The 49414-nt window shown below is 71.4% G+C and carries 19 protein-coding genes and 2 pseudogenes; 16 read left to right on the forward strand and 5 right to left on the reverse strand.

Features of this window, described 5'->3' with window-relative positions; all coding sequences use genetic code 11:
• The 4 genes and pseudogenes from E2651_RS45175 to E2651_RS09960 all read right to left on the reverse strand — a co-directional run.
• A partial coding sequence (locus E2651_RS45175; RefSeq protein ID WP_245238715.1) for a phosphopantetheine-binding protein occupies nt 1–328 on the reverse strand: 328 nt, incomplete at its 3' end.
• Nucleotides 329–357: 29 nt separating this feature from the next.
• A pseudogene (locus E2651_RS09950) lies at nt 358–5733 on the reverse strand (condensation domain-containing protein); the annotation flags it as partial.
• Between the two features lie 14 nt (nt 5734–5747).
• Nucleotides 5748–15521, reverse strand: coding sequence for a non-ribosomal peptide synthetase (locus tag E2651_RS09955; RefSeq protein ID WP_167828754.1), 9774 nt, complete (start codon nt 15519–15521; stop codon nt 5748–5750).
• 153 nt (nt 15522–15674) lie between these two features.
• Nucleotides 15675–17276, reverse strand: a complete 1602-nt coding sequence (locus E2651_RS09960) for a tryptophan halogenase family protein (RefSeq protein WP_135330691.1) — start codon at nt 17274–17276, stop codon at nt 15675–15677.
• A gap of 449 nt (nt 17277–17725) precedes the next feature.
• On the opposite strand from E2651_RS09960, the gene sbnA reads away from it, so the two are divergent.
• The 10 genes from sbnA (at nt 17726) to E2651_RS10010 (ending at nt 43307) form a co-directional block, all read left to right on the forward strand.
• Nucleotides 17726–18721 carry a 2,3-diaminopropionate biosynthesis protein SbnA gene (gene sbnA, locus E2651_RS09965; RefSeq protein ID WP_135330692.1) on the forward strand — a complete coding sequence of 332 codons (996 nt, stop codon included), beginning with the start codon at nt 17726–17728 and terminating at the stop codon, nt 18719–18721.
• Entirely contained in the window at nt 18718–23340 is a 4623-nt protein-coding gene (locus E2651_RS09970) for a non-ribosomal peptide synthetase (RefSeq protein ID WP_135330693.1), read from the forward strand. Before sbnA ends, E2651_RS09970 begins: the two co-directional genes overlap by 4 nt.
• On the forward strand, nt 23337–35093 hold the full coding sequence (locus tag E2651_RS09975) for a non-ribosomal peptide synthetase (protein WP_135330694.1): 11757 nt from the start codon (nt 23337–23339) through the stop codon (nt 35091–35093). Before E2651_RS09970 ends, E2651_RS09975 begins: the two co-directional genes overlap by 4 nt.
• The gene (locus E2651_RS09980) at nt 35090–35908 is read left to right on the forward strand and encodes an ABC transporter permease (protein ID WP_135330695.1); all 819 of its coding nucleotides are present in this window, start codon (nt 35090–35092) and stop codon (nt 35906–35908) included. Before E2651_RS09975 ends, E2651_RS09980 begins: the two co-directional genes overlap by 4 nt.
• 98 nt (nt 35909–36006) lie before the next feature.
• Nucleotides 36007–37233 carry a cytochrome P450 gene (locus E2651_RS09985; RefSeq protein ID WP_135330696.1) on the forward strand — a complete coding sequence of 409 codons (1227 nt, stop codon included), beginning with the start codon at nt 36007–36009 and terminating at the stop codon, nt 37231–37233.
• A gap of 24 nt (nt 37234–37257) precedes the next feature.
• On the forward strand, nt 37258–37473 hold the full coding sequence (locus tag E2651_RS09990; RefSeq protein WP_135330697.1) for an MbtH family protein: 216 nt from the start codon (nt 37258–37260) through the stop codon (nt 37471–37473).
• A complete protein-coding gene (locus E2651_RS09995; RefSeq protein WP_209446109.1) occupies nt 37470–38438 on the forward strand; it encodes an ATP-binding cassette domain-containing protein in 969 nt (322 codons plus the stop codon). Before E2651_RS09990 ends, E2651_RS09995 begins: the two co-directional genes overlap by 4 nt.
• A gap of 115 nt (nt 38439–38553) precedes the next feature.
• Nucleotides 38554–39576 (forward strand): methyltransferase, encoded by a 1023-nt coding sequence (locus tag E2651_RS10000; protein WP_135330698.1) that lies wholly within the window; start codon nt 38554–38556, stop codon nt 39574–39576.
• A 372-nt stretch (nt 39577–39948) separates the two neighbouring features.
• Entirely contained in the window at nt 39949–40743 is a 795-nt protein-coding gene (locus E2651_RS10005) for an ABC transporter ATP-binding protein (RefSeq protein ID WP_135330699.1), read from the forward strand.
• Nucleotides 40743–43307, forward strand: coding sequence for an FtsX-like permease family protein (locus tag E2651_RS10010; protein ID WP_167828755.1), 2565 nt, complete (start codon nt 40743–40745; stop codon nt 43305–43307). Before E2651_RS10005 ends, E2651_RS10010 begins: the two co-directional genes overlap by 1 nt.
• A gap of 112 nt (nt 43308–43419) precedes the next feature.
• Here the strand turns inward: E2651_RS10010 and E2651_RS10015 are convergent, their stop codons facing one another.
• Nucleotides 43420–44409 (reverse strand): LysR family transcriptional regulator, encoded by a 990-nt coding sequence (locus E2651_RS10015; protein WP_135330701.1) that lies wholly within the window; start codon nt 44407–44409, stop codon nt 43420–43422.
• A 280-nt stretch (nt 44410–44689) separates the two neighbouring features.
• On the opposite strand from E2651_RS10015, the gene E2651_RS10020 reads away from it, so the two are divergent.
• The 6 genes and pseudogenes from E2651_RS10020 (at nt 44690) to E2651_RS10040 (ending at nt 49346) form a co-directional block, all read left to right on the forward strand.
• Nucleotides 44690–45322 (forward strand): TetR/AcrR family transcriptional regulator, encoded by a 633-nt coding sequence (locus tag E2651_RS10020; protein ID WP_135330702.1) that lies wholly within the window; start codon nt 44690–44692, stop codon nt 45320–45322.
• A 22-nt stretch (nt 45323–45344) separates the two neighbouring features.
• Nucleotides 45345–46421 (forward strand): 2,3-diaminopropionate biosynthesis protein SbnB, encoded by a 1077-nt coding sequence (gene sbnB / locus E2651_RS10025; protein ID WP_135330703.1) that lies wholly within the window; start codon nt 45345–45347, stop codon nt 46419–46421.
• A gap of 205 nt (nt 46422–46626) precedes the next feature.
• A pseudogene (locus tag E2651_RS45180) lies at nt 46627–46812 on the forward strand (helix-turn-helix domain-containing protein); the annotation flags it as partial.
• A gap of 18 nt (nt 46813–46830) precedes the next feature.
• Entirely contained in the window at nt 46831–47331 is a 501-nt protein-coding gene (locus E2651_RS45185; RefSeq protein ID WP_245238718.1) for an AfsR/SARP family transcriptional regulator, read from the forward strand.
• An 88-nt stretch (nt 47332–47419) separates the two neighbouring features.
• The gene (locus E2651_RS10035) at nt 47420–47599 is read left to right on the forward strand and encodes a hypothetical protein (protein ID WP_135330705.1); all 180 of its coding nucleotides are present in this window, start codon (nt 47420–47422) and stop codon (nt 47597–47599) included.
• 190 nt (nt 47600–47789) lie between these two features.
• Nucleotides 47790–49346, forward strand: a complete 1557-nt coding sequence (locus tag E2651_RS10040; RefSeq protein ID WP_167828756.1) for an amino acid adenylation domain-containing protein — start codon at nt 47790–47792, stop codon at nt 49344–49346.
• Nucleotides 49347–49414 lie beyond the last annotated feature (68 nt).

Below are 49414 nucleotides of genomic sequence, written 5' to 3' on the forward strand. Positions count from 1 at the left end.
GGGCGGGGCTGTGCGGGGGGATGTCTGCGGCCGTGGTCCCCGCAGTCGCCACCCCGGCGAGCCCGCGCAGCGTCGGGTGACGCAGCAAGTCCTGGGGCGTGACCGAGATGCCGGCCCGGGCGGCCCTCGCGGCGACGCCCACGCTGAGGATCGAATCGCCGCCGATGTCGAAGAAGTTGTCCTCGGGTCCGATGCCGTCGCGACCGTCGTGGCGGTCGCGACCGTGGTGACCGTCGCGGCCGAGCAGCTCGGACCAGATCGTGGCCAGCACCCGCTCGGTCTCGGTCAAGGACGGGGCGGGGGAGGGGAGTTCGGCGGGCACCGGCATGGTCGGCTCCTGGGAATCCGGGCAGCTCAGGCCGCGGCGGTCGAGCTTGCCGTTGGCGGTCTTGGGCAGGGTGGTGTGCGGGACGACGCGTGCGGGGACCATGTGCGGCGGCAGCAGCTCGGCCAGGGCGGCGAGCAGTTCGGCCTCGTCCGGCAAGGCCTCCGATGCGCCTTCTCCGGTTCTGGCTCCGGCTCCGGCTCCGGCTCCGGTTCTGGCTCCGGCTCCGGCTCCGGCTCCGGTTCTGGCTCCGGCGACATGGGCGACAAGCCGCAGCGAGCCGGACGCCTGGCGCTCGGCCACGACGAGGGCCTCGCGCACGCCCCGGTGCGCCACCAGGGCCCGTTCGATCTCGACGGGCTCGATACGGAATCCGCGCAGCGTGATCTGATCGTCGGCGCGGCCGTGCAGGGTGAGGGTGCCGTCCGGTCCGCGGTCGGCCAGATCGCCGGTGCGGTACATCCGCGAGCCCGGCGGGCCGAACGGGTCGGCCACGAAACGGGCCGCGGTGAGTCCGGGATTCCGGTGGTAGCCGCGCCCCACGGCCGCGCCCGCGACATAGAGCTCGCCGCTGTCCGCGGGGCGGCCGCGCCCGTCGAGGACATAGGCGTGGGTGCCCGCGATCGGGTGGCCGATGTCCGGGGCCGTGCTGCCCGACGCCGAGACGCGGGACGAGGTGCAGACGACGGTGCACTCGGTCGGCCCGTAGACGTTGAGCACCTCGAACGGCAGCCGCGCGGGCGGCCGTACGCGCAGTTGGTCGCCGCCGGTCGTCAGGACGCGCAGAGCGAGTCCCGGGACGGGGGCATACTCGCCGAGCAGCAGTTCCGCGCGCGGCGTGGACAGCAGGGCGGCGGTGATCCGGTGCTCCGCCAGCCAGTTCAGCGCTGCGCGGGCGTCTGGTTCTCCGGCAGGAAGTGGAGGGTGGTGCCGTGGTAGAGGGCGCCCAGGATCTCCATGATGGCCCCGTCGAATCCGACGGCCGACGACTGCGCCACCTGGTCCGAGGCGGAGAGGCGCAGCTCACGCCCGTACCAGCGCAGCAGGTTGAGCAGGCTGGGGTGCTCGATCTCGCAGCCTTGGGGCCGACCGGTCGAGCCGGAGGTGTACGCGACGTACGCCAGCCCCTCGGTCGTCTCCGGCGAGGCGTTTGCGCTGTTCCTCTCGCTTCCGTCGCCGTCCGGCAGCACGGTCACGCGGTCGCCCTCGACCTGCACCGGGGCCCGCAGTTCAGACAGGATCGCGGCCCTGCGGGCCTCGGGGACCGCGGGGTCGAGGGAGACGAAGGACGCGCCCAGGGCGTGCGCGGCGAGCCAGCCCACGGCCAGGTCCGGGCCGCGCGCCGCACACACGGGGATCAGACGGCCCGCGCCGGATTGCCGTAGCCGCCCCGCGAGTTCCTCGGCGCGGCGGACGAGTTCGGCGTACGAGACGCGTGTCTCACCGTCCACGAGGGCTATGCGCTCGGGGGCGCGCTCGGCGTGCCGTTTGACGGCCTCCCACGCTGTGTCCGGGTGCGCCGTCGGATGTGCCGTCGCCTGTGCCGGCCGGGGCGCGACCGTGCTCAGCGGGCTGTCCGGGGCCGCGAGGACCGCGCCGATGATGTCCTCGTAGAGCCGGAAGAGCCCGCGCATGGTGGACTCGTCGAACAGATCGACCGCGTACTCCAGATAGCCGCGCATCGGCCCGTCGTCCTGGTCGGTGATGCCGACCGTCAGGTCGAGTTTGGCGGTGCCGGGGGCGACGCCCTCGCTGCCGCCCTCCTCGACGGGCGCGATCGTCAGGCCCTGCAGCTCCTCCGGGTGCGTCGCGGTGTTCTGGTGCGTATAGGCCACGGTGAACAGCGGGTGCCGGGACGCGTCGCGCGGCGGCTTCAGCGCCGTCACGATGTCCGCGAGCGGCACCTCCTCGTGGTCAAGGACCCCGGCGACGCCGGTCGAGCAGCGCCGGACCAGTTCGCGGAACGTCATCGCGCCGTCGACTCTCGTACGGAACGGCACCAGGTTGTTGAAGTAGCCGATCAGCTCGTGGGTCGCCGGGTTGCCGCGGCCGGAGGTGGCGGCGCCGATCACGACATCGTCCTGGCCCGCCCACCGGTGCAGCAGTGTGTCGATGACGGCCAGCATGGTGACGAAGGTCGTCACTCCTTCCTGACGGCTGAACTCCCGCAGTCCATCGGCGTGTTCGGGGCTCAGCGTGAAGCTCATCAGCGCCCCGGCGTGGGACTCCACCTCGGGTCGGGGCCGGTCCAGGGGCAGTTCGGCCGGGCGCAGACCGGCGAGGTACGCGCGCCAGAACTCCAGGCCGCGCTCCCGCAGCCCGGAGTCGAGACGAGTCCGCTGCCAGGCGGCGAAGTCGGCGTACTGCACGGGCAGTTCGGGCAGGACGGGGTCCCGTCCGGCCAGGCGTGCGGCATAGAACTCGGCCAGGTCGCGGAAGAAGATCCGGGGCACCCAGCCGTCGAAGATGCTGTGGTGCCAAGTGCACAGCAGCAGATGGTTCTCGTCCGACACGGCGTAGAGGACGGCACGCACCAGCGGGCCGCGTGCCAGGTCGAACGGTGTGGTCGCCTCCGCCTCCGCCAGCTCCCGCAGCCGCGCCTCCGGGTCCGCATCCCCGGTCAGGTCCACCACCTTCAGCTGCGGTTCCGGCACATCGGCGCACACCCGGGGCACGCCGTCGGCGTCGGCGGCGATCCGGGTGCGCATCACCTCGTGCCGCCGCGCCAGATCGGTGAGTGCGCCGCCCAGGGCCGTACGGTCCAGGGGGCCGCGCAGGCGCAGATCGGCGGGGACGTTGTAGAGGGGGGTGCCCGGGGCGAGCTGGTCGAGGTACCAGAGTTGTTCCTGGCCGATGGACGGGGGCAGCGGGCCTTCGGGCTCGCGCGGCAGCAACGGAATTGTCCAGTCCGTGCTGGAGGCGAGGGCGTCGCGTCGCCCTCCGATCAAGGCCGCGAGGTCGTGCACCGTACGGTGCTCATAGAGGTCGGCGAAGGTCAGCTTGGCGGCGAATCTGCTCTCGACCTCGCGGAGGAGGCTGATGCCCGCTATGGACGTGCCGCCCAGCGCGAAGTAGTCCGAATCGGCCCTGACGTCAGGGGTCTTGAGTATCCGCCGCCATATTTCCGCGATGGACTGCTCGATTTCCCGGTTGTTCCCGGTCGCGCCCCGTGGCGAAGCCGGTGATGTATCCGTGGGGGGAGCCTCCTGCGGGCCGCACCAGCAGGGGACGGGCTCGAAGGGGTACGTCGGGGCCTCGATGCGGGGGACGTCGGTGCCCGCGTGGTGCGCGCGCCAGTCGAACGTCGCGCCCTCTTCGTACAGCTTCGCCAGCGCGCCGATGACCCCGCAGTCCGGGTCGCGGTCCGGGTCGTCGTCCGGGTCGCGGTCCGGATCGTCGTCCCTGCCGTCGTCCGACAGCAGTCGTACGATCGGCAGCCTCGGCTCCTCAGCTGCCACCGCCCGCGACAAGGCACCGTCCGCGCCCATCTCCAGGAGCACCGCGCCCTCGGCGACGAAGCCCCGCGCCGCGCGCCGCAGGCCCTCCTGGTCGACCTCGGCCGTCGGGGGCGTGTCGGCGGCAACGCGGACCGCCTCGTCCTCGCCGATCCGGTCCCGGAGCAGCCGCACCACCAGGTTCCCCCGACCGGAGCCGGCCATCCGGGGATCCTTCAGGCCGAGCCCGCCGACCAGCCCGTACAGCGCCCGGTGCCGGAGCAGTTGGCCTGCCGCCGCCGGGTCGAGCGAGGGGAACGCGGAACAGAGCCGGGTCCAGGTCGCGTCGTCCACCTCCGTGTCGCCGGAGAACAGCAGTACCACCGGGACCTCGGGGGCGACCGGCCGATCCGGCAGTACGGCCGTGCGCAGCGCATCGGCCAGCTCGCGGGTGTCGTACGCGGTACGGGCCCACCGGAACGGGTGGTCGTCCCGGCCGGCGTTCAGCGCGAACGCGACCTCCGGCAGGCCGTGTTCGGTGTGCGCGAGGAATTCCGCGAGGTGTACGGCGTAACGCCCGAGCGCGGCAGGGGACTTCGCGGAGAGGGTCACCAAGTGCGGTGCGCTGCCCGGCGTTTCCGACCTGGGCAAGGGCTCCGGGGCCTCCTCGACGACGGCGTGCACATTGGTCCCCGTCAGCCCGAACGAGCTCAGCCCGGCCCGCCGGGGCCCCTCATCCGGGGCGGGCCATGGCGCCGTCCGTGTCCGTACGTTCAGCTGGTCCGCGAAGTCGATCAGCGGATTCGGCGTGCTGAAGTGGACGGTGGGATAGAGCGCCCCGTGGCGCAGCGCGGCCAGGATCTTGAACAGCCCGGCCATGCCCGCCGCGTGGTCCAGATGCCCGAAGTTGCCCTTGACCGCGCCGATGTCGAGCGGTGCACGCGGTGCACGCGGTGCACGCGGTGCACGCGCCGCACGCGCCGCACCGGGCCGTCCGCCGCTCGCCGCGATGGCCTGGCGCAGTCCGTCCGCCTCGACGACGTCGCCGAGCGGGGTTCCGGAGCCGTGGCACTCGACATAGCCCGCCGTGCCGGGGTCGGCCCCGGCGTCCCGCCACGCCTCGGCGATGACGGCGGCCTGGGCGCTCGCGCTGGGGGCGCTCATGCTGGTGGCCCCGGCGCCGTTGTGGTTGACGGCGATGCCGCGCAGCACGGCGTGGATGTGGTCCCCGTCGGCGAGCGCGTCGGACAGCCGCTTGAGGACGACATGGCCGCCGCCCTCCCCGCCCGTGGTGCCGTCGGCCCTCGCGTCGAACGGGCGGCACACGCCCTCCCGCGAGTCCACGCCGAGCAGCGGGTCATGGGCCTGCTCGGGCTGCAGCACCGATTGGACGCTGAGCCCGCCGGAGACCGCGAGGTCGCACTGGCCTTCGCGTAACTGCTGGGCGGCAAGCGCCAGCGCGCTCAGGCTGCCGCTGCACGCGGTGTCGACGACCAGCGCGGGCCCCGCGAAGTCGAAGAGATACGAGACACGGGCGGCCAGCGCGGCCGGGATCGAGCCGAGGATCTGCTGCGGGTCGTCCTGCGCGTACAGCCGCGCGTACGACGGATCCGGCGCGCTGACGACCACGGCGGTGCGGGAGCCGCGCAGCGCGGCGGGAGCGTAGCAGGCGTTCTCCAGCGCCTCGTGCACCAGCTGAAGGGTCAACCGCTGGTGCGGGTCCATCAGTTCGGCCTCGCCCAGCGAGATACCGAAGAAGGCGTGGTCGAACTGGTCCACCCGGTCCAGATAGCCCAGGTTCAGATAGCCGGTCCCCGGGTGGCCGCCCGCGTACCGGATCCGGTCGGCGTCCGGCGCCCGTACGCTGTCCCGGCCCGTGGCGAGGTTGCCGTGCAGCCGGTCCAGCGTGTCGGCTTCCGGCAGCACGAAGGCGATCCCGGTGATCGCGACAGCGTCTCGGTCCTCTCGGCTCATGCGGTGCCCCCGTCTCACAGTTCGTAGTCGCGGTTGCGGTTGCGGTTGGGGTCGCGGTTGCGGTCGCCGTCGTCCGCATGTCCGGCGCTGCGGCGCAGGTCCAGGCGGGCCGCCATCTCCTCGACGGTCGAGTGCTCGAGCAGCTCGGCCACGCTCAACTCGGGTAGCCGGTCGGCAAGTTGGAGGAGAGCGAGCGAGGAGCCGCCCGCCTCGAAGAACTTCTCCCTGATCCCGATCCGCGCCCTGCCGAGCAGCCCGGTCCACGCCTCGGCCACGGTCCGCTCGCTGTCGGTGCGGGGCGGCAGACAGGCGGGGCCCACGAAGGCCTCGGGGGAGGGCAGGGCCTGGCGGTCCACCTTGCCGTACAGGGTCAGGGGCAGCCGTTCCATGGGAACGTACGCCGTCGGAATCAGCTGCTCGGGCAGCCGCCCCGTCAGGTGCTCCCGCAACTCGCCCGGCCCCAGGCCTGCCCATCCGTTCGCCCCGGCACCCTCGGTCACCACGTACGCCACCAGATGCCGCGTGGGCCCTTCCCCGGCGGCGACCACACACGCCTGCACCACCTGGGGGTGCCCGGTGAGCGCGGCCTCCACCTCGCCGAGCTCCACGCGCACACCGCGCACCTTGACCTGGTCATCGGAGCGGCCGACGAAGCAGAGGGTGCCGTCGGGGGCCCAGCGCACCAAGTCGCCCGTGCGGTACATCCGTTCGCCCGGCGCCCCGAACGGGCAGGCCACAAAGCGCCCGGCGGTCAGGCCGGGCCGGCCCAGACAGCCGCGCGCGAGGGAGTCTCCCGCGAGATGGAGCTCGCCGACGGCGCCCACCGGAACGGGCCGCAGCCGCGCGTCAAGTACGAAGGTCCGGGTGCCCGCGGTGGGCCGGCCGAGCGGCGGGGTGGCACGCCCGGACAGCGGCGCGCTCATCACGGTGCATACGGTCGCCTCGGTCGGCCCATAGGAGTTGAGCACCCGCCCCGTACGCGACCAGCTCTCCGCCGTCTCGGCCGGCAGCGCCTCGCTGGCCGCGAACACGGTCACGCCGGGTACGGACGTGGCGGGCATGGTCGCCATGACGGCGGGCGGCGCGACGAGATGGGTCACCCCGCGCTCCCTGATGAGCCCGGCCAGCGCGGGCAGCGGCTGCCCAGGCGGGGCCAGCACGGCGGTGGCCCCGGTGAGCAGCGCCCCGACGAGCTCGAAGAACGCGCCGTCCCAGCCCGGTGAGAGCCACTGCAGCACCCTGCTGCCGGGCCCGACGCCCCCGTTCCGCTCGATGGTGGCGGCCAGATTCGCGACGCCGCGGTGGGTGACGACGGTGCCTTTGGGGCGCCCTGTGGAGCCGGAGGTGTAGATCACGTAGGCGGCATCGGCGGGTTGGCCCCGCGCTGGAGGGGCCTTGTCCGGGTGGCCGTCTCCCGTGCCCGTCCCGCCGAGGTCAACGTCGAGGTCGAGAGTGAGCACGGGTACGCCCGGGTCCCAGCCGGTGTCCTGGGGGAGCAGCACCAGCTCGGCGCCCGCGTCTGCCAGCATCCACTCGCGCCGTTCGGCGGGGTGCGCCGGGTCGAGCGGCATCGTCGCCGCACCGGCCTTCCACACCGCCAGTTGGGCCGTCACCATGGCGACGCTGCGGGGCATGCACAGGCCGACGATCGCCTCGGGCCCGATCCCGCGCGCGGTGAGCGCTTGGGCCAACCGGTCGGCCCGTACGTCCAGTTCCGCATAGGTCATCCGCTCGACGCCGTCGCCGCTCAGCAGGGCGAGCGCGTCCGGGCGGCGGCGGACCTGCTCGGCGAACAGGTCCTGGACGGGGCGGGGCGGGACGGGAGTCAGGGAAGACCGGGTCCAGTCCCCGAGTACCAGCCGTCGTTCCTCGTCGGGCAGCATCGGCAGATCGCCGACGCGCCGGTGCGGCCCTTCGGCGATGCCGTGCAGCACGGTCCGCAGCCGGGCCGCCAACCGCTCGACGGTGGCGGCGTCGAAGCGCTCCGGGTCATAGAACAGGTGCAGCGCCAGCTCATCGCCCGGGTATGCGATCAGTCCGAGCGGATAGTTGGTGGTGTCGTCGCCGTCCATCTCGACCACGCGGACCTCGCCGTGGTGTGCGTCCGCCGGGTCGCCCGGGTAGTTCTCGAACGCCACCGCGCTGTCGAACAGCCGGGTACCGGCGGGCACTTCGCTGTGGCCCTGCTGCCGAGCCAGCGGATAGTGACCGAACTCCCTTGCCGTCGCCTGCTCTTCCTGCAGCCGCGCCAGCCAGTCGAGGGTGCGGGCTCCGGAGTCGACCGCGACCCGTACCGGCAGGGTGTTGATCAGCGGCCCGCTGATCGTCTCCACGCCGGGGACGGCGGTCGGACGGCTGGACACCGTGGTGCCGAACAGCACCTCGTCCACTCCGGCGTGCCGGGCAAGGAGCAGCGCCCAGGCCGCCTGGACGATCGTACTGACGGTCAGCCGGTGGCGCCGCGCGAAGTCCCCGATGTCCGGCGTGCCCGGCAGCCGGACGACGTAGGTGCGGACCTCGCTGGTGGGCCGCCCCGAGGGGCGGTCGTACGGCAGCGGCGTGGGCGTGTCGAACCCGGCGAGCGCATCCGCCCAATACGCCTCGGCGGCCTCGCCGTCCCTGCCGTCCACGCCGTTAGGCCCGTACAGCCACGCCACGTACTCCCGGAACGGTGTGCACGCGAGGGGCTCGGGTGTCGCGCCCCGGGTGATCGCGGCGCAGGCGGCGAGGACCGCGTCCACGATCCGGGTCATGCTCCAGCCGTCGACAAAGAGGTGATGGGCCGTCAGGAGTACCTGCGCCTTGCTGTCCGACAGCCGAGAGATCGCCACCCGGAAGGGGATCGGACTACGCAGGTCAAGATCCTCGGCGCGGTCCCCGTCCGCCAGTCGCCGCAGCCGCGCACGCTGCTCGCCGGGCGGCAGCGACCGCAGGTCGTGGTGGCTGATTCGGGGCTCCGCACGGTGCACGACCTGCACCGGCTCGCCGAGCCCGGACCAGTGCGCCGTGCTGCGCAGCACGGGGTGCGCCGCCACCACTCGCCGCCAGGCGTCGGCCAGCGCCCACGGATCTGTGACCCCGTCGAGGACGAGCGTGATCCGGCGGGCATAGACATCGGTCCCGTCGTCGCCGCTCAGCGAGTGGTACAGCAGCCCGGACTGGAGCGGCGTCAGCGGGTAGACGTCCTCGACCGTGCGGCCGTCCCCGACCAGCGCGTCGACCTGTGCCTGGTCGAGCGCGGCGAGCGGGTAGTCCGACGGCGTACGCCCGCCGCTGCCGGGCGCCAGGCAGTGTGCGGTGAGCGCGCGCAGGGCGGTGAGCGTGCGGTCGGCGAGCCGCCGGATCTCCGGCTCGTCGTAGGCGTCGCGGGAGTAGTCCCGGGTGAAGACGAGTTCGCCGCCGGTGGCCCGCGCCGTCACCTCAAGGCCGAACGGGCGGTTCTCGTCCGGGTGGATGCCGTCGGTGAGCGGGAACTCCCGTCCGCTGTAGCAGCCGCCGTGGGTGTCCAAGGGGGCGAACTGGCCGAGGTAGTTGAAGTTGATGTGGGGCCGGGGACCGTGAGGGTGGCCCTTGTGGCTCAGATAGCGGAGCGCGTCATGGCCCAGGCCGTTTTGGGGCACGGCCCGTAGCTGCTCCTTGAGGGCTTTGAGGGCGGTGCCCCAGTCGGTGATGTCCGCCGTATGAGCCGTATGAGCCGTATCCGACGTATCCGCCGTCCTCGGAAGCTCGATCGTCACCGGGAACTGGGTGGTGAACCAGCCGACCGTACGGGAGATGTCCACCCCGTCGAAGAGCTGCTCCCGGCCGTGGCCCTCCAGGTTGATCGCGACGGGCCCCGGGCCGAGCGCCCACGCCAGCGCGGTCAGCAGGACGTCGTTCGGCCGGGTGCGGTAGGCGGCGGGCACCTGGCGCAGCAGCGCCGCGGTCTCGTCCCGGCTCAGCCCGGCGGTCACGACCGCGCTGGTGCCGACCTTCGCGGGGGTGGTCAGGTCCCGTGGCGGGGTCTGGATGCCGCTCCAGTACGGCAGTTCGCCGTCGAGTGCGCCGGAGGCGACGTACGTGTTCAGCCGCCGTGCCCAGTCGGGGAACGAGGTGGTCTTCGGGCCGAGGTCGATCGGGGTGCCCTTGGCTGCCTGGAGGTAGGCGGTGCGCAGATCGTCCAGCAGGATCCGCCAGGAGACGCCGTCGACGACGAAGTGATGGACCATCAGCAGCAGTCGGGGGAGGCGCTCCGGGCCGAGGTCGATGTAGACGGCTTTGAGGAGGGGGCCCGCGCGCAGATCGAGGGCGGCCTCCGCGTGGGCGATGACGGCGGCCATGTCGGGGGACGGGGACGAGGACGGGGACGAGGACGAGGACGGGGACGGCGCGTCGGCCAACTCGCCCCAGATCCGGAAGACTTCACCGTCTCCCTCGCCATCCTTCACCGGCGCGATCCGCAGCCGCCAGGTCCCCTCGTCGTCGTCCCGTTCGGCTCGCGTCCGCAGCGCGTCATGGTGCGCGACAACCGCGTACACGGCTGCCCGTAAGGCCATTACGTCCACTCCGGCGGCCAGCTCGACGCAGCGGGGCATGGTGAAGCGGTCGGGGCACGCGGTGATGTTCTCGAAGAACCAGTGCTGGATCGGGGTGGGCGGGAACGGCCCCGTCACGGAAGAGTCGTATGCATCTTCTGCCGCGGCGGGCGTATCGGGCGCGACGGACCCGGCAGACCCGAGGGACCCGACAGACACCACCTCGGCCAGCTCGCGGATCGTCTGCCGCTGGAAGATGTCGCGCGGCGCGATCCGCAGCCCCTGCCGGGCCAGGGCGGCGACGACCTGGACGCTGAGGATCGAGTCGCCGCCGAGCTCGAAGAAGTTGTCGTCGATCCCGGCCCGTTCGACGCCGAGGGTCGCTGTCCACGCCTGGGCCAGCATCCTCTCCGTGAGGGTGCGCGGTGCTGAGAAGCGGGCTCCGGCGGCGGGGAGCGGCGGCTCCGGGAGGGCGTGGCGATCGACCTTGCCGTTCCGGTTGACCGGCAGCTCGTCCAGCATCACGAAGGCGGACGGCACCATGGGCGCGGGCAGCACTCCAGCAATAAAGCGCTGCAGGGCCTCGGGTGTTGGCGGCTCGGCGGCGTAGCCATCGGCTGCGACGACATACGCCACGAGCCGCTCACCCCTGACCACCACCGCGGCCCCGCCCACCCCGGGGTGAGCGCCAAGCGCCGCCTCGACCTCGCCCGGTTCGATTCGGACGCCCCGCACCTTCACCTGCTGGTCGACCCGCCCCCGGAACTCCAGCACCCCGTCGGCCCGCCGGCGGACCAGGTCGCCCGTGCGGTACAGCCGCTCACCCGGAACGTACGGATCGGCCACAAAGCGCTCGGCGGTACGGCCGGGACTGCCCACATACCCCCGCCCGACCCCGGATCCGCCGATGTACAGCTCCCCGTCCATCCCGACCGGCACGGGCCGCAGATAGGGGTCGAGCACCTCGATACGGGTGCCGTTGACGGGCCGGCCGATCGGTACGGCGGCCCCGGCGACAGCGCCCGGGTCCGGGTCCGTGTCCGCTGGCAGCAGGTGCGCGGTGGCCGTGACGGTGGTCTCCGTCGGCCCGTACGCATTGACGAACGTGCGCCCCGGCAGCCAGTCCGCCGCCAACTCGGGCGGGCAGACATCGCCGCCGATGACGACCGTTTCGACGGCCGGGACCTCGTCGGGGGCGACCGTGGCGAGCAGCGCGGGCGTCAGGAGCAGCAGCGTCACGCGGTCGCGGCGCACCTGCTCGGCGAGGCCGATGGCGCCGTCGCGTTCGCCCGCCTCGCTCAGGCACAGGGTCGCGCCGGAGCACAGCGACACCAGGGTCTGCCACAGCCCGCCGTCGAAGCACACCGAAAGGTGCAGCAGCGTCCTGGTGGCCGGTCCGAAGTCGAACGGGCGGCGCCCGTCCTCGGTGATACGCCCCACCAGGGAGCCATGCGTGATCATCACGCCCTTGGGGCGGCCGGTCGAGCCCGAGGTGTAGATGACGCAGGCCAGATTCGACGGCCCCACATGGGTACGCGGCGGTGCGGCCGCCCGTGCCGACGGATCGGTCTCGCCCGGATCCAGGCAGGTCACGGCCGTATCGCCGGGCAGCACATCGTGGAGCGGCTCGCGGGTCAGCAGCACCCGCGTACCGGTGTCCGCGAGCAGCAACGCGAGGCGCTCGCGCGGATACCGGGGGTCCAGCGGCACCATCACGCCCCCGGACTTGAGCACGGCGAGCAGCGCCACGATCAGGTCGGGGGTGCGCTCCAGACAGATTCCGACAGGCGTCTCGGGGCCGACCCCGCAAGCCACAAGCCGGTGGGCCAGCCCATTGGCGCGCTCGTCCAACTCGCGGTACGTCAGCTCCGTCCCGCCGCCAGGCCGTGACCCGTGCACAACGGCGGGGTGTTCGGGAGCCCGCCGCGCCCACTCCTCGAACAGCTCGTGAGCACACACGGACGGCTGTTCCTGAGAGGGGGAGAGGGGCAGGGGGCCTCCGCCCGCCGGCACGAGCCGCAGCAGCCGCAGCAGCCGCAGCGGCCGTTCCGGATCGGCGGCGATCTCCGCGAGCAGCGTGGTCAACTGCCCGATGAGCCGCCGCACCGTCGCACCGTCGTAGAGATCGGTGTTGTAGTTGGCGCAGAGCCGCAGCTCATCGCCCCGTTCGCGGAACTCCAGGGTCAGGTCGAAGTTGGCTGCGACCGTGGGCAGTTCGATGTCCTCGGCGGTCAGCCCGGCGAAGTCCCGTTCCCTGGCGGGCGCGTTCTGCATCACCACCATGGCGCTGACGAGCGGCGAACGGGCGGGGTCCCGCTCCGGTGCCAGTGCACGTACCACCCGCTCGAACGGCACGTCCGCGTGCGCGACGGCATCCAGCAGGGTGTCCCGGACCTGGCCGAGGAAGTCGCCGAAGGGCTTTCGCTCGTCCACGGTGGAGCGGATCACGACCGTATTGACGAAGTACCCGACCAGATCGGCCCATTCGGTACGTCCCCGCCCCGACTCTGCGGTGCCGACGGCCACATCGGCCTGGCGGCAGTGCCGGGAGAGGAGGAGCTGGACAGCCGCCATCAGGGTCGTGAACAGGCTCACCCGCCGCGCCCTGCTGAGCTCCTTCAGGCGGGCCGTCACCTCGGCCGGAACCGTGGCCCACCGCGCGCCACCCGCGGTAGTGCGGGTGGCGGGGCGCGGCCGGTCCGTGGGCGGCTCGGTGGGCGTGAGTCCGGCCAACTGATCACGCCAGTAGTCGAGTTGGCGATCAGCGTCGGTGCTCGACGAGTGTTCGTGCTGCCAGCGCGTGAAGTCCGCGTAGCGGGCGGCGAGCGGGGGCAGCGCGGCGGGTTCGCCGCGCACGGCGGCGGAGTAGCAGGCGGCGAGCTCCGAGAGCAGGACCTCGTTGGCCCAGTCATCGGTGATGAGGTGATGCATCGTCAGCGCTAGGACGTGCTCCTGCGCGCCGAGCCGTACGAGCAGGGCGCGCAGCGGCGGCGCGGCCCGCAGGTCGAAGACCTTGCGGCACTCTTCGCGCAGCGTCTGCTCCAGCGCGGCCTCCATCAACGACCCGGCAGCCGAGCCCCGAAGGTCGACGAACTCCAGCGCCACAGCACCCGCACCCGCACCCGGCTCCGCCACCACCTGCACACCCTGCCCGTCGACCTTCTGGAAGGTCGTACGGAGCGCGTCCTGCCGCGCGACCACCTCGGTCAGCGCTTGCCGCAGCGCCGCGACATCCAACGGTCCCGTCACCCGCAGGGCCTTGCCGATGTTGTACTCGGCGCCCGGCGCGTAGTCGTGCAGAAACCACAGCGGACGCTGCGCGAACGACAGCGGCAGCCGCTCGTCGGCTCTCCCTGCGGACGGCCCGGCAGGCCCGGCAGGCCCGGCAGGCCCGGCAAGCCCCGCAGGCTCGGCAAGCCCGGCAAGCCCGGCAGGCCCGGCAGGCTCCGCAGGTGTCAGCACAGCGGCCAGCTCCGCCACCGTTGGTCTGTCGAACAGCGCGCGGTACGGCCACACCACGCCGAGCCGGGACCGGGCGAGGGCCGCGGCCTGGATGCCGATCACGGAATCGCCGCCCAGGTCGAAGAAGTTGTCCTCGGCGCCCACCCGTTCGACGCCGAGCACCTCGGCCCAGATCCCGGCGAGCTCCCGCTCGGCAGTGGTGCGCGGCGGAACATGGGCCGCCGCCCGCTCCGGCACGGGCAGCGCACGCCGGTCCAGCTTGCCGCCCGGCAGCAGCGGCAGCCGGTCGAGCACGACGAACGCCGCGGGGACCATGTGCGCGGGCAGACTGTCGGCGAGGAAGGCCCGCAACTCGTCGCAGCTCGGCCGGAGGGGCGCGCTTTCGCCCGACTCCGGCTCGACGCACTCGACGCACTCGACGCACTCGACGCACTCGACGCACTCGACGTACTCGATGTATGCGACGAGCCCCTGCCTGCCCTCCTGCCCGGCGGTCACGGCGGTGCGTCGCACCCCGGGGTGGCGCAGCAGCGCGGCCTCGATCTCACCGGGCTCGATGCGGAAACCGCGGACGTTCAACTGCTCGTCCGTACGGCCCAGATACTCCAGGTTCCCGTCGTCCCCCCACCGCACCCGGTCCCCGGTCCGGTACATCCGGGACCCGTCCGCCGCGAACGGATCGGCGACAAAGCGCCCGGCGGTCAGCGCCCCGCGCCCGTGATAGCCGCGGGCGACCCCGCTCCCTCCGAGATACAGCTCCCCGTCCCGCACCGGCCGCAGCCCGGCATCCAGCACATGGGCGGCCGTACGCGCGACGGGCCGCCCGATCGGCACGAAAGGACCCCGCACGGCCTCGGAGGTGAGGCGAGGGCGCAGTACGCAGGAGTCGATGGTCGTCTCGGTCGTCCCGTACGCGTTGACCACGACCGTGTCCGGATGCAGCCGCCCGGCGAGCTCCCGGAAGTCCCGGGCGGCCCAGCCCTCCGAGCCGACCGAAAGCAGCCGCAGCGGCGGCATGCCGCGCCCCGCTCTCGCCGCCTCTCGCGCCAACTCCGTTGCGAGGCCCGGCAATGTCTCCAGGGCCGTGCCCCCGTGCCGCTCGATCAGCTCGAGCAGCCGCGCCGGTTCGGTGACCGCCGCATCAGGAGCGATCACCAGACAGCCACCGGCGAAGACGGACCGCAGCATGTCCGCGAAGAACAGGTCGACGGACAGGCCGGTGACCGACACGAAACGCAGCGGCTCCGCGCGCAGCCCGTACAACTCGTCCCAGGCCGCCGCGACATGGGCCAGCTGACGGTGTTCGACGGCGACGCCCTTGGGAGGTCCGGTGGAACCGGACGTATAGATGACGTAGGCGAGATTCTCGGGGGCGGGGCGTGCCGATGAAGGGCCCGACGACGACGCCTCGGCATCTCCGTCGGCCTGGGCAGCGGCCTGGTGGTCCATCACCATCAGCCCGGTCTGCCCCTCGAACAGCGCCGCCCGACCCGGCTCCGTCACCACGACTTCCACGCCCGCGTCCTCGGCCATCCACCGCAGCCGGGCCTTCGGATGCGCCGGGTCGAGCGGCACATAGGCCGCACCGGACTTGAGTACGCCAAGGATGCCGACGGCCATCGCGGCGCCGCGCCCTACGCTGAGGCCCACCAGCCGCTCGGGACCTGCGCCGCGCTCGGTCAGGGCGCGGGCCAGGGCGCTGGACCGCCGGTCGAGCGCGGCGAACGACAACTGCTCGTCCTCCGCGACGACCGCGGGCGCGTCCGGCGTCCGTGCTGCCCATTCCGCGAACAGGTCGAGCGGCTCCCGCACAGTGCAAGACCTTTCAGTTGCACGGATCAATTGCACGGATCAGTTCAGTCGTGCGGATCAGTTCAGTCGTGCGGATCAGTTCAGTCGTGCGGATCAGTCGAACGGGAGGTCCGCCCACGGCCGGCCGTGGGCGGACGAGATCCGTGGCCCTGACTAGCTGGTCTTGCCGTGGAGCTGGCGCAGATAGTCGTACGTGGACGGGAGGCTCGCGGCCAGTTCCTTCTGCTTGGCCTTGATCCCCTCGAACACCGGCTCGGCCCGGTCCAGCATGTCCGGCCGCGCCGCGAGTATCGGCAGCGTGTGGTCCGGCAGTTTGTTCAGGCCGGCGAAGATGCAGTAGTAGTTGCTGTTGTTCCAGAAGTTGCGGAACTCGGCGTCGAAGTTGCCGTAGTAGGTGGCCTCGTCGGTGATCGGCATGTTCACCGGGAGACCCGCCTGGTACATGGCGACCTTCTCCTTGATGTCGTCGGCCAGCTCGAGGTCCTTGCAGGCCCGCCAGAACGCCGTGTCGTTGCGCGGCGCGTAGCTGAAGTGGGCCTGCAGGAAGTCCCGGGTGTCGTCGAACATCGTCTCGATCTCGGCGTTGAACCGGTTCTGCAGGATCGGGTCGAACCGCTTGTCCGGGAAGTGCTTCGCCAGCTGGTAGAGCGCCGCGTAGGTGAAGTAGATGCCCGTGGACTCGAGCGGCTCCAGGAAGCACGACGCCAGGCCGATGCTGACGCAGTTGCGCACCCACGCGCGGCGGTTGCGGCCCACCCGGAACTTGATCTGGTTCAGCGGTTGCTTCTCCGGGTCGAGGCCCCACATCTTGCAGAACTCGAGGGTGGCGTCGTCGCGCGACTGGAAGCGGCTGGAGAACACGTACCCGGTGCCGAAACGGCCCAGCATCGGTATCTTCCACGCCCAGCCCGAGGACATGGCGATCGCGCCGGTGTACGGCTCGACGCCCTCCGCCTCGTCGTCGTGCTGGACGGCGGTGGCGACCGCGCTGTCGTTGAGCAGGTGGTCGCTCATGTCCAGGAACGGCTCACGCATCACGCCGTTGATGAGCAGCGCGCGGAAGCCCGAGCAGTCGATGAAGAGGTCGCCTTCGACGACCCGTCCGGTCTCGGTCTTCACGCAGGTGATGTAGCCGCGCTCGTCCACCTCGGCGCTGGTCATCTTTTCCTTGATGTGGACCGCGCCCTGCTTCTGCACCGCGAAACGGCAGAGGAAGTCGGCGACCAGATTCGCGTCGAAGTGCCACGCGTAGTTGGTCCACTTGGTGCCGTCCATGAACCGTGGCGACAGATTCTGGTCCATGATCGGAGGCTCGCGGTAACACGCGTAGTCGAACGGCTCGTCGGTCTGGCCGGCGAGCTTCTTGTGCGTCCAGTGGTGCGAGATCGGCAGGTTGTCCGAGTTCGCCAGCAGACCGAACAGGTGGTAGAAGTGATCCCCCGTTCCGTCGCTCATCGTGCGCGGGGTGGCCTCACCGGCGCCCGGAGTGCGCCAGTTGGTGAACTTGATGCCCATCTTGAAGCTGGCGTTGCACTCGCGCATCCACTCTTCCTCGGTGAAGCCGAGGTAGTCGAAGAACGTCTTGTGCAGGTTCGGCACCGTCGCCTCGCCGACACCGATGCGGGGCACCTGCGGCGCCTCGAGCACCGTGATGGACACCTCCGATCCGAGCGCCTTGCCGAGGTACGAGGCGGACATCCACCCGGCCGTACCGCCACCGAGGATGACGACCCGCTTGATGCGATGATCCTCCACCACTGTTCACCCTTTCCGCACCGTCATGCGGCGCCGGTTCGTTGTAGCTGTTCCAAGTCTTGCTGAGTCTTGCTGAAAAGCGGTTCGTTCGACCGCCAGAATGTGGGAACCGCTTATTTTCTGCGGTGTTTGGCGAATTTCCCACGGGAATCCTCGAGATGTCAACGAACTGTGGAGGATGCTCCGTGCGAGAAGCTTGAGTCCTTCTATATTTCCTCTATAGCCCGTGCAATATCCGGGTGTTGAGGCGGCTGGTCAGTGCCACGTCATTGCCCTGTCAGCGAGGGGAGCAATCATCTTCGAATATTGCGAGTCAGTGCGTAGTCAGTACGTAGGGGTTCGGAGAATTCGGAGAAGATGTCGATGACGGAGTCGCGGCCGGCTTTCTCGGTCATTTTTGGGCGTCGGACCCAACGAGTTCTGTCCGGACGCGGGAAAGCGGTGACGCGATGACGGTGATCACCCGCCCCGAGGAGTTCAACGTCGCGGACCTCTATGTGGCCATGGAGCCCATGTTCGGACGGTCGCTCTATCTCAAGTGCGAGGGCTTCAACTTCGCCGGCTCGGTGAAGCTGAAGGCCGCCCTGGAGATGATCGGCACCGCCGAGCGGGCCGGTGTGCTGCGCCCCGGCACGACCATCGTGGAGAGCTCGTCGGGCAACCTGGGCGTCGCGCTGAGCATCGTCGCGGCGAGCTGCGGCTACGGCTTCGTGTGTGTCACCGATTCGCGCTGCACGCTCGGCGCGCAGCGGCTGATGCGGGCGCAGGGCGCGGAAGTGCGCGTGGTGACCGAGCCGCATCCGGAGCGCGGGCTGCTCGGTGCCCGCCTCGCCTGCGTCGAGCAGCTGTGCCGCGAGAACGACCGGTACGTCTGGCTCGACCAGTACAGCAACCCGGCGAACTGGCTGGCCCACGCGCGCACGACCGGCCCGGAGATCCTCAAGGAATTCCCGGAACTGGACGTGCTGTTCGTCGGCGCGGGCACCACCGGAACGCTCATGGGCTGCGCGCGCTACCTGCGCGAGGAGAAGCCGTCCGCCCGGATCGTGGTGATCGACGCGGAGGGCTCGGTCACCTTCGGGTTCCCGCCCGCGCCGCGGCTGATACCGGGGCTGGGCACCGCGGTGCGGCCCGCCCTGCTCGACCGGTCGTACGTCGATGAAGTGGTCGTCGTGGCCGAACTGGACACCGTGCGCATCTGCCGGACGATGCAGCGCAACGGATTTCTGTTCGGCGGCTCGACCGGGACCGTGGTCGCCGGCGCGCTGCGCTGGCTGGCCGAGCACGCGCCGGGCGGTGACCTCACCGCTGTGGCCATCGCGCCGGACCTCGGTGAGCGCTATCTGGACACCATCTACGACGACGAGTGGGTGACCGAGCACTTCGGGGCCGGCGCGCTGGCTCCGGCCGTGGCGGAGTCCGCCACCACGAGGAGGCAGTTGTGACCGCAGCGCGGCAGCAGCAGACGGCCGATACGCGGACCGTGTTCCCGCTGATGCAGGGTCAGGCGGAGATCTGGTACGACGAACAGTTCTCCGGCGGGACACCGGCCTACAACTCCGGCGCCTGCGTGGACATCCACGGCCCGTTGGACCCCGCGGTGCTCGAGGCCTCCGTAAGGCAGCTGGTGGACGAGGCGGAGTGCACCCGGCTTCGCTTCGTCGAACGGGACGGCCTGCCCCAGCAGACCGTACGGCCACTGCCCGCCCTGCCCATGACCTGGCACGACCTGTCCGCGGAGCCGGACCCCGAGTCCGCCGCGCGGCGGTGGATGAACGCCGACCTGCTGCGTCCGTTCGCGATGACCGACTTCCCGCTGATGCGGCTGGCCGCGCTGCGCATCGGCCCCGAGCGGACCCAGCTGTACTTCTGCATCCACCATGCGATCAGCGACGGCTACAGCCACGTCGTGTACTGGCGCCGGTTCGCGGAGATCTACGCCGGCCGTGCCGTGGGCGGCGACCCGGGCCAGGGCGCGCTGCCGCCGCTGCGGCTGCTGATCGAGGACGAGGAGGCCTACCTCGGCTCACGGTTCGAGGAGCGGGACCGCAGGTTCTGGCGCGACCGTTTTCCGCGGCCCAGCGCGGCGACCACACTGTCCACCCGGTCTCCGGTGGACTCGCTGCCCCGCGCATTCCTGCGCCGTACCCGCGTGTTGGACGAGCGGGTGTCCGGCGCCGTACGCGACGCGGCGACCGAGGCCCGGGTGAGCACCGGCGCGCTCCTGATGGCCGCGACCGCCCTCTACACCCACCGGATCACCGGCGCCCCCGACGTGACGCTGACCGTCGCGGCGAGCGCCCGGACGAGTGCGACCGCCCTCAAGATCCCCGGAATGACCGCGAACTTCCTGCCGATGGCGGTGCGCCTGGACCGCGCGGAGAGCCGCCCGGAACTGCTCCGCCGCACCGCGGCGGACCTCTCCGGACTGCTGCGCCATCAGCGCTACCGGGTCGGCGCGATCCGCCGCGACCTCGGCCTGCGGGCCGAAGACCGCTGGCCGGCCGGGCCGTTCGTGAACATGCTGCCGCTGCTGACCGCGCTGGACCTGGGCCCGTGCACGGCGACCGTCGAGAACCTCACCACCGGCCTGGTCGGCGACATGATGGTGACCACGGTCGACAACCCCGGCGAGCACCTGCAGCTGAACATCAACGGCAACCCGGACCTGTACCACCCGGACGAAGTGGCCGACCACCTCGACCGGTTCGCGGCGTTCCTCGGCCGGTTCGCCGGTGCCCCGGAGCAGACCCCCGTGGGCGAGGTGCCGCTGCTCGACGCGATCGAGGCCGGCCACTACGACCGGATGTCCGCCGGACCGGCCCGCGACGAGCCGTACCTGAGCGTGCCCGCGACGATCCGCGCGATCGCCGCGGAGCAGCCCGACGCGGTGGCGCTGATCGACGGTCCCGATGACGCGCCACGGGAACTGACCTACCGGCAACTGGTCGCGCGGGCCGACGCGTTGGCGCGACGGCTGCCGGACACCGGTCTCGTCGGGGTGCTCGCCGGGCCGGGCGCCGCGTTCGTCGTCGGGGTGCTCGGCACCTGGGGCGCGGGCGCGGCCTACGTACCGCTGGACGTGCGGGCCCCCGCCGCGCGCACCGCGGGCCTGGTGACGGACAACGGCATCAACTGCCTGCTCGTGGACGCCGAACACCTCGAACTGGCCGAAGAGATCGCCGCCGGGACCCGTACCGGCATCGTGCTCCTCGATGACGCCGATGACGACGCCGACGACACCGCCGACGACACCGGCCTCGCCGAACTGCCCGACGACCCGGACGAGTTGGCGTACGTCATCTTCACCTCAGGCTCAACCGGTACGCCGAAGGGCGCGATGGTGCACCACGGCGGCATGGTGAACCACCTGCGCGCCAAGATCGAGGACCTGGACCTGACGCCGGCCGACACGGTCCTGGAGAACGCGCCGCTCACCTTCGACATCTCCGTCTGGCAGTTGCTGGCAGGCCTGCTGGTCGGCGGCCGGGTGCGCATCGTGTCGCGCGACGTCGCCGCCGACCCGAACCTGTTGTTCCCGCTGGTCGTCAAAGAGGGCGTCACCGTGGCCGAGGTGGTGCCGTCGCTCCTTCGCGCCGCCCTCGACTCGTGGGACGCCCTGGAGCGCGGCCCCCGACTGAGCACCCTGCGCCGGCTTCTGGTGACGGGCGAGGCGATGCCCGTCGACCTGTGCCGCCGCTGGTTCCGTCGCGAACCGGAGATCCCGGTACTGAACGCCTACGGGCCCACCGAGTGCTCGGACGACGTCACGCACGCGGTGCTCACCGCCGAGGACGGCGCCACCGGCACGGCGCAGCGCCGGGTTCCGATCGGCCGCGCGATCCGCAACACCTCCCTGTACGTGCTTGACGACGGCCTCAGTGCGGTGCCGCGCGGCGCCATCGGCGAGTTGTACGTCGGCGGCACCGGCGTCGGCCGCGGCTATCTCGGCGATCCGGCGAAGACCGCGACGACGTTCCTGCCCGATCCGTTCGCGGGCGGCGGTGCACGGATGTACCGCACCGGCGACCGGGTGGTCTGGCGGCCGGACGGACAGCTGGAGTTCGTGGAGCGCCGCGACCACCAGGTGAAGGTGCGCGGACACCGGATCGAACTGGCCGAGGTCGAGGCAGCGATGCTCGCACTGCCGCAGGTCCGTGACGCCGCCGCGGCCGTGTCCGGTGAGCCGGGCCGCCAGCGCCTGGTCGGCTACGTGGTGCCCGCCGGTGACGCGCACGCCGATCCCGAACTGCTGCGCGATCTGCTCGGCGCGGTGCTGCCCGAATACATGGTGCCTGCCGTCCTTGTGACGCTGCCCGCGCTGCCGCTCACCGAGCACGGCAAGGTGGACCGCAGGGCGCTGCCCGAGCCGGAGTCGGGCGACGTGACGCGGGCGGGCGCGGGCCGGGCCCCGGAGACACCGGAGGAGGAGCTGCTCTGCCGGCTGTTCGCCGAGGCGCTCGGCCTGCCCGCGATCGGCCCCGACGACAACTTCTTCGACCTGGGCGGGGACAGCATCATCTCGATCCAGGTGTCCAGCCGGATCGGCCGGGAGGAGCTGCTGGTCACCCCGCAGCAGATCTTCAAGCTGAAGACCCCGGCGGCGATCGCGGCCGCGGCGGTGCCGCTGAAGCTGCCGGTGCCGCGCCCGGAGGACGGTGTCGGCGAGGTCGAGCCGCCTCCGGTGACCGCTCAACTGCGCGAGGACCTGGCGCTGTTGACCGCCGACGGCCTGCCCGGCGCGGTCCGCCGCTACGGCCAGTACGTGGTGGTCGAGGTCCCGTCCGGGGTGGACGCCGACCGGCTCGGCCTCGCGCTGCAAGCCGTACTCGACCACCACGACGCGCTCCGCATGCAGGTGGGCGTCCCGGTCGCCGGGCAGTGGGTGATGGAGACCCTGCCGCCAGGGGCGGTGAAGGCGGGCGACGTGCTCACCGAGGCGGGCTCCGCGCCGCTGCCGGAACTCGCGGCGGCCGCCCAGGCCCGCATGGACCCGGAGCGCGGGATCGTCACTCAGGCGGTACTGGTCCGCGGCGAGGGCGGCGACCCCGACCGGCTGCTGTGGCTGGTGAACCACCTGTGCGTGGACGGCGTGTCGTGGCGGGTCCTTGTGCCGGACCTGCGCGAGGCGTGGGAGTCCGCGGCGGCGGACAGGGACATCACGCTCACCGCCGTCGGCACCTCGTACCGCCAGTGGTGCCGCACACTCGGCCAGAGCGCCCGATCCAGCGCCCGACTCGCGGAGTTCCCCGCCTGGCTGGAGCAAGTACGCGACCCGGGGCCACCGCTGGCCGACCGACCGCTCGACCCGCTGCGCGACACGTACGCCACCGGCCACTCGCTGCGCCTGGTCCTGCCGCCCGAGGTGACCCGGCCGCTGCTCGGCCTCACCCCGGCCGCGCTGGGCGTCGAGGTCAACGACGTGCTGCTGACCGCGCTTGGCATCGCCGTCGCCGACTGGCGGCGGCGCACGGGCGAGCCTGCCGGACAGGTCCTGGTGGAGCTCGAGGGGCACGGCCGCGAGCCGATCGCCGACGAGGACCTGGCCCGCACGGTGGGCTGGTTCACGAGCATCTTCCCGGTACGTCTCGACCTGTCGACGGACGGCGCGACGCCGGACTGGGACGGCCTCTGGGCGGGCGGCGACGACCTGGGACGGCTCGCGGCACGCACGTACGCCGCACCGGACCGCGGCCTCGGCTACGGCCTGCTGCGCTACCTCAACGCCCAGACGGAGACCGCCCTCGCACGGTTCGCACCGCCCGAGATCGGCCTGAACTACCTGGGCCGCTTCACCTCGGGTGCCGGGACGGGCGCCTGGCGGCTCGACGGCGGCGGCGCGGTCATCAGCACCGCCACGAGCAAGGACATGCCGCTGCGCCACGTCCTTGCCGTCACACCCGTGACCGAGGACCGGCCGAGCGGGCCACACCTGGTGGCCGACTGGCTCTGGGCCGGCGAGCTGTTCGGCGACGCGGAAGCCGAGGACATCGCGAACACCTGGTTCCGGGCGCTGCGTGCCCTGGTCGACCACTGCGCACTCAACGGTAGGGAGACATCGTGACTCAGTCGGAGAGGGCAGTGGCGGACGGACAGCACGACGTGCACGAGCTCGCGCTCACCCCCTCGGTGCAGCGACTGCGGGACCGGGCCGGCGCACTGCCGGGCCCGGCCGGGCAGTTGAGCGAGTACCTGGTCGTGGACGCCCCGGAGGGCACCGACCTGGCCGCGCTGACCGCGGCCGTGCAGGCACTCCTCGACCGGCACGAGGCGCTGCGGCTGTGCCTGACCGAGCCGTTCGAGGGCCTCCTGACGTCGGGCGTGCTCCCGACGGCCGCGATACGCGCGCAGCGCCTTGTGACCGAGGCCGACGCGGCGGCTGACCTTGCCGAGCTGGCAGCGGCCGCGCGGACCCGCCTCGCGGTGGGCGAGGGCGTCGCGCTCCAGGTGGTGCTCACCGGGCGGCGCGTCCTGATGCTGGCGCACGAACTGGTGGCGGACGCCGCGTCGTGGCGGGTGCTCGCCGACGACCTGCTCGCCGGATGCCGCGACGCCGTCGCGGGCCGGGCGCCGGTGGCCGGCGACGTGCCGGTGCCCTACCGGACGTGGGCGACCGAACTCGCCGAGCAGGCACGCGCCGCGCGCCGCGTACGCGAACTGCCGTCGTGGACCGAACAGCTCGACTCCGACGCCCAGTTGGTGCCGGACGCCGCGCTCGACCCGGCGACGCACACCGTGGCCGCGCTGCGGCACCTCCGCCAGGAGGTGTCCGCGGGGACCAGCGCGGCGCTGCTCTCCGCGCTGCCGTCGGCGTTCCACGCGACCACCGAGGACGCGCTGCTCGCCGCCCTTGCGCTGGCCGGCTCCGCGCACCGCGGCGCGGCCGAGGCGGGCCGCACCGCCGTCCTCGTCGAACTGGACGGGTACGGCCCGGAGCGGCAGGCCGGGGGAATCGACCTCGGCCGTACGGTCGGCCGCTGCACCAGCGGGTTCCCGGTGCGCGCGGATGCCGCCGTGCCCTACGTGGAGGACCTCGCCGCCGGCGACACGGACCTGGACGACGCGGTCAAGCGCGTCAAGGAGCAGCTGCGGGCGCTGCCGGACGGCGGCTCCGGCTACGGCGTGCTGCGCCACCTCAACCCGCAGACCGGTGGGGTGCTCGCCCGGCGCGGGACCCCGCAGGTGCGGCTGCGGTTCGACGGCGAACTGCCGGGCCCGCTGGCCGCCGAGGCGGACCCGGCCACACCGGCCGGCCATGTGGTGACCGTGACCGTGGCGGTGCACGACGGCAGGCTGGTCGCCGACTGGGCGTACCTGCCCGACCTGCTCCCCGGCGGCGAGGACCTTGCCGGGGAATGGCTGCGGCTCCTCGATCTGCTGGCCGAGCACACCGCAACGCCGGGCGCGGGCGGTCGTACGCCGTCCGACCTGACGGTCTCGACGCTGACCCAGCGGGAGATCGAGGGGTTCGAGGCCGACCTCGGCCCGCTCCAGGACGTACTCTCCCTGTCGCCGCTGCAGAAGGGCATGCTGTTCCACGCGGGCCTGCACAAGAACGAGTTGGACGTCTACCACGTCCAAGTGCTCGCGGACCTGACAGGACCGCTGGACCCCGACCGGCTGCGCGCCGCCACGGCACACCTGATGGACCGGCACGTCAACCTGCGCTGCTGCTTCCGCTACAGCGCGACCGGCGAACAGCTCCAAGTCGTCCCCGAGTCGGTCGAACTGCCGTGGTCGGAAGTGGACATGACCGGCGCCTCCGAGGCGGAGCTCGCCGACTTCGCGGCCGCCGACCGGGACCGCGGAGTCGACCTGGCGGCGCCGCCGCTCATGCGGTTCACGCTGATCCGCGTCGGCCCGGACAGACACCGTCTGCTGTGGACGTTCCACCACATCGTGGCGGACGGCTGGTCGACGCCGATCGTGATGCGCGACCTGCTGGCCGCCTACCGAGATGGCGGGGTGCGGTTCGCTGAACCCCGGCCGTACCAGGACTACTTGACCTGGCTGGACAGCCGGGACGGAGAGCGGGCCGAGCAGGCGTGGCGGGCCGCGATGGCGAACGTATCCGAGGGGACGCTGATCTCACCGCACGGCGAGGAAGTCCCGCCGGTTCGCCCCGAGCATCTGTTCTTCGACCTGCCGGCGGAACTGACGTCGGCGGTCACCGAGTTCGCCCGCGGCCGTGACCTCACCCTCGGCAGCGTGATGCACGCCTGCTGGGCGATCCTGGTCGGCCGGCTCACCGGCAGCCGGGACGTGGTGTTCGGCAGCGTGCAGTCCGGCCGCCCTGCCGACCTGTCCGGAGTGGACGAGATGGTCGGCATGTTCGTCAACACCCTGCCGGTGCCGGTACGACTCGACCCGTACCGCTCGTTCGCCGAGGTGGCGGCCGACCTCCAGGACCAGCAACTGGGCCTGGCCGAACACCAGCACCTCGGTCTCGGCGACATCCAGCGGCTTACCGGGATCCGCAAGCTCCTCGACACGTCGGTGACCATCCAGAACTACCCGACGGACATCGCGGAGCTGAGCGCGATCGTGCCGGGCCTCGCGGTGGACGACATCCGCGCCGAGCTCTCCGGCGAGTACTCGATGGCGCTGCTTGTGCATCCGGGCAGCCGGATCAAGCTGCAACTTGCCTACCGTCCCGACCTGTTCGGACCCGCCGACACCGAACGGGTCGCGCGGCGGCTCATCGGGCTGCTCACCACCGTGGTGGACAACGCGGACCGGCCGCTGGGCGCGCTCGACGCGCTCACCGCCGACGAGCGCGGCGACATCGTCGGCCCGTGGGCGGGCTCGATCGCCGAGCGCCGCGTGTGCGACGTGCCGACGCTGTTCGCCGAGCGGGTCGCCGCCGCACCGGACGCACCGGCGCTGAGCTGGACCGACGGCACGATGAGCTACGCCGAACTGGACGCGCGGGCGGCCCGGATGGCGCGCGAACTCATCGCGTCCGGCGCGGGCCCTGACACCCTCGTCGCGCTGGTGCTTCCGCGCACCCCCGAACTCCTTGTGTCGGTCCTCGCGACACAGAAGGCCGGTGCCGCCTACGTCCCGGTCGACCCGCAGTATCCGGCCGACCGGATCGCGTTCATGCTCGACGACTCCCGGCCCGCAGTGATCGTGTCCACCGTGGACATCGGCCGTGAACTGCCGGAGCGCGAGGCCGAGATGATCCTGGTCGACGACCCGGACCGCGCGGCGCGGGTGGCCGCCCGCCCGGCGGGCGACCTGACCGACGCCGAGCGCACCAGGCCGCTGCTGCCCACCGATGCCGCGTACGTGATCTACACGTCCGGCTCGACCGGGCGGCCCAAGGGCGTCGTGGTGGACCACCTCGGGTTCACCAAGATGGTCTTCGACCTCATCGCGCGGTTCGACGTCGTACCGGGCACCCGGATGCTGCAGTTCGCCCCGTCCAGTTTCGACGCGTCGATCTGGGAGTGGTCGATGGCGCTGCTCGGCGGCGGCACGCTGGTGCTGACCGACGAGCTGAGCAGGCTGCCGGGACCGGCCCTGGTCGACCTGATCGCCCAACAGCGGGTCAACCTCCTCGCGTTCCCTCCCGCCGTCGCCGCGGCACTGCCCGACGGCAGCACCCTGCCCGCCGACCTGACCATGGTGGTCGCCGGCGAGGCGTGCCAGAAGGAGGTCGTGACGCGCTGGTCGGACAGCGTCCGGATGTTCAACGGCTACGGCCCGACCGAGACCGTGCTCGCCTCCACCTGCGCGGGCCCGCTGCACGGACCCGAACGCCCGTCGATCGGCCGCCCGCTGGGCGCGCACCGGGTCTACCTCCTGGACTCCGCGCTGCGCCCGGTACCGGCCGGGGTGACCGGGGAGATCTACGTCAGCGGCGGCCTGGCCCGCGGCTACCTGAACCGGCCCGACCTCACCGCGACCCGGTTCGTGGCGTCCCCGTTCGACCCCTCCGGCGAGCGGATGTACCGCACCGGCGACCTGGCCCGCTGGGACGAGCACGGTGTCCTCCACTACGTGGGCCGCGTGGACGACCAGGTGAAACTGCGCGGTTACCGGATCGAACTGGGCGAGGTCGAGGCCGCGTTGCGCGGCGCGCCCGCCGTCGGCGACGCGTCCGTGGTGCTCGGCGCGGACGGCGGCGGCCAACGTCTCGTCGGCTACGTCGTGCCGGTGCCCGGCGGCGAACTGCCGGACGTGGACCTGGTGCGCGAGCACGTGTCCGGGTCCCTTCCCGACTACATGGTGCCCGCCGCGCTCGTCGCCCTTGAGACCCTGCCGCTGACCCCGAACGGCAAGGTGGACCGCGCGGCACTGCCCGAGCCGGGCGCCGTGGAACGGCCCGCCGGCCGCGCCCCGAGGACCCCGCTGGAGAAGAGCCTCACGTTCGTCTTCGCCGACGTCCTCGGCCTGGACTCGATCGGCATCGACGACGACTTCTTCGCCCTGGGCGGGCACTCGCTGCTTGCCACCAAGGTGATCGCCCGGCTGCGGTCGATGCTGAACCTGGAGGTGCCGATCCGGTCGCTGTTCGAGGCGCCCACGGTCGCGGGCCTCGCCCTGCGGATCGGCGGCGCGGCGGCCGCGCGCCCGCCGCTGCGTCCCGCGCCCCGCGACGGCGGGCCGGCCGCGCTGTCCTTCGCACAGCAGCGCCTGTGGTTCCTCGACCGGCTGCAGGAGGACGAGGCCGCCGGCATGTACAACGTGCCGATCGCGGTGCGGCTGTCCGCGGCCGCCGACGAGCCCGCGCTGCGCGCCGCGCTCGCCGACGTCACCACGCGGCACGAGGTGCTCCGTACCGTGTACGCGGACGAGGGCGGCGCCGCCGTGCAGCGGGTCATCGAGCCGCGGCCCGAGGTGCCGGTCACCGTCGTGCGGATCGGGGCCGACGACCTGGACGAAGCGCTCGCGACCCAGGCGGACACCAGGATCGACCTGACCGAGACGCCGCTGCGCTGCGTCCTGTACGAAGTGGACAACGGCGAGCATGTGCTGCTCCTGGTGATCCATCACATCGCCTTCGACGGCGGGTCGATCACGCCGCTGGTACGCGATCTGTGCGCCGCGTACGAGGCGCGGATCGCCGGGCACGCCCCCGAGTGGGCGCCGCTCTCCGTGCAGTACGGGGACTACGGCGGGTGGCAGCGCGACCTCCTCGGGGACACCGACGATCCGGACAGCGTGTCCACGCGGCAGCTCGCCTACTGGCGCAAGGCCCTCGACGGCGTACCGGAGGCGCTGGACGTCGCGACCGACTACCTGCGCCCCGCGGTCTCCGGATACGAGGGCGAGGAGCTGCCGTTCGAGGTCCCGGCGCGGCTGCACAGTGAACTGACCCGGGTCGCGGCCGATCTGGACGCCAGCCTGTTCATGGTGGTCCAGGCCGCGTTCGCGACGCTGCTCACCCGGCTCGGCGCGGGCACCGACATCCCCGTCGGCACACCGGTCGCAGGGCGGGACGACGAGGCGCTCGAGGACCTGATCGGCTTCTTCGTCAACACCCTCGTGCTGCGGACCGACACCGGCGGCGACCCGACGTTCGCCGAACTGGTCGGCCGGGTGCGGGAGACGGACCTGGCCGCGTACGCCAACCAGGATCTGCCGTTCGAGCACCTGGTCGAGGCGCTCAACCCGAACCGGTCACTGACCCGGCAGCCGCTGTTCCAGTACATGCTGACGATGACCAGCCGGGTGGACACGACCGCCGAGGCGGCCGCGCTGTTCGGCTCGGTCGAACCGGTTCCGTTGCGCCGTGCCAAGTTCGACCTGTCGCTGCTGCTCGACGAGTGCTTCGTCGACGGCGAGCCGAGCTCGATGGTCGGCGTCCTGGAGTACCGCACCGAGCTCTACGCACGCAGCACCGCGCAGCGCACCATCGACCGGTTCCTGGCGCTGCTGACGGCGGTTGTCACGGACCCGCACGCCCGGCTGAGCGACCTGGGCGCACTGCCGGCGAAGGAGCAGGCACACGTTCGCGCGCTGGGCACAGGACCGGTCACCGATGAGCGCTACGAGGGCCTGGTGGCCCGCGTCCGGGCGCACGCCGCCGCCCGGCCCGACGCCATCGCGGTGGTCGACCCGGACGGCGCCACCACCACGTACGCGGGCCTGGTCGGCCGGGCCGGCGCACTGTCCCGGCGGCTGACCGGAAGCGAACCGGTGGCCGTGCTGTCCGAACGCGGCGCCGGCCATATCGCCGCCGTGCTCGGCGCGCTGGGCGCGGGCCGGGCGTACGTACCGCTGGACGTCACGTCGAGCCCGAGCAGGCTCGTCGACACCCTGCTGGACTGCGGGGCGAGCCAGTTGGTGGTCGACGAGACCCACAGCGGGCTCGGCACCGAGGTGCTCGGCCTGCTTGCGGCGCAGCACGATGTGCGGGTCGACCCGGTACCGCTGGGGAATCGGGTCGACGACGCCGCCGATCTCGCGCCGGACGTGGACGCCCCGGACGCGCTCGCCTACGTGATCTTCACGTCCGGGTCGACCGGCCGGCCGAAGGCGGTCGCGGTCCACCGCGCGGGCATGGTCAACCACCTGCTCGCCAAGGTCGAGGCACTGGGGCTGACCCCGGATGACCGGCTCCTGCACAACGCGCCGGTCACCGTCGACATCTCCGTGTGGCAGATGCTGACGCCGCTGCTTGTCGGCGGCGTGGTGCGGGTGGTGGACCGCGAAGCGGCCCGCGAGCCGCGTGCGCTGTTCGAGACCGTGCGGGCCGATGACGTCACCGTCCTCGAGGTGGTCCCGTCCCTCCTGTCGGCCGCGATCGACGGGTGGGAGACCGACGGCGTCGAGGTGGACCTCGGCCGGCTGCGCTGGCTGGCGATCACCGGCGAGGCGCTGCCGCCGGACCTGTGCAACCGCTGGCTGACCAGGTTCCCGGCGGTGCCGGTGATGAACTGCTACGGCCCGACCGAGTGCTCCGACGACGTCACCCACGCCGTGATCCACGCGCCGCTGACGGCGGCTCAACGAGTGCCGATCGGCAAGCCGTTGCGCAACACGCTGCTGCATGTGCTCGGCCCCGACCTGCGCCCCGTACCCAGCGGCGCGCCCGGCGACCTGTACGTGAGCGGCGCCGGTGTCGGCGTCGGCTACCTGGGCCTGGCCGCCCGCACCGCGACCGCGTTCGTGGCCGATCCGGCCGCGGCCGACGGCAGCCGGATGTACCGCACCGGCGACGTGGTCCGCTGGGGCGCGGACGGCGACCTGGAATTCCTGGGCAGGCTCGACGACCAGGTCAAGGTCCGCGGGTTCCGGATCGAACTGAGCGAGGTCGAGACCGCGTTGCGCGCGCTGCCCTACGTCAGGGAGGCCGCGGTGCGCGTGGACGGGACGGACGGGGGCACCTGGCTCTCCGGCTACGTCGTGCCCGCTGCGGGCGAGCAGGTGCCGACCACCGCCGTCATCAAGGCCGATCTCGCGGCGGTCCTGCCCGACTACATGGTGCCGTCGGCGGTTTCGCTCCTCGACGCGCTGCCGCTGACGGCCAACGGCAAGGTGGACCGCACGTCCCTGACGGCGATCGAGCCGAGCGCGTCCGTGGAGAGCCGCGAGCCGCGGACCTCGGCGGAGCGCCTGGTGTGCGCCGTGTTCGCGGAGGTACTCGGCCAGACCGGAGTCGGCGTAGACGACGACTTCTTCGAGCTGGGCGGGCACTCGCTCCTCGCGATCTACGCACTGGGCCGGCTGCGCACCGAGATGGGCGTGGACCTGCCGGTTCGCGCACTGTTCGAGGCGCCCACCCCGGCCGCGCTCGCGGCGCTGCTGCCCGAGGCCGAGGTGGCGGGCAGGCCGCCGTTGCGGCCCGCCGCCCCGCTCACCGACGGCGAGCACTGGCCGCTGTCGTTCGCGCAGCGCAGGCTCTGGTTCCTCAACCACATGGCCGAAGGCGGCACCGGCACCTACAACGTGCCCATGGCGGTGCGCTATTCGGGCGTGCCCGACCCCGCCGCGTTCGAGGCGGCGCTCGGCGATGTCGTGGCACGCCACCAGGTCCTGCACACCGTCTTCCCGCAGGACGCCGACGGAGTGCCGTACCAGGTGCCCCAGCCGGAGTTCCGGCCCGGGCTGCGCGTCGTGGACGTACCGGCCGCGGACCTCGCGGCCGAGCTGGCACGCGAGGTGGACCGCGGCTTCGACCTGGAGACCGAGTGCCCGGTACGGGCCCACCTGTACCGCCTCGACGACGGCGAGTCGGTGTCGCTCATCGTGTTCCATCACATCGCGGTGGACGGTGTCTCGACCGGACCGCTGCTGCGGCAGTTCGCCGAGGCGTACACCGCGCGCCTTGCGGGCCGCGCGCCGGACTGGGCGCCCGAGGCCTTGCAGTACACGGACTTCGCGATGTGGCAGCGAGAGCTGTTCGGCTCCGAGCCGGATCCGGAAGGACCGCTGTCCAGGCAACTGGCCGAGTGGGGCGAGGTGCTCGCCGAACTGCCGGACGAACTGGAGCTGCCACGCGACTTCGCGCGGCCCGCGGTCGGCGGCCACGCCGGCGACATGGTCCGCTTCGACCTCGACGCCGAGCTGCACCGCGCGCTGGCCCAACTGGCCCAGGACCACAACAGCACGCTGTTCATGGTCATGCAGGCCGCCGTCGCAGCGCTGCTCGGCAAGCTGGGCGCCGGCACGGACATCCCGCTGGGCAGCACCGTCGCGGGCCGCGACGACGAGGGCCTGCACGACATGATCGGGTTCTTCGTGAACACGCTCGTGCTGCGCACCGACACCAGCGGCGACCCGACCTTCGCGGACCTCCTCGGCCGGGTCCGGGAGACCGACCTTGCCGCGTACGCCCGACAGGACGTGCCCTTCGAGTACCTCGTGGAGGAGCTCAACCCGGCCCGGTCGCTGGCCCGGCATCCGCTGTTCCAGGTGCTTGTGCAGTTCACCGCGGACGACGGCGCGTCGGTGCCGGGGCTGCCGGGCTTCGACTGCCGCGAGGAGCCGCTGCACAACACGCGGCCGAAGGTGGACCTGGCCTTCGACCTGTCCGAGCGGCGGTCCGACGGCACACCGGACGGCATCGCGGGCGCCCTGGTGTACAGCTCGGACCTGTTCACCCGGACCTCGGCACAGCGGCTGGGCGAGCGGCTGATCCGGCTGCTGCGCGCGGTCGCCGAACGGCCGGACGAGCGTCTTGGCTCGCTGACGGTCCTCGAGCCCGGCGAGCGGGAGCGCATTCTGGAGCGGCGCAACGACACCGCGGCCGCCGTGCCGGCCGCGCTGCTGCCCGGCCTGTTCGCCGATTCGGTGCGCCGCGACCCGGACCGGGTCGCGCTGCGCTGCGGCACGGACGTGCTCACCTACCGGGAACTGGACGGGCGGGTCGGCCGGTTGGCCGCCGCGCTCCTCGCGCGGGGCGCCGGTCCGGAGACGGTGCTCGGCATCGCGCTGCCGCGCGGGACGGACCTGGTGGTCGCCGCGCTCGCGGTGGTCCGCGCCGGGGCGGCGTACCTGCCGCTCGATCCCGACCACCCGGCCGACCGCATCCGCTACATGCTCCAGGACGCGCGGCCGCTGTCGGTGATCACCGACGCGGCGACCTCGGCGGCGCTGCCGGAAACGGACGTACCCCTGGTGCTGGTTGATGAACTGGACGAGCCGCACGACGCCGACCCGACGGCCCCCGCGGAGCCCGCCGGGCTGCTGCCGGACCACCCGGCCTACCTGATCTACACCTCCGGCTCGACCGGCCGCCCGAAGGGCGTCGCCGTGCCGCACGGTGCGCTGCGCAATCTGCTGGCCGACATGCGCGGCAGGCTGGCGGTCGCGGCGGGCGAGCGCTTCCTCGCGACCACCACGTTCGGCTTCGACATAGCCAACCTGGAGCTGTTCGTCCCCCTCCTCGCGGGCACCGAACTCGTCCTCGCGGACGGGGCGACGGTACGGGACGCGCAGGCGCTCGCGGCATTGATCACGGAAGAGCGGATCGACGTCATGCAGGCGACCCCGAGCCTCTGGGGCGCGCTGCTCGACGCGGACGCCGACGCGCTGCGAGGACTGCGTGTCATCACCGGAGGGGAGGCGATCAGCGAGCCGCTGGCAGCCGGCCTGGCCGCGGTGGCCCGCTCGGTGCTCAACGTCTACGGTCCGACCGAGACCACGATCTGGTCCGCTTCGTCCGAGGTGGACACCGAACGGGCCGGGGCACCCGCGATCGGCCTGCCGATCGCGAACACCCGGATGTACGTGCTGGATCCCGCGCTGCGACCGGTGCCTGACCGCGTGCTCGGCGAGCTGTACATCGCCGGTGACGGGCTCGCCCGCGGCTACCACGACCGTCCCGGTCTGACCGCGGACCGGTTCGTCGCCGACCCCTTCGGCCCGGCGGGCTCCCGGATGTACCGCACCGGCGACCTGGCCCGCTGGGGCCACGACGGCCGGCTCGAGTACGTCGGCCGCCTCGACCACCAGGTCAAGATCCGCGGCTTCCGCATCGAGCTCGGCGAGGTCGAGGCCGCGCTGCGCGCGCTCCCGGGCGTCCGGGACGCCCTGGTGACCGTCGACGGCGAACGGTCGCGGCTGCTCGGCTACGTGGTGCCCGAGCCGGGCGCCGAACTGGAGCCGGGGAGGCTGCGCGCGCAGCTCGTCGAGTGGCTGCCGGACTACCTGCGGCCGTCCGCGCTGACCGTCCTTGACGCCTGGCCGCTGACTCCCAACGGCAAGGTGGACCGGGCGGCACTGCCGTCGCCGGAGGCGGCGGTCACCGCCCAGCGCGCACCGGAGTCGGTCATCGAGGAGCTGCTCTGCGGCGTGTTCGCGGAGGTGCTCGGCCTGGCCGACGTAGGCGTACTGGACGACTTCTTCGAGCTCGGCGGGCACTCGCTGCTCGCCCCCGGGTTGATCCGCCGCGCCGTGCGGGCCGGGCTCCGGCTTGACATCGCCGACCTGTTCACCCATCGCACGGTCGCCGGGCTCGCCGAGGTCGCGGGCGAGCGGCAGCCGCCCGAGCAGGCGGCGGCGTGGCGGGGCGAGGCCATGGGGCGCGTGTTCGACGACGCGGAGGGTGTCGGGGGCGTCGAGGAACTCGACCCGGTCGCGCCGGTGCTCGCGATCCGGCCGGACGGCGACCTGGCCCCGCTGTTCTTCGTGCACAGCGGCGTGGGTTTCGCGCTGCCCTACATCGGCCTGGCCCGGCACCTGGCGCCCGGTCACCCGGTGTACGGCCTGCAGTCGCCCGCGCTGTCCGGCGCGGCGGAGCTGCCGGAGAGCGTGGGCGAGCTGGCCGACGAGTATCTCGCCCGCATCAGGGAGATCCAGCCCGAGGGCCCCTACCACCTGTTCGGCTGGTCGTTCGGCGGCCTGGTGGTGCAGGAACTCGCGGCCCGGCTGCGGAAGGAGGGAGCGCGGGTCTCCCTCGTGATGAACCTGGACGGTTACCCGGAGCACGAACAACCGGCGGAGCGGCAGTCCGAGTCCGAGATGCTGGTGAACGTCCTGGAAGTGATCGGACACGATCGGGCCCGGTTCGAGGGGCGCGACCTCACCCCGGACGACGTACTGGACGTCCTGCGCCGCGACGAGCATCCGCTGCTCGCGCTCGGCGAGGACCGGGTGCGCCGGATCATGGCGCTGTCCGACCGGCACGGGGCACTGATGCGGGAGTTCGTGCCGCAGCACTACGACGGTGAGCTGCACCTGGTGGTCGCCACCGCCGACCGCGACGACGCGGAGCGGGCGGCGCTCGCCGACCGCTGGCGGCCCTACGTCGCGCAACTCACCGGCCACGCCGTGGACGTCGGGCACGAGTACCTCATGCACCCGGCACCGCAGGCCTGGATCGCCGCCGTGATCAACCGTCTGCTGAAAGGTGGTGCGGCATGACCACGCAAGTGGCGCCGGCCCGGGAGCGCCCGCTGGCGTCGGCCATGATCGAGATCGAGACGGTGGCGGGGCGACGGCTGCGCAGGCTGCGCCGCGCGCCCGGCAGGCTGGTCGGCATCATCATGAACCCGATCATCGTGCTTGTGGCCTTCGGCTATCTGCTCGGCGGATCGGTGGTGGCGCCCGGCAACTCCGACTACACCGAGTACATCTTCGCCGGCGGGCTGATGCAGGTGGGCCTGGCCGGCATCACGCCCACGGCGGTGGCCGTCGCGCTCGATCTGCGCAGCGGTCTCTTCGACCGGCTGCGTTCGCTGCCGATCTCCCGTGCCGGCGTGCTGATCGGCAACTCGATCGCCGACTGGGTGATGGGCCTCCTTGGCATCGCCGTGGTCACCGTCGCGGGCCTGGTCCTCGGCTGGCGCCCGCACGGCGACCCGCTGTCCGTGCTCGCCGGTTTCGGGGTGGCGGCCGCGTTCATCTACGCCATGGTGTGGGTCGGCATCATGCTCGGCCTCCTCTGGCGCAACCTGGAGACCATCGAATCGGTCGGCGGCCTCATCGCGGTGCTGTTCTCGTTCCTGTCCACCGGTTTCATCTCGCCCGACAAGATGCCGGCCCTGGTGCGCCCGATCGCCGAGTGGAACCCGGTCAGCGCCGTGGTCACGGCGGTGCGCGAGCTGTGGGGCAACCCGCAGAACGTCTCCGGGTTCGCCGCCACCCACTCCGCCCTCGTGGTCGTGCTGTCCCTCTCGGCCGTGCTGCTGGTCACCGGCGTGATCAGCATCAGGCGCTACCGGACCAGTACGCACTGACCGGACCAGTACGCACTGACCGGACCAGTACGCACTGACCGGACCAGTACGCACCGAGAAGTCCCACCGAAGGAGTTTCTGATGCAGATGGAGACGTCATGACCGCGCAACCGGCCGACGCGCGCGACGACTTGCGGTTCCCCGACCTGGCCGACCCGCGCACCTTCATCGACGTCGACCTGCCCGCGATGTGGCGCGAGCTGCGCGCCCAAGCGCCGGTCCACTGGAATCCGCCCGCCGACGACCGGCCCGGATTCTGGGCGATATCCCGCTACGACGATGTGCTGGCGCTCTACAAGGACAACAAGCGGTTCACGTCGGAACAGGGCAACGTGCTGTCCACCTTGCTGCAGGGCGGTGACTCCGCGGGCGGCAAGATGCTCGCCGTCACCGACGGCCTGCGGCACCGCGAGACCCGCAAGCTGATGCTGAAGTCTTTCTCCCCTCGGGTCCTCGAGCACATCGGCCAGCTGGTGCGCAGGCGTACCCAGCAGCTGATCGCGGATGTGCTCGGGCGGGAGGCGGACTTCGCCACCGATGTCACCGACCACATCCCGATCAACACCATCGGCGACCTGATGGACATCCCCGTCGCCGACCGCGGCAAGTTGGTCGAGTGGAACAACCGCACCCTCTCCCGCTACGACGAGGACGACTCGCAGCTGGAGGAGTGGCTGGCCCGCAACGAGATCCTGCTGTACTTCGGCGAGTTGGCCAAGCAGCGCCGCAGGTCGCCGGGGGAGGACGTGGTCAGCGCGCTGGCCACCGGTCTGGTGGACGGCGAGCCGCTGTCCGAGGACGAGATCGTCCTCAACTGCTACAGCCTGGTGCTCGGCGCGGACGAGTCAAGCCGGATGTCCTCGCTCGGCGCGCTGATCGCGTTCACCGAACACCCGGACCAGTGGCGGGCCTTGAAGAACGGCGAGGTCAGCATCGCCGACGCCACCGAGGAGGTGCTGCGCTGGACGACGCCGGCCATGCACTTCGGGCGCCGCGCGCTCGAGGACGTACCGGTCGGTGACGAGGTGATCGCCGCGGGCGACGTGGTGACCCTGTGGAACTCCTCGGCGAACTTCGACGAGGACGCCTTCCCGGACCCGCTGCGGTTCGACCTGGGCCGCAAGCCCAACCGGCACGTCGCGTTCGGCCACGGCCCGCACTTCTGCATCGGAGCGTTCCTGGGCCGCGCGCACATTTCCGCACTGCTGGAGGCGTTGCGCGACCAGGTCGCCGAAATCGAACTGCGCGGCGAGCCACGGCGGTTGTACTCCAATTTCGTTTACGGGTACCTGGGGCTGCCGGTCGCATTGACCGCGGAACGGTGAAATCGCGTATAGGAGGAGATGGAAATGAGCGGCAATCCTTTTGATGACGAGAACGGCACTTTCATGGTGTTGGCCAACGCCGAGGAACAGTATTCGCTCTGGCCGTCGTTCGCGGAGGTGCCGGACGGCTGGACCGTCGTGCACGCGGAGAGCACCCGGGCCGAGGCCGTGGAGTACGTGGAGCGGCACTGGAGCGACATGCGCCCCAAGTCGCTACGGGATCGCGCGGCCCAGCAGTGACACATGCCATCAGGGCCGAGAGCCTCGCCCGGCGCTATGGCGGGGTGACCGCGCTTGCGGGCATCGACCTCGAGGTCGAAGCGGGTACGGTCCTCGGCCTGCTCGGCCCCAACGGGGCCGGGAAGACGACCGCGGTCCGCATCCTGTCCACGCTGCTCGAGCCGAGCGGCGGCCGGGCCGAGGTGGCGGGGTTCGACGTGGTCCGTGAGCCGGCGCGGGTGCGCAGCCGGATCGGTCTCGCCGGGCAGTATGCGGCGGTCGACGAACTGCTCACCGGCCGGGAGAATCTGGTGATGTTCGGCAGGCTGCTGCACATGAGCCGGCGGGTCGCGCGGGCCCGCGCGGAGGACCTGGTGCGGCGCTTCGAGCTGACCCGGGCCGCCGACCGCCCGGCGGGCACCTACTCCGGCGGCATGCGCAGGCGCCTCGACCTCGCCAGCTGTCTGATCGGGTCACCGGAGGTGCTGTTCCTGGACGAGCCCTCGGTCGGTCTCGACCCGGCGAGCCGGATCGTCCTGTGGAACACCGTCCGCGGCCTGGTCGACGACGGCATGACTGTCCTGCTCACCACCCAGTACCTGGACGAGGCCGACCGGTTGGCCGACGAGGTCGCGGTGATCGAGTCGGGCCGGGTGATCGCGGCGGGCACGCCGGACGAGCTCAAGCGCAAGGTCGGCGAGGACCGTCTCGAGGTGCAGTTGGTCGCCTCGGCCGGCGCCGAAGAGGTCGACACCACCACCGCGGCGGCGGTGCGCGCGCTCGCCCCCTTCGCCCAGTCGCCGCCCACCGTGGACGGTGTGACCGGGAAGGTCTCGGTTCAGCTCAACGACGGTGCCCAGGGGGTCGGTTCCGCCGCGATCGCGCTCCGCGAGGCGGGCGTGGACGTCGCGGACTTCGTGCTGCGCAGGCCGACCCTTGACGACGTGTTCCTCAACCTGGTCGGCCACTCCGCCGACAACGGCTGAAGCCCGTCGGCGGTCCGGGACTCCCGGCTGCGGACGGGCTCCGCCTTGTGCGTTTCCACCCTGTGCGTTTCCAGATGTCGATGCATTTCCGGTCAAAAAACTCGGAGGATTGGCCATGAGCGAAGTCAGCAGTGTTCGGGTGCGTGAGGCCATGTACGCGGGGTGGCTGAGCGCCGCGGTGTACTGCGCCGCGAGGCTGCGGGTGGCCGATCATCTGGCCGACGGAGAGCGCGATATCGACGAGTTGGCGGAGCGGACCGGCACGCATGCCGAGTCGCTCTACCGGCTGATGCGCGCGCTGGCCGGCGCCGGATACTTCCGTGAGGAGGAGAACCGGCGGTTCGGGACGACCCCGCTGGCCGACTACCTGCGTACCGACACCGAGGAATCGGTCAAGGACCTGGTGCTGTTCTACGGCCGGGAGGTCTACCGCGCCTACGGCGCGCTGCCCGAGGCCGTGCGCACCGGCGACCGCGCGTTCGACATCGAGTACGGCATGCCGCTGTGGGACTACCTGAACACGGTGGAGGACACCGGCGAGGCGTTCCGCAAGGGCATGGGCGCCGCCACCTGGACCGAGCAGCTTCCGCTGCCGCAGACGTACTCCTTCGACGGCATCGACACCCTGGTCGACGTCGGCGGCGGCACGGGCTCGATGCTCGCCGCCGTGCTGCACGAGCACCCCGCGATGAAGGGCGTGCTCGTGGAGATCCCCGCCGGAATCGACCTCACCATGCGGCACTTCAAGGAGGCGGGTGTGCAGGACCGCGTCGAACTGCGCGAGGGCAGCGCGTTCGACGAACTCCCGGCGGGCGACGCCTACCTGATCAGCTGTGTGCTGCACGCGATGGACGACGAACAGAGCGTTCGCGCACTGCGCCGGATGCGGGAATCGATCAGGCCCGGCGGCCGGGTCGTCATCCTGGAGCGCATGGTGCCGGCGGGCAACGAGCCCGGCCTGGCCCGGATGCTGGACCTGACCATGATGCTGATGAACGGCGGCAAGGAGCGCACCGAGGCGGAGTGGCGGACGCTGTTCTCCGCGAGCGGCTTCCGGTTCTCCCGTGCGGTGGAGATGCCCTACTTTCAGGGCGGCGCGGAGCTCTACGCCATCGAGGGAGTGCCCGTCGAGGACTGAAGCCGAGCGAAGGGGCACGTCTCTGACTGCGGGGATCCGGTCTGCCTGGGACCGGATCCCCGCAGGCGGTACACAGGCACGATGAGTGCCCCTGACAAACGGCTGACAAACGGCTGACGCGCCACTGACGAGGTACCAGCGGGTTTTCCACCGATCGAAGGTAGGGCTAGCCCCATGTTCCGGGGCTGCGGAGTTCCGCTAGCGTCATCATTCGCACCGCGCTTGGGCTCCGACCTGTTCATTCGCCAGATGTCTGATTTCCGATGTCTGATTTCCACTGTTCAGCACCGGCATTCTCCAGCTCCATCGCGCCTCGACGACTCCTGCGGTCGGTCCGAACTGATGGAATTCCCCGAGATCTAGGAGATCTTCATGCGTTCGAAGCAAGAGCGGCCGACCACGGATGAGTTGCTGCGGTTACAGGACGTCCGCAAGGTGTACGGACGGTCGCGCAACAGTGTGGAGGCGCTGGCGGGGGTCTCGCTCAGCTTCCGGCGCCACACCTTCACCGCCGTGATGGGTCCCTCCGGCTCCGGCAAGAGCACCTTCCTGCACTGCGCCGCCCTCCTGGACCGGCCGACGTCCGGCAGTGTCCTCCTGGAGGGCCAGGACATGACGGCGATGAACGAGCGCTCGCTGACCAAGCTGCGCAGGAACCGCATCGGGTTCGTCTTCCAGAGCTTCAATCTGCTGCCCGCGCTGAACGTGGTGGACAACGTGACGCTGCCGCTGCGCCTCGCGGGCAAACGTCCCAACCGCAAGCTGGTGGACGAGGTCATCGAGCGCACCGGCCTCACCTCCCGCCGCAAGCACCGCCCGGGCGAACTCTCCGGCGGTCAGCAGCAGCGCGTGGCGATCGCCCGTGCCCTGGTCACCCGGCCGGTCCTGCTGTTCGGGGACGAGCCGACAGGCGCCCTGGACACCGAGACCGCGCTGGAGATCCTGGGACTGCTGCGCGAGGCGGTGGACACCGGCGAACAGACCGCGGTGATCGTGACGCACGACCCGGTGGCCGCGTCGCACGCCGACCGCGTGGTGTTCCTCGTGGACGGCCGGGTGAGCGCCGAGCTCGAACGGCCCTCCGCCCAGGAGGTGGCCAGGCAGATGACCCAACTCGGCGCATGGGCCCGGATGCAGCGGCCCGTGGGTTCGGAACGGAGCAACTGATGCTGCGTCTCGCGCTCAAGACCCTGCGGTACCGCAAGGGCGGGTTCTTCGCGTCGCTGATCGCGCTGTTCGTCGGCGCCGTCGTCGTACAGAGCTGTGGTGGTCTGCTGGAGACCGGCATCCGAGCCAACGTCAAGGCCGAGCGGCTTGCCGCGGCGCCCGTCGTGGTGACCGGCAGCCAGGACTATCCCGACCACGCGGTCGGCACCGCGACCGATCCGATGACCGAGCGGGTGCTGCTGGACGAGGATCTGGTGGACGCCGTGGCCAAGGTGCCCGGTGTGGCCAAGGCCGTGCCGGACGTCTCGGTGCCGATCACCGCGCTGGCCGGCCGCCCGGCCGACGCGTCCGGGCACGGCTGGTCCAGCGCGGCGCTCTCGCCGTACAAGCTGGTCGCGGGTGCCAAGCCGGCCGCTTCCGGCCAGGTCGTGGTGGACAGCACCACCGCGAAAAAGCTGGGCTTGCGGCCGGGCGAGCGCCTGAAGGCATCGGTGCGCGGCAACCCGCAGGTCTTTCAGGTCAGCGGAATCGCCGAGAGCCGGACCGCGTCCGAGGCCGCGCTGCTGTTCTCCGACGACGAGGCCACTCGGCTGTACGACCGGCCCGGAAAGATCGACGACATCGGGGTGCTCGCCGCCCCGGGCACGGACCCGGCGAAGCTCGCCGACGCGGTCGGTGACGCCGTCGGGGACCGCGGTGCCCAGGTGCTGCACGGCAACGACCGGGGAGTCGCCGAGTTCCCGGACGCGATCGCCGGCAAGCAGAACCTGATCCCGACCGCGGGCGCGTTCGGCGGCCTTGCCACCATGGTCGCGATCTTCGTGGTGGGCAGCACCGTGGGCATGCTGATGCAGCAGCGCCGCCGGGAGATGGCACTGCTGCGCACGACCGGAGTCACGCCGGGGCAGTTGCGCCGCATGGTGATGGCGGAGACGTTCGTGATCGCGCTGCTCGCGGCCGGCCTGTCGATCCTGCCGGGGCGCTTCTTCGGTCGCTTCATGTACGACATCCTGGTCGACCAGGACCTGATCCCGGGCGAGATGATCTTCAGCCAGGGGCTCATCCCGCGGCTCGCCGGCTTCGGCGCCACGCTGTTCGCGGCACTGGCCGCCGCGTTCATCGCATCGCGCCGGGTGTCGAAGGTCCGGCCGACCGAGGCGATGGCCGAGGCGACGCTGCAGACCCGCTGGATCAGCCCGATCCGTATGGTCCTCGCGTTCCTGTTCCTGGGCGGTGCGACCGCGCTCGCGATCGTGACGGCGTCGGTGATGACCGGGCCGATCGCGGCGAGCACGGCAGGGCCCGCCGCGATGCTGTGGGCGGTCGGGATCGCCCTGGTGGCCCCGGGCCTGTGCCGCTGGCTCGCGGCCGCGCTGCGTTGGCCGGTCGGCTGGTTCACCGGCCTTCCGGGGCGGATGGCGATGCTGAACGCGTCGGTGCGCAAGGTCCGCCTTGCATCGGCGGTCATCCCGATCATGCTGGCGACCGGACTTGCCACGGCACTGATCTACCTGCAGACCAGTCAGGAGGCCGCCAGCAGCCGGGTGTTCGCCGAAGGCCTGAAGGCGGACGCCGTGGTCAGCTCACAGAACGGCGCTCTCCCGCCGTCGCTCGTGGACACGCTCTCCGGCCTGCCGCAGGTCGCCGGAGCGTCCGCTTCGGTGTCCGGCGGGGCGCGCCTGGAGAAGGTCCTCGGACCCGGCGAGGACGACAACGACAACATGGTGAAGCGTCGGGTCGAGCCGAGCCGGATCGACCTGCAAGGGGTCACGGCGTCCGGCGCGCGGCAGACGATCGCCCGCCCGACGGTGCGGGGTGACTACGGACGCCTGACGGGCGACAGCATCGTGCTGCCCACGGAAGTCCTGAAGGACGAGGGCAAGAAGGTCGGCGACCGCGTGAGGCTGCGCTGGGGCAACGGAGACGTGACCATGATGAAGGTCGTCGGATCGTTCTCCCCGCCCCGCGGGTTCGAGTACGCGATGGTGCCCGCGGCCGAGCTGCTGCCGCGCACGACGACCGGCGAACTGCCGCAGATCCTGGTGAAGGCGAAGCCGGGGGTGTCCTCATCGGACCTGGAGGCCGCCCTGCTGAAGGCGGCGGGCGATGTGCCCGGAGTCGTCGTCGCGGACCGCACGGAAGCGACCGCTGCGCACGAGGCGGGCGATGAGACAGGCCGGGTGGCGAGCTACCTGCTGGCCGCGGTGGTGGTCGGCTATGCGGTGATCGCGCTGATCAACTCGCTGATCGTGGCGACCGCCGAGCGGCGGGGCGAGTTCGCGCTGCAACGGCTGATCGGCTCGACCCGCGGCCAGGTGATGTGGATGATGTCGGTCGAGGCGCTGGTGACGGCGCTGGTCGGGATCGTGCTCGGCACCGCGGCCGCCGCCGGGTCACTGGTCCCGTTCGGGGTGGCCCTCGACGGGTCGGTACTGCCCAGCGGACCCGGGTGGATCTACCTGACGATCGTCGGGACCGCGGTGGCGCTGACATTCGCGACAATCTTGTTCCCGGCGTGGGCCGCGCTGCGGGCGAGGCCGGTGGAGGCCGCCGTCGCTCCATGACCGGGGCCGGCCGGGCCCCCCTCCGCCCGGCCGGACCCCGACTGTGCGGCAGACCCGGCGAGTTGGCCGGGGTCTGCCGCACAGTCGGGGCCCTGCTCAAAGCCGTATGAGCTCAAAAGCCGTAGGAGCTTTCCGCCGTCACCATGCGCGACGGGTCAGGGACCTCCGACTGTCCGTCGGTCGGGTCGCCCAGCCACGATCGATAGCTCGGAAAGGACCGTGCATATTGGTAGTAGTAACGGCGGATGATCTCCACAAGCCGACGTGCGGTACCGCAGCTCATCGCGTCCTTGTGCCACACCAGTGTCAGCTCCGTGTACTGGGTGTCGGCCAGTGGCACGATGCGGACGTCGGACGTGGCGCCGGTCAGCGGGGTGAGGGCGGCCGCGCCGACATGCCGCACCCAGCTCATGGCCTCGTGAAATCCCCCCGCATGGTGCGAGACGCTGCGATCGCGCCGGCCCAGACCGTCGAGCAGATGTCGCTCGACGGGAGAGAACCAGTGCTGTCGGGCATAGCCGATCCAGCACAGATCTTCCAACTGCGCGGCGCCCAGGACGCCGTGATCCGCGAGCGGGTGGCGGACCGGCAGCGCGAGCCAGACCGGATCGCGCACGATCGTCGCCTTGGCGAGGTCGCTGTCGGAGAGTTCGATCGGGACGATCGAGCCCATGCTCGACACCATCGCCGCGCCGAGCGCACCTCGCCGCAATGTGTCGACGGCGTCGGCCGAGAGGATCGTCTCGGTCTGCACGTCGACCTTGGGAAGCAGCGACCGCAGCGCACCGCGCAGGGTCGGCGGTGTCCACTCGGCGGTCCCGAACCGCAGTACGCCGGAGGTGTCGACGGCCGCCTCGGCGATGACCGCGTCAGCCTGTTCCGCAAGCGCGGCGAGCATGGGGATCACACGCTCTCCGAGCGGTGTGGGCGTGACGCCGCTCCGGGAGCGGACGAACAGGCTCCCACCAACGGCCTTCTCGATTCTGCGCAATTGAGCCGAAAGGCTCGGTTGCGGTATGCCGATCTTCATCGCGGCTTTAGACAGGCTTCCCGTCGCATTTATCATTTCGACGACACGTGCATGCCGCACTTCTATCTCCATGCCCCCGTGCCTTCCTCATGGCAGCCATCATGCTGATACGAGCAAGCGATGCACCGTTCGGCCCCCCGTGGCCATTGGAGCGGAATTCATTGGGTCGAGCGAGGGCGCAACCCTTCGACGACCAGGGCGCGGATGACAACAGCGGGACGCTGCCGCGATGCTGTGGCTTCCAGAGACCCCACGCCATAATAATAATGAGGTTTATTTTTGCAAGGGTTTTCGCGCAGCCGCCAGTTGATCACGGCCACTGGGCGCCCCCTCTGCAGAAAGGATCACGGCGATGCAACCAAGGGCAGCCCGTACCCGCCAGGCCTTAGTCAGCGCGGCGGCCGACGAGTTCGACCGGAACGGATACAGCGGGGCGTCCATGCCGCGCGTCTGCCGCGCCGCCGGCGTATCGGTCGGTGCGCTGACCTTCCACTTCTCCGGCAAGGAAGAGCTCGCGGTCGCGGTCCGGGAGCAGGGCGGTGCCGCCACCATGACGGCGGTCGCTGCGGTCACGGCGCGCTGTGAGGAGGCGGTCCAGACGGTGGTCTCGCTGACGCTGGCGCTGACCGGGCTGCTCGAGAACGACGTGGCCGTACGCGCGGCCGCCCGACTGGCGCGGGAGCTGCCCGGGGCACCGGACTGGTTCTCGGCCTGGGTGCCCGCGATCCATCAGCAGCTGCGGAACGCCCGTGGAGGCCAACCGGCCTCTGTCGCCGACCGGGCGGCGGTCGCCGCCCTGGCCACGCACCTGGTCACCGGTGCCGAGATCGCCATTCGGCAGCGGGCGCGCAGACACAGCATCACCGCCGGCCAGTCGGTCGCCGAGCTGACCCGGATCTGGGAGATGGTCCGCGGCGGGTTCGCCGCATCAGCACCGTGTCAGGGCGGGCGAGCAGTGTGGGGATCGCCAGGACACCCCATGTGATTCGCCCGCTGTGAGGTCAGAGATGGATCAGTTGAGCATCCCGCCGTTCGCCGTGATCGGGGGCGCCCAGGTGCACCACGTCCTCGACGGAAACGAAGCGCACACCGTCGAGTTGATCGAGGAGGCGTATCGGCTGCACGGCCACGGAGAGACCGTCAACCCGTCGTCCTACTTCCTGCGCTTCCCCGACCGGCCGGCCTCGCGCATCATCGCGCTTCCCGCATCGGTCGGCGGCCCCGCTCCGGTCGACGGTCTGAAGTGGATATCGAGCTTCCCCGACAACGTCCGGGTGGGCATACCCCGGGCCTCCGCCGTGCTGATCCTCAATGACCCCCGCACCGGCTACCCGTTGGCCTGCCTCGAGTCCTCCATCATCAGCGCCGAGCGCACCGCCGCCTCCGCCGCGCTCGCGGCCGACCGTCTGACCCGCAGCCGGACCAGGCCGCGGCGCGCGGGTTTCTTCGGCGCCGGGCTGATCGCGCGTCACATCTTCCAGCACCTCGTGGGCAACGGCTGGGAGTTCGACGAGATCAGCGTCTTCGATGTGTCCGCGGAGTACGCCGCCGCTTTCCGCGATTACCTGGCCCGATCGTCGCCCGGCACCCGACTGGTCGTCAGGGAGTCCCCCGAGGAGCTCGTGCGCTCCGCCGACCTGCTGGTCCTCGCCACGGTCGCGGCCACGCCCCATCTGACCGATCCCGAGTGGTTCGCGCACGGTCCGGTCGTGCTGCACATCTCCCTGCGCGACCTGGCGCCCGAGGTGATCCTGGCGGCCGTCAACATCCTCGACGACGTCGAGCACTGCCTCAAGGCCGACACCTCACCCCATCTGACCGAACAGGCCACCGGGGGCCGCGAGTTCATCGCCGGAACGCTCGACGACGTACTCACCGGCCGACTCGACGTTCCCGCCGACCGGACCGTGGTCTTCTCCCCGTTCGGCCTCGGGGTGCTCGACCTCGTGCTCGGGCGGTACGTCTACGACGAGCTGCGGTCCAAGGGTGAACTCGACTTCGTGGACGGGTTCTTCCACGAGACCGACCGTCATGCGATGCCCGCCCCGTCGGGCACCGGCCGGAGTCGTCCGCGACGTCCGTGATCAATTTCCCGTAGCACCGCACCATACCGTTGCATCCGACGCGCGCGGCTCATCAGGTATGTCCTTGATCTGGCCACCAGGAGGCAGAATTCGACCCGTTCATTTGGTCGATTCCTGGAGGGGGATCATGCAGTTCGGGGTGCTTGGGCCACTGGAAATATCGACCGCCGAAAAGAAACAACCATTGGCCTCCAGACGGGCCGGAATGGTACTCGCGCTCTTAGCGTTATCCCCCGGGAGGGTGATTTCATTCGAGCAACTCATAGATGAATTATGGGCGGACCGGAACATGGCCAATGCGCGCAATGCTTTGCACGCGCACATAGTCCGAATCCGGAGGGCGATGTCGGCCACCTGTCCGGGGGGTGGCAAGAGGCTTCGTACAACCCGCAACGGCTATGTCCTTGACGTGCCCGCCGACGCGGTGGACGCGGTCCGCTTTTCCTCGCTCGCCGATTCCGGCCACGAACTCGTGACGGACGATCCTGCCGCCGCCTACCGCCTGCTGGTGGAGGCGCTGAGCCTGTGGCGCGGACCGGCGCTGATGGAGGCGCGGGACGGAGTGCGCTGCCGGATCAGCGCCGCGGATCTCGAGGAGTGCAGGCTCACCGCCTATGAGGACCTGACGGAGATCCGGCTGTCCGCGGGCCTTGGGCGGGTCGCCATCCCCGAGCTGCGGCAGCTGGCGGAACGGCACATGGAACGCGAGCGGCTCACCGAGCTGTTCATGCTCGCGCTGTACCGCGAGGGCCGGCAGTCGGAGGCACTGGCCGTCTTCCATGAGGCGCGTCGGCGGCTCGCCGACGGTCTGGGAGTGGAGCCCGGTCGCTCCATGCGCCGACTGCATCAGGCGATTCTCCAGCAGGCGGAGGTGCTGGGAGAGCCGCGGGGAGTCACGCAGGGTTGTTGAGCACACACGATCTTCACGTCACCGACTCCCGCTGCAAATCAGTCGGGCGTTGACAAGTGGAGGCTCTCGGTGTGCCCAATTACACGTAATGGAGCATCAGTTCCCGTACGTGGATGAGCAGTTCATCGATACCGACACGACCGACACCACCGACACGACCTACACCACCGACACCACCGACACCTTGATGGGGTGCGCGCGCTGTTTTCGCGAGCGCGAGCGCGAGCGCCCGGTGGCGGTGGTGGCGGCGGTCTGCGACCGAGAGTGAGCCAGAGCCGCCGAGAGGGCCACAGTTCAGCCCAATGCCCCGACCTGACACGGGAGTTGAGGCAGTCCAGCTCCATGGACGCAGCACTAGTATGGGCCTCTGTAAGTCCACGACTATTACCTGTGGAACTTGCCGGTTCCACGCCGCGGAGGCTTTCGTGTCAGGTGAACACACGGTTGAACACACGGTGATGGAGCTTTTCCAGCAGCAGGCGGCTCGGTGGCCGGACCGCCCTGCCCTGGTCGGCGACGGCGGACGTCTGACCTATGCGGAGCTGGACCGCGCGACAGCAGGCGTCGCGCATGCCCTCGTCGCCCAGGGAGCGACGACGGACGAGCCGGTGGCTGTGCTGGCCGTCCGCGGAACTGAGCAATTAGTCGCGTTACTGGGCGTACTGCGCTCCGGTGCTCCGTACGTCTGCCTCGACGTGGAACAACCGCAGAGCAGGATGACCGCACAGCTGTCCGACTCACGGGCCCGCATCCTGCTCACCGATCGACCGCAGCCGGGATTCACCGGGACAGCACTCCGGCTCGGCAATCTGCCGCAGGCGCCAGCAGTCCGCCCCCAACCTCCCGCGCCTGTCGATCTGGCCTGTGTCGTCTACACGTCGGGGTCGACCGGCGCCCCCAAGGGCGTGGCGGTGACCCACGGCGGACTGGCGAACTACTCCCGCCATGTGGTGTCCCTGCTGGGCTGCGCCGACGAGCCCAGATCGTTCGCCAGCGTCACGAGCCTGGCCACCGACCTCGGGAACACCGCCGTGTTCCCCGCGCTGCTCTCCGGCGGCTGCGTCCACCTCGTACCGCCTGAAGTGGTACTTGATCCGGTGCGGTTCGCGGACTACGCACGCACCCAGGCCATCGACTACCTGAAGATCACCCCCTCGCATCTGGCGGCGCTCCTGAGCTTCACGGACACCGACGTACTGCCGCATGAGGCGCTGCTCCTGGGAGGCGAGGCACTGTCCTGGGACCTTGTCGACAAGGTCCGGGCCCGGACCCGGACCCGGGGCCGGTGCCGGATCATCAACCACTACGGGCCGACTGAGACGACGATCGGTTCGCTGACGTACGAGGTGGGGCCGGCGGAGGCGGCGCGGCGCCCAGGAGCGACGGTGCCCATAGGCCGCCCGATCGCCGCCACGGAGATCCGGGTGGTCGACGCCAGGCTCGAGCGCGTCCCGGACGGTACGACGGGCGAGCTGCTGATCTCGGGCGCCGGTCTCGCGCGGGGCTACTGGGGGTCGCCGGAGCAGACCAAGGACCGCTTCATATCCCTCGACGACGGCACCCGGGCCTACCGGACGGGCGACCGCGTGCGCTGCCTCGACGACGGGTCGGTGGAGTTCCTCGGGAGGCTCGACCAGCAGCTCAAGATCCGCGGTCACCGAGTGGAGCCGGCCGAGATCGAGGCCGCGCTATGTCTCCACCCGGCGGTGGCCCGTGCCGCGGTCACGCCGGTTCGCGACGGCGTGGGGCAACAGATCCTGGCTGCCTTCGTGGTCCCGGCGACCGCTGCCGCGCCGAGCGTCAGGGACCTGAGGGTTCATCTGAGCGGGCTGCTGCCGCCGCACATGGTGCCGTCGAGTGCGGAGATCGTCCCCGCACTGCCCTTCACACTGAGCGGCAAGCTGGACCGCCACGCCACCGTCCCCTTACCCAGCACGATCCAGCCCCAAGCCGCCGGCACGGCCAGGCTGACGACACCCGGCCCACCGCACCGCCAGGGGCCCGCACCCGGCTGAACCCCCAGCCGGGAGGCCGGGCGGCGTCCCGGCTGTGCCGTCGGTGCGCCCGGCCCACCCCCGCAGCC

This window comes from Streptomyces sp. MZ04, assembly GCF_004684775.1.
Lineage (GTDB): Bacteria > Actinomycetota > Actinomycetes > Streptomycetales > Streptomycetaceae > Streptomyces.

Excerpts from the sequence above, each read along its gene's own strand:
- sbnA (WP_135330692.1), top strand. The coding sequence starts at position 17,726 with ATGACGGTGATCACCCGCCCCGAGGAGTTCAACGTCGCGGACCTCTAT.
- E2651_RS09980 (WP_135330695.1), top strand. The coding sequence starts at position 35,090 with ATGACCACGCAAGTGGCGCCGGCCCGGGAGCGCCCGCTGGCGTCGGCC.
- E2651_RS09985 (WP_135330696.1), top strand. The coding sequence starts at position 36,007 with ATGACCGCGCAACCGGCCGACGCGCGCGACGACTTGCGGTTCCCCGAC.
- E2651_RS09990 (WP_135330697.1), top strand. The coding sequence starts at position 37,258 with ATGAGCGGCAATCCTTTTGATGACGAGAACGGCACTTTCATGGTGTTG.
- E2651_RS10000 (WP_135330698.1), top strand. The coding sequence starts at position 38,554 with ATGAGCGAAGTCAGCAGTGTTCGGGTGCGTGAGGCCATGTACGCGGGG.
- E2651_RS10005 (WP_135330699.1), top strand. The coding sequence starts at position 39,949 with ATGCGTTCGAAGCAAGAGCGGCCGACCACGGATGAGTTGCTGCGGTTA.
- E2651_RS10010 (WP_167828755.1), top strand. The coding sequence starts at position 40,743 with ATGCTGCGTCTCGCGCTCAAGACCCTGCGGTACCGCAAGGGCGGGTTC.
- E2651_RS10015 (WP_135330701.1), bottom strand. The coding sequence starts at position 44,409 with ATGGAGATAGAAGTGCGGCATGCACGTGTCGTCGAAATGATAAATGCG.
- E2651_RS10020 (WP_135330702.1), top strand. The coding sequence starts at position 44,690 with ATGCAACCAAGGGCAGCCCGTACCCGCCAGGCCTTAGTCAGCGCGGCG.
- sbnB (WP_135330703.1), top strand. The coding sequence starts at position 45,345 with ATGGATCAGTTGAGCATCCCGCCGTTCGCCGTGATCGGGGGCGCCCAG.
- E2651_RS10035 (WP_135330705.1), top strand. The coding sequence starts at position 47,420 with ATGGAGCATCAGTTCCCGTACGTGGATGAGCAGTTCATCGATACCGAC.
- E2651_RS10040 (WP_167828756.1), top strand. The coding sequence starts at position 47,790 with ATGGAGCTTTTCCAGCAGCAGGCGGCTCGGTGGCCGGACCGCCCTGCC.